This window comes from Endoryza foliicola, from assembly GCF_050589245.1.
Taxonomy (GTDB): Bacteria; Bacteroidota; Bacteroidia; order Chitinophagales; family Chitinophagaceae; genus Endoryza; species Endoryza foliicola.
In genome coordinates this window covers 344182-401462 of record NZ_JBOBEW010000002.1, presented here as the reverse complement: position 1 = coordinate 401462, position 57281 = coordinate 344182, and the positions used below count along the sequence as shown (strand labels likewise).

56 protein-coding genes and 2 tRNA genes (1 of these 58 running past the window's edge) are annotated in these 57281 nt (G+C 40.3%); 31 read left to right on the top strand and 27 right to left on the bottom strand.

Annotated elements, in window-relative coordinates; translation table 11 throughout:
• Window positions 1-23 precede the first annotated feature (23 nt).
• Both ACQ2HE_RS05885 and ACQ2HE_RS05880 read left to right on the top strand, forming a co-directional pair.
• Window positions 24-97, top strand: a tRNA-Arg gene (locus tag ACQ2HE_RS05885).
• Window positions 98-880: 783 nt separating this feature from the next.
• Window positions 881-1933 carry a sialidase family protein gene (locus ACQ2HE_RS05880; protein ID WP_430897464.1) on the top strand — a complete coding sequence of 351 codons (1053 nt, stop codon included), beginning with the start codon at window positions 881-883 and terminating at the stop codon, window positions 1931-1933.
• On the opposite strand, the gene ACQ2HE_RS05875 is transcribed toward ACQ2HE_RS05880, so the two are convergent.
• From ACQ2HE_RS05875 to ACQ2HE_RS05855, 5 genes are all read right to left on the bottom strand, one after another.
• The gene (locus ACQ2HE_RS05875; protein WP_430897466.1) at window positions 1911-3572 is read right to left on the bottom strand and encodes a glucoamylase family protein; all 1662 of its coding nucleotides are present in this window, start codon (window positions 3570-3572) and stop codon (window positions 1911-1913) included. The genes ACQ2HE_RS05880 and ACQ2HE_RS05875 overlap by 23 nt on opposite strands.
• Before the next feature lie 62 nt (window positions 3573-3634).
• A complete protein-coding gene (locus ACQ2HE_RS05870; protein ID WP_430897468.1) occupies window positions 3635-5062 on the bottom strand; it encodes a TolC family protein in 1428 nt (475 codons plus the stop codon).
• Window positions 5043-8192: an efflux RND transporter permease subunit gene (locus ACQ2HE_RS05865; RefSeq protein ID WP_430897470.1), complete on the bottom strand. Its 3150-nt coding sequence runs from the start codon at window positions 8190-8192 to the stop codon at window positions 5043-5045. The genes ACQ2HE_RS05870 and ACQ2HE_RS05865 overlap by 20 nt, the downstream gene beginning before the upstream one ends.
• Before the next feature lie 54 nt (window positions 8193-8246).
• Window positions 8247-9362, bottom strand: a complete 1116-nt coding sequence (locus ACQ2HE_RS05860) for an efflux RND transporter periplasmic adaptor subunit (RefSeq protein ID WP_430897472.1) — start codon at window positions 9360-9362, stop codon at window positions 8247-8249.
• 52 nt (window positions 9363-9414) lie between these two features.
• Window positions 9415-9753 (bottom strand): hypothetical protein, encoded by a 339-nt coding sequence (locus ACQ2HE_RS05855; protein WP_430897474.1) that lies wholly within the window; start codon window positions 9751-9753, stop codon window positions 9415-9417.
• Between the two features lie 214 nt (window positions 9754-9967).
• On the opposite strand from ACQ2HE_RS05855, the gene ACQ2HE_RS05850 reads away from it, so the two are divergent.
• From ACQ2HE_RS05850 to ACQ2HE_RS05825, 6 genes are all read left to right on the top strand, one after another.
• A complete protein-coding gene (locus ACQ2HE_RS05850) occupies window positions 9968-10792 on the top strand; it encodes a helix-turn-helix domain-containing protein (RefSeq protein WP_430898072.1) in 825 nt (274 codons plus the stop codon).
• A 61-nt stretch (window positions 10793-10853) separates the two neighbouring features.
• Window positions 10854-11408 carry a cupin domain-containing protein gene (locus ACQ2HE_RS05845; RefSeq protein ID WP_430897476.1) on the top strand — a complete coding sequence of 185 codons (555 nt, stop codon included), beginning with the start codon at window positions 10854-10856 and terminating at the stop codon, window positions 11406-11408.
• 105 nt (window positions 11409-11513) lie between these two features.
• Window positions 11514-12245, top strand: a complete 732-nt coding sequence (locus ACQ2HE_RS05840) for a hypothetical protein (protein WP_430897478.1) — start codon at window positions 11514-11516, stop codon at window positions 12243-12245.
• Window positions 12245-14992 carry a TonB-dependent receptor gene (locus ACQ2HE_RS05835; RefSeq protein WP_430897480.1) on the top strand — a complete coding sequence of 916 codons (2748 nt, stop codon included), beginning with the start codon at window positions 12245-12247 and terminating at the stop codon, window positions 14990-14992. The genes ACQ2HE_RS05840 and ACQ2HE_RS05835 overlap by 1 nt, the downstream gene beginning before the upstream one ends.
• Complete coding sequence (locus ACQ2HE_RS05830; RefSeq protein WP_430897482.1) at window positions 14992-16128, top strand: DUF4249 domain-containing protein; 1137 nt, start codon at window positions 14992-14994, stop codon at window positions 16126-16128. The genes ACQ2HE_RS05835 and ACQ2HE_RS05830 overlap by 1 nt, the downstream gene beginning before the upstream one ends.
• Window positions 16128-18437, top strand: a complete 2310-nt coding sequence (locus ACQ2HE_RS05825; RefSeq protein WP_430897484.1) for a hypothetical protein — start codon at window positions 16128-16130, stop codon at window positions 18435-18437. The genes ACQ2HE_RS05830 and ACQ2HE_RS05825 overlap by 1 nt, the downstream gene beginning before the upstream one ends.
• Before the next feature lie 19 nt (window positions 18438-18456).
• Here the strand turns inward: ACQ2HE_RS05825 and ACQ2HE_RS05820 are convergent, their stop codons facing one another.
• The gene (locus ACQ2HE_RS05820; RefSeq protein WP_430897486.1) at window positions 18457-20034 is read right to left on the bottom strand and encodes an amidohydrolase family protein; all 1578 of its coding nucleotides are present in this window, start codon (window positions 20032-20034) and stop codon (window positions 18457-18459) included.
• Window positions 20035-20097: 63 nt separating this feature from the next.
• Between ACQ2HE_RS05820 and ACQ2HE_RS05815 the strand changes: the two genes are divergently transcribed.
• The gene (locus ACQ2HE_RS05815) at window positions 20098-20571 is read left to right on the top strand and encodes a 23S rRNA (pseudouridine(1915)-N(3))-methyltransferase RlmH (RefSeq protein ID WP_430897488.1); all 474 of its coding nucleotides are present in this window, start codon (window positions 20098-20100) and stop codon (window positions 20569-20571) included.
• 44 nt (window positions 20572-20615) lie between these two features.
• Window positions 20616-21269: a rhomboid family intramembrane serine protease gene (locus tag ACQ2HE_RS05810; RefSeq protein ID WP_430897490.1), complete on the top strand. Its 654-nt coding sequence runs from the start codon at window positions 20616-20618 to the stop codon at window positions 21267-21269.
• 1 nt (window position 21270) lies between these two features.
• Here ACQ2HE_RS05810 and tilS read toward each other — a convergent pair whose 3' ends face one another.
• Together tilS and ACQ2HE_RS05800 are read right to left on the bottom strand one after the other, a co-directional pair.
• Window positions 21271-22605, bottom strand: coding sequence for a tRNA lysidine(34) synthetase TilS (gene tilS / locus ACQ2HE_RS05805; RefSeq protein ID WP_430897492.1), 1335 nt, complete (start codon window positions 22603-22605; stop codon window positions 21271-21273).
• A gap of 29 nt (window positions 22606-22634) precedes the next feature.
• Complete coding sequence (locus ACQ2HE_RS05800; protein WP_430897494.1) at window positions 22635-22946, bottom strand: tetratricopeptide repeat protein; 312 nt, start codon at window positions 22944-22946, stop codon at window positions 22635-22637.
• A 108-nt stretch (window positions 22947-23054) separates the two neighbouring features.
• Here ACQ2HE_RS05800 and ACQ2HE_RS05795 point away from each other — a divergent pair, with 108 nt between their 5' ends.
• The 6 genes from ACQ2HE_RS05795 to ACQ2HE_RS05770 all read left to right on the top strand — a co-directional run bounded on the left by ACQ2HE_RS05795 (window position 23055) and on the right by ACQ2HE_RS05770 (window position 28477).
• A complete protein-coding gene (locus ACQ2HE_RS05795) occupies window positions 23055-23798 on the top strand; it encodes an electron transfer flavoprotein subunit beta/FixA family protein (protein WP_430897496.1) in 744 nt (247 codons plus the stop codon).
• A gap of 21 nt (window positions 23799-23819) precedes the next feature.
• On the top strand, window positions 23820-24782 hold the full coding sequence (locus tag ACQ2HE_RS05790) for an electron transfer flavoprotein subunit alpha/FixB family protein (RefSeq protein WP_430897498.1): 963 nt from the start codon (window positions 23820-23822) through the stop codon (window positions 24780-24782).
• Between the two features lie 130 nt (window positions 24783-24912).
• Window positions 24913-25509, top strand: coding sequence for a bifunctional nuclease family protein (locus tag ACQ2HE_RS05785; RefSeq protein WP_430897500.1), 597 nt, complete (start codon window positions 24913-24915; stop codon window positions 25507-25509).
• Window positions 25510-25521: 12 nt separating this feature from the next.
• A complete protein-coding gene (gene ispE / locus ACQ2HE_RS05780; protein ID WP_430897502.1) occupies window positions 25522-26349 on the top strand; it encodes a 4-(cytidine 5'-diphospho)-2-C-methyl-D-erythritol kinase in 828 nt (275 codons plus the stop codon).
• A gap of 176 nt (window positions 26350-26525) precedes the next feature.
• On the top strand, window positions 26526-27761 hold the full coding sequence (gene rocD, locus ACQ2HE_RS05775; protein WP_430897504.1) for an ornithine--oxo-acid transaminase: 1236 nt from the start codon (window positions 26526-26528) through the stop codon (window positions 27759-27761).
• A gap of 14 nt (window positions 27762-27775) precedes the next feature.
• On the top strand, window positions 27776-28477 hold the full coding sequence (locus ACQ2HE_RS05770) for a VIT1/CCC1 transporter family protein (RefSeq protein WP_430897506.1): 702 nt from the start codon (window positions 27776-27778) through the stop codon (window positions 28475-28477).
• A 36-nt stretch (window positions 28478-28513) separates the two neighbouring features.
• Here the strand turns inward: ACQ2HE_RS05770 and ACQ2HE_RS05765 are convergent, their stop codons facing one another.
• From ACQ2HE_RS05765 to ACQ2HE_RS05740, 6 genes are all read right to left on the bottom strand, one after another.
• The gene (locus tag ACQ2HE_RS05765) at window positions 28514-28906 is read right to left on the bottom strand and encodes a hypothetical protein (RefSeq protein ID WP_430897507.1); all 393 of its coding nucleotides are present in this window, start codon (window positions 28904-28906) and stop codon (window positions 28514-28516) included.
• Between the two features lie 55 nt (window positions 28907-28961).
• Window positions 28962-29909, bottom strand: a complete 948-nt coding sequence (locus ACQ2HE_RS05760; RefSeq protein ID WP_430897509.1) for a DUF2268 domain-containing putative Zn-dependent protease — start codon at window positions 29907-29909, stop codon at window positions 28962-28964.
• A gap of 12 nt (window positions 29910-29921) precedes the next feature.
• Entirely contained in the window at window positions 29922-30584 is a 663-nt protein-coding gene (locus ACQ2HE_RS05755) for a hypothetical protein (protein ID WP_430897511.1), read from the bottom strand.
• A 32-nt stretch (window positions 30585-30616) separates the two neighbouring features.
• Entirely contained in the window at window positions 30617-31072 is a 456-nt protein-coding gene (locus ACQ2HE_RS05750) for a hypothetical protein (protein ID WP_430897513.1), read from the bottom strand.
• A gap of 9 nt (window positions 31073-31081) precedes the next feature.
• Complete coding sequence (locus ACQ2HE_RS05745) at window positions 31082-31618, bottom strand: hypothetical protein (protein WP_430897515.1); 537 nt, start codon at window positions 31616-31618, stop codon at window positions 31082-31084.
• 74 nt (window positions 31619-31692) lie between these two features.
• Window positions 31693-31763 (bottom strand) — tRNA-Cys (locus ACQ2HE_RS05740).
• 69 nt (window positions 31764-31832) lie between these two features.
• On the opposite strand from ACQ2HE_RS05740, the gene ACQ2HE_RS05735 reads away from it, so the two are divergent.
• The 6 genes from ACQ2HE_RS05735 (at window position 31833) to ACQ2HE_RS05710 (ending at window position 37058) form a co-directional block, all read left to right on the top strand.
• Window positions 31833-32705 carry a nucleoside phosphorylase gene (locus ACQ2HE_RS05735; RefSeq protein ID WP_430897517.1) on the top strand — a complete coding sequence of 291 codons (873 nt, stop codon included), beginning with the start codon at window positions 31833-31835 and terminating at the stop codon, window positions 32703-32705.
• A gap of 22 nt (window positions 32706-32727) precedes the next feature.
• A complete protein-coding gene (gene dapF, locus ACQ2HE_RS05730; RefSeq protein WP_430897519.1) occupies window positions 32728-33516 on the top strand; it encodes a diaminopimelate epimerase in 789 nt (262 codons plus the stop codon).
• Window positions 33517-33588: 72 nt separating this feature from the next.
• Window positions 33589-33861: a hypothetical protein gene (locus tag ACQ2HE_RS05725; RefSeq protein ID WP_430897521.1), complete on the top strand. Its 273-nt coding sequence runs from the start codon at window positions 33589-33591 to the stop codon at window positions 33859-33861.
• 355 nt (window positions 33862-34216) lie between these two features.
• The gene (locus tag ACQ2HE_RS05720) at window positions 34217-35530 is read left to right on the top strand and encodes an aminotransferase class I/II-fold pyridoxal phosphate-dependent enzyme (RefSeq protein WP_430897523.1); all 1314 of its coding nucleotides are present in this window, start codon (window positions 34217-34219) and stop codon (window positions 35528-35530) included.
• Between the two features lie 112 nt (window positions 35531-35642).
• Entirely contained in the window at window positions 35643-36581 is a 939-nt protein-coding gene (locus tag ACQ2HE_RS05715) for a magnesium transporter CorA family protein (protein ID WP_430897525.1), read from the top strand.
• A complete protein-coding gene (locus tag ACQ2HE_RS05710; RefSeq protein ID WP_430897527.1) occupies window positions 36582-37058 on the top strand; it encodes an NUDIX domain-containing protein in 477 nt (158 codons plus the stop codon).
• Between the two features lie 89 nt (window positions 37059-37147).
• On the opposite strand, the gene ACQ2HE_RS05705 is transcribed toward ACQ2HE_RS05710, so the two are convergent.
• Window positions 37148-37336, bottom strand: a complete 189-nt coding sequence (locus tag ACQ2HE_RS05705) for a hypothetical protein (protein WP_430897529.1) — start codon at window positions 37334-37336, stop codon at window positions 37148-37150.
• Window positions 37337-37546: 210 nt separating this feature from the next.
• Between ACQ2HE_RS05705 and ACQ2HE_RS05700 the strand changes: the two genes are divergently transcribed.
• Window positions 37547-38116: an RNA polymerase sigma factor gene (locus tag ACQ2HE_RS05700; RefSeq protein WP_430897531.1), complete on the top strand. Its 570-nt coding sequence runs from the start codon at window positions 37547-37549 to the stop codon at window positions 38114-38116.
• A gap of 2 nt (window positions 38117-38118) precedes the next feature.
• Window positions 38119-39219, top strand: coding sequence for a S1C family serine protease (locus ACQ2HE_RS05695; RefSeq protein WP_430897533.1), 1101 nt, complete (start codon window positions 38119-38121; stop codon window positions 39217-39219).
• 6 nt (window positions 39220-39225) lie between these two features.
• Here ACQ2HE_RS05695 and ACQ2HE_RS05690 read toward each other — a convergent pair whose 3' ends face one another.
• From ACQ2HE_RS05690 to ACQ2HE_RS05680, 3 genes are all read right to left on the bottom strand, one after another.
• Window positions 39226-39831 (bottom strand): cupin domain-containing protein, encoded by a 606-nt coding sequence (locus ACQ2HE_RS05690; RefSeq protein WP_430897535.1) that lies wholly within the window; start codon window positions 39829-39831, stop codon window positions 39226-39228.
• The gene (locus ACQ2HE_RS05685) at window positions 39828-40301 is read right to left on the bottom strand and encodes an RNA polymerase sigma factor (protein ID WP_430897537.1); all 474 of its coding nucleotides are present in this window, start codon (window positions 40299-40301) and stop codon (window positions 39828-39830) included. Before ACQ2HE_RS05685 ends, ACQ2HE_RS05690 begins: the two co-directional genes overlap by 4 nt.
• Window positions 40302-40570: 269 nt before the next feature.
• A complete protein-coding gene (locus tag ACQ2HE_RS05680) occupies window positions 40571-41467 on the bottom strand; it encodes a nucleotidyltransferase family protein (RefSeq protein WP_430897539.1) in 897 nt (298 codons plus the stop codon).
• A 56-nt stretch (window positions 41468-41523) separates the two neighbouring features.
• Between ACQ2HE_RS05680 and ACQ2HE_RS05675 the strand changes: the two genes are divergently transcribed.
• Window positions 41524-42444 (top strand): 1-aminocyclopropane-1-carboxylate deaminase/D-cysteine desulfhydrase, encoded by a 921-nt coding sequence (locus ACQ2HE_RS05675; protein ID WP_430897541.1) that lies wholly within the window; start codon window positions 41524-41526, stop codon window positions 42442-42444.
• Window positions 42445-42513: 69 nt separating this feature from the next.
• A complete protein-coding gene (locus ACQ2HE_RS05670; RefSeq protein WP_430897543.1) occupies window positions 42514-43449 on the top strand; it encodes a hypothetical protein in 936 nt (311 codons plus the stop codon).
• Here the strand turns inward: ACQ2HE_RS05670 and lipB are convergent.
• The 5 genes from lipB to ACQ2HE_RS05645 form a co-directional block, all read right to left on the bottom strand.
• Entirely contained in the window at window positions 43446-44135 is a 690-nt protein-coding gene (gene lipB, locus ACQ2HE_RS05665) for a lipoyl(octanoyl) transferase LipB (RefSeq protein WP_430897545.1), read from the bottom strand. The genes ACQ2HE_RS05670 and lipB overlap by 4 nt on opposite strands.
• Before the next feature lie 3 nt (window positions 44136-44138).
• Window positions 44139-45401: an alkaline phosphatase family protein gene (locus ACQ2HE_RS05660; RefSeq protein WP_430897547.1), complete on the bottom strand. Its 1263-nt coding sequence runs from the start codon at window positions 45399-45401 to the stop codon at window positions 44139-44141.
• Window positions 45402-45407: 6 nt separating this feature from the next.
• Window positions 45408-46484 carry an RluA family pseudouridine synthase gene (locus ACQ2HE_RS05655; protein WP_430897549.1) on the bottom strand — a complete coding sequence of 359 codons (1077 nt, stop codon included), beginning with the start codon at window positions 46482-46484 and terminating at the stop codon, window positions 45408-45410.
• A 20-nt stretch (window positions 46485-46504) separates the two neighbouring features.
• Window positions 46505-47368 carry a polysaccharide deacetylase family protein gene (locus ACQ2HE_RS05650; RefSeq protein WP_430897551.1) on the bottom strand — a complete coding sequence of 288 codons (864 nt, stop codon included), beginning with the start codon at window positions 47366-47368 and terminating at the stop codon, window positions 46505-46507.
• A 103-nt stretch (window positions 47369-47471) separates the two neighbouring features.
• Entirely contained in the window at window positions 47472-47738 is a 267-nt protein-coding gene (locus tag ACQ2HE_RS05645) for a hypothetical protein (RefSeq protein ID WP_430897553.1), read from the bottom strand.
• Between the two features lie 143 nt (window positions 47739-47881).
• On the opposite strand from ACQ2HE_RS05645, the gene ACQ2HE_RS05640 reads away from it, so the two are divergent.
• On the top strand, window positions 47882-49216 hold the full coding sequence (locus ACQ2HE_RS05640) for an amidohydrolase (protein WP_430897555.1): 1335 nt from the start codon (window positions 47882-47884) through the stop codon (window positions 49214-49216).
• A gap of 15 nt (window positions 49217-49231) precedes the next feature.
• Here the strand turns inward: ACQ2HE_RS05640 and ACQ2HE_RS05635 are convergent, their stop codons facing one another.
• The 3 genes from ACQ2HE_RS05635 to ACQ2HE_RS05625 form a co-directional block, all read right to left on the bottom strand.
• Window positions 49232-49858 carry a hypothetical protein gene (locus tag ACQ2HE_RS05635; protein WP_430897557.1) on the bottom strand — a complete coding sequence of 209 codons (627 nt, stop codon included), beginning with the start codon at window positions 49856-49858 and terminating at the stop codon, window positions 49232-49234.
• An 81-nt stretch (window positions 49859-49939) separates the two neighbouring features.
• Window positions 49940-51601 (bottom strand): glutamine--tRNA ligase/YqeY domain fusion protein, encoded by a 1662-nt coding sequence (locus ACQ2HE_RS05630; RefSeq protein WP_430897559.1) that lies wholly within the window; start codon window positions 51599-51601, stop codon window positions 49940-49942.
• Between the two features lie 54 nt (window positions 51602-51655).
• A complete protein-coding gene (locus ACQ2HE_RS05625) occupies window positions 51656-51976 on the bottom strand; it encodes a DMT family transporter (RefSeq protein WP_430897561.1) in 321 nt (106 codons plus the stop codon).
• Window positions 51977-52042: 66 nt separating this feature from the next.
• Between ACQ2HE_RS05625 and ACQ2HE_RS05620 the strand changes: the two genes are divergently transcribed.
• A complete protein-coding gene (locus ACQ2HE_RS05620; protein WP_430897563.1) occupies window positions 52043-53422 on the top strand; it encodes a vanadium-dependent haloperoxidase in 1380 nt (459 codons plus the stop codon).
• Between the two features lie 264 nt (window positions 53423-53686).
• Here the strand turns inward: ACQ2HE_RS05620 and ACQ2HE_RS05615 are convergent, their stop codons facing one another.
• On the bottom strand, window positions 53687-54556 hold the full coding sequence (locus ACQ2HE_RS05615) for an aldose 1-epimerase family protein (RefSeq protein ID WP_430897565.1): 870 nt from the start codon (window positions 54554-54556) through the stop codon (window positions 53687-53689).
• Window positions 54557-54663: 107 nt separating this feature from the next.
• On the opposite strand from ACQ2HE_RS05615, the gene ACQ2HE_RS05610 reads away from it, so the two are divergent.
• The 3 genes in view from ACQ2HE_RS05610 to ACQ2HE_RS05600 are tightly spaced (at most 48 nt apart) and all read left to right on the top strand, a layout consistent with a single transcriptional unit that may run on beyond the window.
• The gene (locus ACQ2HE_RS05610) at window positions 54664-55914 is read left to right on the top strand and encodes an ABC transporter permease (RefSeq protein WP_430897567.1); all 1251 of its coding nucleotides are present in this window, start codon (window positions 54664-54666) and stop codon (window positions 55912-55914) included.
• Window positions 55915-55962: 48 nt separating this feature from the next.
• Window positions 55963-57006: a tRNA (adenosine(37)-N6)-threonylcarbamoyltransferase complex transferase subunit TsaD gene (gene tsaD, locus ACQ2HE_RS05605; RefSeq protein WP_430897569.1), complete on the top strand. Its 1044-nt coding sequence runs from the start codon at window positions 55963-55965 to the stop codon at window positions 57004-57006.
• Between the two features lie 2 nt (window positions 57007-57008).
• Window positions 57009-57281, top strand: the start of a protein-coding gene (locus ACQ2HE_RS05600; RefSeq protein ID WP_430897571.1) for a tRNA1(Val) (adenine(37)-N6)-methyltransferase. It continues 444 nt past the right edge of the window; only the first 273 of its 717 coding nucleotides appear in the window; the start codon lies at window positions 57009-57011; its stop codon lies beyond the right edge, outside the window.

The following is a 57281-nucleotide window of genomic DNA, read 5'->3' as shown; positions in this document are numbered from 1 at the left end:
TTTGCACCCCCGAAAGGGGAAAAGGTCCCGTAGCTCAACTGAATAGAGCATCTGACTACGGATCAGAAGGTTTCAGGTTTGAATCCTGACGGGATCACGAAAGCCTCCAACTTGTTTGGAGGCTTTTTCTTTTTGTTGCCGTAGCTCAACTGAATAAGAGCATCCCGCCTGAGGCGGGAAGGTTTCAGGTTTGAATCCTGACGGGATCACGAAAAGCCTCCAACTTGTTTGGAGGCTTTTTCTTTTTGTTGCCGTAGCTCAACTGAATAGGAGCATCCCGCCTAAGGCGGGAAGGTTTCAGGTTTGAATCCTGACGGGATCACGAAAAGCCTCCAACTTGTTTGGAGGCTTTTTCTTTTTGTTGCCGTAGCTCAACGAATAGGAGCATCCCGCCTAAGGCGGGAAGGTTTCAGGTTTGAATCCTGACGGGATCACGAAAAGCCTCCAACTGGTTTGGAGGCTTTTTCTTTTTGTTGCCGTAGCTCAACGAACAGGAGCATCCCGCCTAAAGCGGGAAGGTTTCAGGTTTGAATCCTGACGGGATCACGAAAAGCCTCCAACTGGTTTGGAGGCTTTTTCTTTTTGTTGCCGTAGCTCAACTGAATAGGAGCATCCCGCCTAAGGCGGGAAGGTTTCAGGTTTGAATCCTGACGGGATCACGAAAAGCCTACAACTTGTTTGGAGGCCTTTTCTTTTTGCTGCCGTAGAGCTTGTTAAATACCAATTCATTTTGAATGGCCCGTTTGTGGATTGCGAACTCGCAAAACTCGAACCTTACCCGGAAAAATATCCTACAATTGCGTTCAACTGACCCCTGATCGGCTTCACTTCTTAAAAATGATAATAAGTAAAAAATTCTGACAATTACTTATAATTGGAGATGAAGCATATTTTCTCCTTTTTGTTTGTGGCAGCTGCACTCCTTCTAAATTACAACGGACACTCACAATCAAGTGTTCAACAATACATCTATACCGATTCTAGTATCCGCTCCTGCCACGCCTCAACCATTGTAGAGTGTGGAAATGAGCTTCTAATTGCCTGGTTTGGAGGCGAATATGAAGGGCACAAAGAAGTCAACATCTACTTGTCTCGATTTAAAAACGGAACCTGGAGCAAACCCGAAGTAATTGCGGATGGTTGGATAAACGACTCAATTCGGTATGCCTGCTACAACCCTGTTCTCTTCTATACACCTCAAAAGGAGCTGCTCTTATTCTATAAAATTGGCCCTTATGTGCAAGGATGGACAGGATGGATGAAACGCTCCAAAGACGGTGGAAGAACTTGGTCAAAACCTGAAGCGCTGCCGGAAGGATTCTTGGGGCCAATTAGAAATCAACCCATTCTGGCAAACAATCAATTGATCTGTCCTTCCTCAACCGAAAAAGGGGGATGGAAAGTGCATTTTGAATTTACATCGAATTGGGGTAAAACTTGGAGTAAAGGTCCTGATCTAAACAATGCAACACCAATCACAGGTATTCAACCCGCCGTATTGATCCATAAAAACGGATTACAAGCCCTATGCAGAAGCCAAAATGGAACCTTGAATGAAACTTGGAGCTATGACAAAGGGAAAACTTGGACGCCGCTAAAGCAAACTGAGATGATCAACAACAATTCAGGCATTGCAGCCATCACACTCAAAGATGGTCGACATTTGTTAGTTTATAACAATGTAAAACCGGATCCCTCCAGCAAGGAAGGGATTGGTCCTCGCTCCCCTTTGAACCTGGCAATTTCGAACGACGGAAAAAAATGGATTCCGATTTCAACACTAGAGAATGAAGTTGGTGCCGAATTCTCCTATCCCTATATAATTCAAAGCACTGATGGCAAAGTGCACATTAGCTATACTTGGAAGCGAAAAAGAATAAAATATGTGGTCTTTACATTACAAGACTTGGCTAATTTAACCAAGGCGCAGTAAAGCCAAGCCCTTTCATTCCGGTTTTTACTTCAGAACAAGAAGTAAAAAGATTCCAAAGCAGTCCGGAACGATGATTTTCAATCATGATCAATATTGGGCCTTGATCAATTGCTAGAAAAGAATTCGCAAACCAAGGGTTTTTAAGTGCAAAAGCATCCACAAACCCGTACTCTTTGAATAATTTGTCACCTAAGGTATAGTAGAAGAATTTTAAAGCAGCCATAGATTCGGTTGGTGTGTATGGAAAGGAAGAAAGTGCTGCAGTAGGAGCAATTACACCGATATCATTCGTTGGTGAACTGGCCGCATACCCACCGGGAATATCGCTGGCCGTAAGTCCCCAACAAGAGGCGCTATAACCATAAAACTGTTTAGGATTGGCTTTACAATATTCATAATTTATTTTAGTGTGATTTGTAACTTGATCTTTATAGTTAGCATAGGCATCCGTTAAACCATTTGGATTGATCCCTAAAAAAGAATAATGTGAAAAGAACAACGGGCCACCAAATGCACTTCCTACAGGCAATGTATAACCGTAGTATTGATTGTTATTGCGCATGTTTCCGTTTTGAGCCCATCCATTATCATAAACTAATTTGGGTATGCCATATTTATTAGACGAGGCTGCCAAAACATAAGTAATCAAACATTCGTTCCAGCCTCGAATTGGTAAGTTCATATCCCAACCAAAATTGGGACTCCAATGCCAATACAAGAGGTTTTCATTGTTCTTTCGAAACCAACTCCATTCCACATCGTCAACTAGGGCATTAATGCTATCTCTCAAAGCAGTTTCAGCGACGTTTGAACCATTGAAATACTGGCGAGCAGTTAGCAGTCCCATTACGAGATAAGATGTTTCTACTAAATCGGCACCATCATCTTTTGAGCTAAATGGAATCGTTGCGCCGGTTGCGCCATTCAACCAATGTGGGTAGGCCCCATGGTAGCGCTTAGCAATATTCTTCAAAAAGTTTGTCATTTTCTGAATGCGCTCTAGACCTTCGGTTCGTCCAATAAAATTTCTATGAATTCCGGTAACAATAGCCATAACTCCAAAACCTGAACCACCGGAGGTAACCAAGTCGCCAGAATTGTTTCGCTCTCTGGAAAGCCCTGACACCGGATGGCCGAAATCCCAAAAATATTTGAAAGTTTGCTTTTGAACGATCTCAACTAATTCATCATCACTTACCGTTGGGAATTTGGGGCGGGTATCTATCTGTGTTAGAAGATTAAAGCTGATTGTATTCCTCAACTGTCCTCCTTCTTTCGATTTCAATGTAGGTTTAACGGTAATGGTGTAGCGTGTTAGCGAAGGCAAATCAGAATTGGGCTTTACTACTACAATCGAATCATCTTTTTCAAAAGATGTATTGAACGGAACAGCGATACCTGAAGCGTCCTTAAAGTCGATAGCTGCGGTTACGGAAGAACGATCTATGGGCGCTTGGAATCTAACTTTTACTGTAACATCAGGAGTAACACCATCGTTTTCTACTAAATTGGCATTATCCCCCACTGTCCAACCGAGTTGGTCGAAATTCAAAGGCAAGGGTGTAAAAGGAGGATTGCTTGACTTTTTTCCACAAGCAAGAATAACTAAAAATAAAGTTGCAAATAGATAGGGCTTCATTAGAAGTCCAAATTATCTATTTACAACTCATTTAAAGCATTTTGTTTTATCTAATATAAACTCTATTCAATTCCACCACCCAAAGCACGGTATAACATAACCATACTGTTTAGTTGCTTTTTTCTTGCTTCAATCAATTCCATACGAACTTGCATGGATTGCTGTTGAGATATCAACACTTCGAGGTAGGTAGCGCGGCCTGTTCTAAAAAGGTCTTTGGACACCGTTACGGCATTAGTGGTATACGTATTTTGTTGTCGCTTCAAATCAACCAGCTCTTTCAGTTTCAACTGTTGAAACCATTCATTATTCACTTCATTGTACGCTTTATTCACTACTTGCTTTAAACTAATGAAAGCCTGATTTCTGTTAACGTCCATCATTTTAAACTGAGCACGCAAGGCGCCCCTGTTCCAAATGGGTTGCGTTAGAGAAGCCACTACAGAAAACGCAAGTGATTCCGGCGACTGTATCCACAATCCGGTTCTATATGCTTGTAATCCCAGCGCGGCATTTACAGTTAAAGATGGAAAGAAAGCAGCCCTAGCAGCAGTTAAATCGAACCCTGCGGCCATCCATTCCTGTTCAGCCATTCGAATATCAGGTCTCCTTGTTATGAGCTGGCTTGGAATACCGAGATGCAGCTTGCTAGTAATGCTAGGATCAAAAAAGTTGGTATCACGAAGAATAGGTTGATATGGTCTACCGGCCAGATCATTGATCCTGGTTTCTATTTCAAATCCTTTTTGTTTTAATTCAATGCGCATGGCCTGCAAAGCCAGCAACTGCGCTTTGAACTGTTGAACCGCTAATTCAGTAACCATGGTGGCTGCTTTCTGTGTTTCCACCACATCTATCACTTGAGTTTGCAATTCAATGGTTGCATCGAGGTACTTGATCATTTCATCAATTCCCATTAGCTCATAAAAAGAAGCGGCGGTTTGTGCTACCAAAGAAGTATTAACAAGCTGAACGCCTGTTTGAGAAGCCAAATAACGCGTATAAGAAGCTTTCTTTCTACTCTTCAATTTGCCCCACATATCCGCCTCCCAACTAGATTGTAAGGCAATGTTATAATCAGGTAGGTTTCTTGGAATGAGCTTTCCGGGTTCCATTTCGGTTACTATATTACCGGCTCCATCCATTGTATACAAACCAAATCGCTTTACGGATGATTGTAACATTGCTTGAACAGAAGGGGAAAGTGCGGCGCGATCTTTTACAAATTGTGCATTCATCCATTCGATCCGTTGCATGGCAATAGATCTATCAGGATTTCGAGCAATAACTGTATCAATCAAATTCAACAGATTATTACTCGTGTAAAATTGTTTGAAAAAAGAACTTACCTGCAATGTATCTGACTGCTTTACTTCGTAGGTTCCGGGCACTTGCGTTCCCTCTTGCTGCTGTGTTATTGAGGGCAACTTACACGACAGTCCGAAACACATTATTACGATAACACTTATTTTAAACATTGTTAATTTCATGTTCTTCATTTCTATTAAAAGTTTCAGGCTGAGTTGATTTTTTTGCAAACAGAACGTACAATCCGGGTATAACAAGAACACCCAAGATGGTACCAAGGAGCATTCCTCCGGCAGCGGTTGCTCCAATTGTTTTATTTCCAATAGCACCTGCCCCAGATGCAAATAACAAAGGCATCAAACCGGCAATAAATGCAAAAGATGTCATTAAAATTGGACGTAATCTGCTCACAGCACCTTCAATAGCCGCTTGGAGTGGCGGGTATCCTTCTTTTTGTTTCAGTGCTGCAAATTCAACTATTAGGATGGCGTTCTTACCAAGCAAACCAATTAACATAATCAATGCAACCTGTGCATAAATGTTGTTCTCTAACCCGAACATCCATAAGAAAGCAAAGGCACCGAAGATTCCCGTGGGCAATGACAAAATCACCGGGAGCGGCAATAAGAAGCTTTCATATTGGGCCGACAAAAGAAGGTATACAAACAACAAGCAAACTAAGAAAATGAAAATAGCTTCATTACCCGCCAAAGCCTGATCACGCGAAGAACCCGCCCAATCGTATGAAAACCCCTTGGGAAGCGACTTTGCGGCCTCTTGCTTAACTGCATCAATAGCTTGACCACTACTATAACCTTTTGCTTGTTCACCGTTCAACATCGCAGAAGGATACATATTGTATCGAGTAATTACTTCAGGCCCGTATATTCGTTCTATAGAAAGAAAAGCAGATACCGGAACCATCTCTCCGTTATTATTCTTCACAAATAAATTCATAATATCTTCAGGTTTCGCTCTGAACTGAGGTAATGCTTGCACCATTACCCGGTACATTTGACCGAAACGAATAAAGTTAGTAGCGTACTCACTACCCAAATAGGTTTGAAGTGTATTGAGGATGTCTGCTACTACTACTCCTTTCTGAGCAGCTTTAGGATAGTCAATTTTTACCATATACTGCGGGAAGCTGGCATCGAAAGTGGTGAAAGCGTTGCTCAACTGTTCTTTTGTATTCAATATGGCTGCGAAATCCTTTGCAGTTTTCTCCAACAACTTTAAATCGCCCTTACCCGTTTTATCAAGTAGTCTTAACTCAAACCCACTGGCGTTGCCGAATCCTGGAACAGGTGGGGGTGTAAAAAACTCAATTGTTGCATCTCTAATGGTAGAAGTTTTTTTCTTCAATAATTCTATGATCTCTTTGTCGGTCATTTCCCGATCTTCCCATTTTTTAAGCGAGATCAAATTCATACCATAGGAAGCTCCTGTACCGTCTGACAATACATTGAAGCCTGCCAAAGAAGACACTGTTTCTACTTCCGGAAGTTCACTGGCAATTCGCTGCACCTCATCTACCACTTTCTCTGTACGTTCTAGGGTAGCACCAGAGGGTGTTGTAATGGCGGCATAAATGGTAGCCTGATCTTCATTCGGTATAAACCCTCCCGGTACAATAGAACCTAATATGCCGGTAAACGCGCTAAATGAAACAATGGCAATTATGGTAATAGCACGTCTGCCTGCCAAAACCGAAATCCATTTTTTATAACCCTCTTGCAATCCATTGTACCAATTATTAAACCCAGCGAAGAATCTAGCGAGTCCTTTTTTCTTGCCACTTGAATGATGAATTGGCTTCAAGATTAAGACACACAAGGCAGGAGTTAAGGTTAATGCTACAAGTCCCGACAAAACAATTGAGCAAGCAATGGTAAGCGAAAACTGCTTGTAAAAAATTCCCGCCGAACCTGGCATAAAAGAAACCGGTATAAACACAGCCGACATTACCAACGTAATGGATATAATGGCGCCGGCCATTTCTTTCATCGCCTCCATGGTTGCATCGGCAGGGCTCAATCCTATATGTTCCATTTTAGCATGCACTGCTTCAATTACCACGATAGCATTGTCTACCACAATCCCAATTGCCAACACTAAGGCAAAAAGTGTGATCATGTTTAATGAGAATCCTAACCATTGCATAAAGAAGAAAGTACCGATCAACGATACGGGAACAGCAATGGCAGGAATTAGAGTTGAACGCCAATCTTGCAAGAAAAGAAACACCACAATGGAAACAAGTATAAACGCTTCAATCAGGGTTTTTACGACTTCATGAATTGAAGCATCTAAGAAAGAGGACACATCATAACTAATGGTATACTTCATCCCCGATGGAAATTCCTTTTTCAATTCCTCCATCCGAGCTTTGATATTGGCAATTACCTCACTGGCATTACTTCCGGGTCGTTGTTTCAACATAATTGCAGCTGAGGGCTTACCATTCTCTTTTGAAAGCACATCGTATTCTTGAGAATCGAATTCAACCTCGGCGATATCTCTCAATCGAATTAAAGCACCAGACGCATCACTTTTAATAATTACATCTTCGTATTGCTGAGGTGTATTAAACTTTCCTGTATACTTTAGTACATACTGAAGCGCTTGTGGTGATTTTCCCGAGCTCTCTCCTATCTTACCAGGTGCTGCTTCTACGTTTTGTTGTTTCAAACTATTGATAACATCATCGGTACTGATGTTGTAAGAAGTCATTTTCTGTGGATTCAACCAAATCCGCATCGAATAATCGCGTGACCCAACAATATCGGCAAATCCCACACCCTCAATACGCTTCAGTTCGGGCATCAAGTTGATATCGGTGTAATTGTAAAGGAATTTTTCATCCATCGATGAATCTTCACCCAATACGTTCACGTACAGCAACATGCTGTTCTGTACTTTTTCAACAATTACGCCAGACTTGATCACTTCTTCCGGTAATTCATCTAATGTAGCAGAAACGCGGTTTTGCACGTTTACTGCGGCTAAATCGGGATCGGTTCCGGCTTTAAAGATGATTTGGATTACGCTGGTTCCATCGTTTCCGGAAACCGAAGACATGTAACTCATTCCGGGTACACCGTTGATGGCTCTTTCTAAAGGCGTAACTACTGCTTTCACACAGGTTTCAGCATTAGCTCCGGTATATTTAGTGGTAACATTTACTTCAGGAGGCGCAATTTCAGGGAATTGTGTAACGGGCAATTGAAAGAAAGCTAGCAATCCCAACATTGTAATGATCAATGATATTACAATAGAGAGAACAGGCCGCTTTATAAAAACAGAGACCATTTGTACTAATTAGAGTTGAGTAAATAAAAATCGAAGCTTTGTTAAGGTTTTAACTTAATTAAAAGAAAGATCTGTAAAAGACAGAATTTTGGGTTTTACGATCATCCCTTCTTTCACCTGTTGAATACCTTCGAATAGAATCATATCTGATTCTTGAAGAGCACCGTCATCGATCACATAAATGTGAGGAAGCCTTGTTTTCACTGTAACAGGTTTCATTTTTACTGCACCCGACGTACTTATGGTGTAAACGTATATTTTATCTTGTATTTCGAACGTTGCTTTTTGCGGGATAACGAGAATATTATTCAAGGGCTGTTCAACAAAAATTCTCCCTGTTGCACCGTGTTTCAGCAGGCGCTTTGGGTTTTTAAACTTGGCACGAAAAGCAATATTCCCAGTGGTGGCGTCAATTATGTTTTCACGTGTTTCGATGGTACCGGTTTCAGGAAACCACTCGTTGTTTACCATCATTAAGCGCACTTCTTTAGAGATCCCTTTTTGTTGATTTTGAAGAAGATTTACAAATTCAATTTCACTTACGTTAAAATAGGCATATACTTCTTCGTTGTTTGACAACGTTGTAAGCAATTCACCTTCTTCTACCAAGCTTCCAACTTTATATGGTATTCTGTTTAAAACACCTGAAAAGGGCGCTTTAATTTCAGTATAATTCAAATTGATGTTGGCAATAGAAATAGCGGCTTTTGCTTCTTCAATTTTCGCTTCAATTGCTTCTTTTTTCGCCATCGCCATTTCCAACTCAGGGCGAGCAACGATGTTTTTATCGGCTAGCAATTTAGTATTACGGATATTCAATTCAGCCATTTTCAATTCGGCCTGCAAACTTTTTAAATTCGCTTGCTCTTTTAGTAACTGATCTTTTAAAGTACGATTGCTCAAGCTAAACAGAAGCTGGCCTTTTGTTACAGCTTGGCCTTCATCTACATGGATTTTTTCAATCATTCCACGCACATGCGTTCTGAGATCAATGGTTTGTTTTGATTGAATTTCAGCTACGTATTCTTTTTCATAAATAGTATCCAAACGCTGAGGCTTTACCACCTCAAATACTTGAACATTGTCTTTCTCTGCTTTGGCATTGGTACCACAGCTCATAATAACAGAAGAACATACAATTACCCACACAATAAGATTAACACGCTTCATTTTAATAAAGATGAAATGATGACAAAAAATTATTTCTACTATTAAAAATCTCCTACGCCTGCGGAAGAGGTGTTTTAATATCTAGTGCGGGAAACAAATACCAATGTCCAACTAAATGGTATTTGATTTCAGTTCCCTCTACAAAATGTTCATATGGAAGTTGATCGAGTGGTACTAGTACTGTAATATGTTCTATTTCAGTGTCTGAGGCGCTTTGATTCGGTATATTTCTATCAGCTTCTTTTGAGCCTTCTTCAATAAGATCAACAGTATAACCGAATTCATACAACGGTGTATTTTCTTGAAAAGGATGAAAACCTTTCCAAGTATTGGAAATAAAAACCAATGTTAAGTAAGTGAACAGTAAAATATGTCTTCCCCAAGATTTCATGCCTGCTGTGATGCAAAGTTATTTTTAAAATCTAAACTCCTAAGTATCACACAGCAGCAATCGGCTAATTTAATAGCATTTTAATTCTAAGTAGTGCGCGAGTAGTATAAATATAAGGAATTTCTTCTATCCGCTGCAAAACAAATAAAAAAAAGCGCATTTTAGAACCTGAGGTCAATTCATTGTATCTGTGATATAATATTTATATTTGATAATGCTTTTGGATCCGATACAGCCTTGCGAATATTTGTCGAACTGGATCCGATGTTACCGCATCATCCATTTTAACTTTGAAGAGGGTGCCCCACTTCATCCCAAATTATATACCCCAAGACCTGAGTTCTGCTTGCAGTTTCATTTAAGAGATGCAGAAAGCATTCAATACAATTACACAGCTGCAAAAGAACGGTCCTTCAATGTTAGTCTTTCGGGGCATTATACAAACACACAACTTCGTTATGTACCGAAACATTTTTTAAGTGTGCAAGTAGTATTTCATCCTGAAGGGTGGCGGATGCTTTTCAATAATGAAACGTTACTGGATCAAACTATTGAAGCCAGTTTAGTTCTTGGATCATCTGTAAACAGTTTATATGATGAACTTGCGAATAGCCTCTCTTATCAAGATATTGTTTCAGTGCTAAACAAATATCTTTCGATTCGATTCTCAAAGCTCAAAACAATCGATCATCCTTTTTTTGCAATTCCACGATTAATGCTTGGGCACAGCACTACCAGATCGATAGACTGGTATGTAAAAAACGCCTACTATTCCAATCGCCAATTTGAGCGAAAATTCAAGGATCTCACAGGGCTTAGTCCAAAAGAATATTTGCGAATCGTGCGTTTCGATCGAGTTTTCAGATGGCGAAATAAATATCCCAATGAAGATTGGTTGAGTACCGCGCTAGAATTCGGGTTTCATGACTATCAACATTTGTCGAAAGAGTTCAAAGAATTCACCGGGTACTCCCCTACGCAATTTGAGTCTGTTGACGAAAACGGGCCCGATTCAATTGCGGGCATTGCGGAGGTATAATATGTCTTTTTTTTACCACCAGTTGCGCTCCCTTCTACCTTAATCTTGTGAAAAATTATCTATGGAACGCAAACAATTCTTGCAACAAACAGCCCTTTTAACGGCATTTATTGGTATCAGTAAATTCACGAAAGCGAATTCAAAGAGCAACCCCATCCAACCATTTGTGGTGGGTAAAGGGAAAAGTAGAAAAGGGAGAAATCAGTTTTTTAAAGGGAAACACCCCAATGATGTAAAAATATCGGGTAAAGACACGAATCAACAACTGGCGGTATTTGAATACATCGGCTACGATAAAATAGGGCCGTCGCTACACATACACCTTGAACAAGAAGAAATATTCTTCGTTGCTGAAGGAACTTATAGATTTAAAGTAGGAGACGAACTTAAGGAACTAGGTCCGGGAGATACCATCTTTTTACCCAGAAACATTGCTCATACATGGATTCAAACTTCAGATTATGGTAGACTTCTTTATGCTGTAACTCCTGCCGGAAAGTTAGAAGATTTTTTCGACACCATGGAAAATTTAAAAGCTCCTCCTACCCAAGCAGAAGTTGACAAAATACATGCAGAGCATGGGATGAAGCTGGTAGGTCCCGGACTAACTTTGTAAAAGGAGCATTCAGCTCCTTTTTTTTACCTTTCAACCCAAAAAAAGGCGAAGCAACATTTTCGGGGCAAAATTTGTCTAACTTGAAGCCGAACACGACAAATGCCAATGAGAAAGCAACTTATGTCCTGGGTAATCATTTTACTACCCGTATGCCTTTTTTCACAAACTGCCCCCCTTTCAGATTCCGGATTCGCTAAACGAAATGCCGATACCGCTTATCAACAATTTTCTCGACTTTTAAAAGAAAATCTCCCGTACTACATAGGCCCCGCATATACTGGCCATGGTCATGGCATTGTTGGGCATGCATTCTACAAAACCGACGCCTTTCAAAAAGGGTCTCTACAATATGATGGGCTCTGGTATCAAAATGTAGAGTTCAAATTTGATTTGGTTGACGGAACTGTTCTTGTGATGGATTACAATCGAAATTTTTTAGTTGAATTGAAGCCGGAAAAAATTGGGGGATTTGAATACATGGGAGAGCGATTTATTCATCCAAGATTTCACGACCCGTCGAATGAAGATGTACCAAATGGTATATTAAAAGTAGTATTCGATGGGGCCGCTTCTGCTTTTGCTTACGAGTACAAAAGAGTATTGTATGAAGTAACAACTGAAAAAACAGTCTATTCTTATAAGTCTTATTCCAAGTACTGGGTAACAATAGATGATTCTTGGTATCAAATAAAGTCAAAGGGGCAAATCATCAAGCTACTTTCTAAAAAAGACCCTGCCATAAAATCTTGGGCCGCTGCCAGTAAACTATCGTTCAAAAAAGATCCGGAGCTATACCTTGCTTCTATTTGCTCACAGTACAAACCTTCTTTGAAATAATGAAATTCATTTTTACCATAACACTTTTGTTGTTCTCAACATGGGGCTGGTCTCAATCCGGGCAAATCAACTGCGATTATAACAATACCCCCTTTGTAAAAGTGGTAACAGACTTTGAAACGCAATCAGGCTTTCGCTTTTTCTATCAACCCGGTACTATTGATTCTATTCCGGTTACATTAAAACTTCAGGGCTCCACTCTTGAAAAAGCATTAGACAAAATATTTGAAAATGGTTATTATCAGTTCTTTATTGATAAAGACGCAAAAAGGGTATACATACTAGATCGTAAAACTGCCATTACAACCTCGTTACCCAAAAACTATTTTACCACAGGTACTAACAAACAAGTACCTACTGAGCCTTCGAGTTCGGGTGAAGAAGCAAAGAAAGAAGCGGTTTCTGAAAATAAATTAATAGAAATAGGCTCCAAAACAAGTGGCCCCTTAACAGGAACAGCAATTGTTGCCGGTTATGTTCGCGATTTCAAAAACGGCGAGGGGCTCAGTGCTGCCGCAGTATTTGTAGAAGGTACCAACACCGGTGTGATCACAGATGGGAATGGTTATTTTTCGATTACCCTACCTAAGGGAAGAAAAGTATTGTTGATCTCCTCTACGGGTATGAAATCGGGCAGACGTGAATTGATGATCTATGGAGATGGAAAATTAGTGATCGAACTAAAAGAAGACGTTCCTACTTTAAAAACGGTAGTAGTAGTAGCGGAGAAAAATTCGAACGTACGAAGAATGCAAATGGGTTTGGAACGACTTTCTATAAAAACCATTAAACAATCTCCTGCATTGTTAGGAGAACCAGATGTATTAAGAGTATTGTTGACTCTGCCTGGTGTTACTAGTGTAGGAGAAGCAAGTACAGGATTCAATGTGCGGGGTGGATCAACTGACCAAAACTTAGTACTGTTCAATGAAGCTACCATTTACAACCCATCCCATGTGTTCGGCTTCTTCTCGGCGTTTAATCCCGATGTTTTGAAAAATGCTGAATTGTATAAAAGTTCGATTCCTGAAAGGTTTGGAAGTCGGCTTTCAAGTGTTTTGGACATCACAACACGCGATGGAAATACCAAACGCTGGTCGGGTTCTGCGGGCATTGGACTATTGACCAGTAAGATATCTTTAGAAGGCCCGATTCTTTCTGATAAAACCTCAGTATTAATGGGCGCCAGAACTACTTACTCAAACTGGATCTTAAAAAGATTGCCAAATGAAACATATAAGAGGAGCAGCGCCTCTTTTTATGATGCTAATATTACCCTAACCCACAATTTCAATTCAAAAAACAGTCTGCAGTTAACCGGATACATCAGTGACGACGGCTTCCGTTTGGGAAATGATACTACTTACAATTACGGGAACAAAAATGCTGTATTGAAGTATAAACACATCTTCAACAACAAACTCTCATCAAGCTTTACTGCGGGTATCGATCAATACTATTATAAAGTTGCAGGAGATGAAAAATCTGTGAATGGTTATCAGTTGAGTTTTGGTCTTACGCAGCAACATGCGCGTTTAGAATTCGTATATACCCCTAACAATAAGCACCAATTTAACTGGGGGGCTCAGGTGATTCAATATGCAATTCAACCAGGGAAATTTGAGGCAAAAGGTGATGAATCATTGGTGGTTACTCAAAAAGTTGCGGATGAACAAGGTCGCGAGTGGGCTGTCTATTTGGGAGACAAAATAAATGTTAGCGACAAAATTTCAATTCAGGGAGGTATACGATTCTCAGGCTTCGCGAATTTAGGACCAAAAACGGTTTTTAATTATGTACCGGGACTGCCTCGTGATGAAAGCACCATTGTGGATTCTGTATTGTATAGGAAGAACAAACCGACTCAAACCTATGCAGGTCCTGAATTTCGATTTGCATTCCGATATACGATTGATGAAAACAGTTCAATAAAACTGGGGTATAATTCATTGCGTCAATACCTGCACTTATTAACAAATACAACGGCCATCTCCCCTACTGATATTTGGAAATTGAGTGATCCGTACATCAAGCCACAAACAGGTGATCAGGTATCGTTCGGTTTCTACAGAAACTTAAAAAACAACATGTACGAAACCTCATTCGAGATTTATTACAAACGAATGAATAACTTCTTAGACTATAAAAGCGGCGCTCAAATAGTGTTAAACCAACATATAGAAAGAGATATCATCAATACAAAAGGGATTGCATACGGTGCAGAGTTCATGATCAAGAAAACAACCGGAAAGCTGAATGGGTGGATCAGTTACACCTACTCGCGTGTGAAACAAAAAATGGACGATCCTATTGCAGGACAACAAATAAATAAGGGACAATACTACCCGGCAAATTTTGATAAACCGCACGCCTTTAATGCAATTACAAATTATAAGTTTACGCACAGATTCAGCATGTCGTTGAACGTACAATACAGCACGGGAAGGCCTATTACCCTCCCTATCGCCGTATTCAACTTGGCCGGATCTCAGCGAGTATTTTACTCAGAGCGAAATCAATACAGAATACCCAATTACTTCAGAGCTGATTTTTCTCTCAATATCGATGGCAACCATAAAGTAAAACAACGATTTCACAACTCATGGGCATTGGGACTTTATAACATGACCGGTAGAAAAAATCCATATTCCATTTATTTTATTGAAGACAATGGAGTGATCAAAGGATACAAATTAAGTGTAATTGGAACCGCTATCCCATACATTACTTTTAATATTCGTTTCTAATGAAAAAGATAATATACAGTATAGTACTCATCTGGGGATTGTTTAAAATCAATTCATGTACGGAACCTTATATTCCTAAAGTGGTTGCCTCCAATAATAATTACTTGGTAGTAGATGGATTCATCAATAGTGGAGGCGATAGTATAAAAATACGTTTGAGCAGAACTACTAATTTAGGAGATACCATAAAAGATGTGCCTGAGTTGTCAGCCGGTGTAACCATAGAATCAGAAAATGGTACGAATTATGCCCTAACTAGTCTAGGAAACGGTCAATATGGTTCCCTACCCATCACGTTTAACCCTAGTATCAAATATAAATTGCGAATAAGTACTGCCGGTGGAGGATTGTACGAATCAGAATTTGTGCAGGTAAAACCTACGCCTGCCATTGACTCCGTTTCATGGGTTAGAGATTCAGGGATCACCATTTCAGTTAATTCAAAAGACTTAACAAACAATACCCGCTATTACAGATGGGCCTATGAGGAAACTTGGCAATATCGGTCTTACTACGAATCACTCTATAAGTTTGACTACCTCACCAATCAAGTTAACTTTCGCAATAGTTCGGAAATGATCTATGACTGTTGGAGTACCGACGGAAGCAAAGACATAATCATTGGAACTACAAGCAACCTATCGCAAGACATTGTAAGCAATCAACGAATGGTAATTATTCCCAAAGGTTCAGACAAGATAAGTGTAAAATACAGTATTCTAGTAAAGCAATATGCACTCACAAAAGAAGCATTTGAATATTGGCAAATACTAAAAAAGAATGCGAAAGATTTGGGAAGTATTTTTGGAAACCAACCCTCTACACTTACCGGAAATGTGAAATGCATTAGCAATCCTTCTGAACCTGTAATTGGATTCGTAAGCATTTCATCGGAGTCGAGTAAAAGAATCTTCATCAACAAAGGTGAAGTTTCCGATTGGGGAGCTTCATCTAACTATGAAAGCCAATGCAAAGCAAAGATTCCTCCACCCGACAGTATAAGTTACTATTTACAAAACGACAGAACCCTGGATATTGCTTATGCAATTACAGGGGGAGGATACGCACTTGCAAAAAATGTATGCATTGATTGTAGATTGAATGGAGGAACCACTAAAAAACCAAGCTTCTGGTAATGAAAAACAAACTTTTTAAATATAGCGCACTACTATTTGCAAGCGTTTTAACTGCAATTAACATGGTTGCACAGCAGCCGGTTAACTATCTCATGAATCAATCTGTGGAGACGATTTATGCAGAAGTTGCACAAGAATCGATTGTATCGGGAGAAACCTTGTGGTTTAAAATATTGGTTACAAATGGAGCCCAAATGACCAGTCAAGATTTGAGCAAAGTGGCCTATGTAGAATTGATTGCTCCTGACGGCAAAGCTGTAATACAAGCAAAAATTCTATTAGAGCACGGCAGCGGAAATGGATCTTGGGTAGTTCCAAACTCGCTCAGCGGTGGCATCTATAAATTGAAAGCATACACCCGATGGGCAAAAACCTATGGTCATGATGCTGTTTTTTCCAGAAATATTCAAATCATCAATCCAAATAAGTACGACCCAAATGCAGCCATCGAGTCTAACTTGCAAAAATCAAATCGTACCGAATTTGAAGGTGGAAGCTTTATTGTTGGGTTGAAAAACACGCTCTATTTTGCGGCTGAAAAAGACGTTGTTTTCTTCTTATTAAAAGACAATAATATCGTTGACAGTACACAAGATAAAACGAGCACAATCAGAAGCTTTATTATTAAAGGAGAAAAAGGGAGTACCTACGCAATTAAAAATTCGAAAACAGGTGAACTGACTGTTTTAAAAAAACCGGAAGAACAAGGATGGCATTTTGAAATTTCAAAGTTAGCAGGCACTGACATGCAATTCTATATGGAAAGAACTGCATTTGCATCAAGTTCTCCAACATTCTTTTTAGTGCTGCACACCAATCAGGAAATCATAGAAGCGCAACAGTTCAAATCGGGAGATCTTAAGTATAATGGTATTTTTCACTTAAATCGTCCATTCGAAGGAGTTGCCACCGTTTCTATGCTTGATGCAGATAAAAAGCTGATTGCTGAGACCAGCGTATTATTCCCATTTCAAGAGAGCTCTAAATTAAGTGTTAGCACAGACAAGCCTGTTTATAAGTCCCGAGAAACAGGAGTGCTGAAGATATCGGAACTCGATTCAACTACACTCACGAATTTAACCGTAAGAATTCGTAAAATTGATGACCAACCTTCGCAACCAAGCACTAATCTTAACTCCTATTTTAGGATTATTTCCAAATTACCCGAAATACCATTAGATCAACAAAACTATATCAATAGCAATTCAGGTGATTTTGAAAAAGTAAAACCCATAATGGTTCTATACGGATCGCATCATGACTCTCTTGAGCAAAAGCTGCAGTATGCTCCCGAACTTTCCGGCCACCTTATATCGGGTACTGTAAGAAATCGGAAAACATTGGAACCTGTTGAAGGTATTCGCACATACCTATCTATACCAGGCGATCGTTTTTATTTCAATTATGCTCAATCTGACAAGCAAGGTCATTTTGTGTATGATGTAAAACGATGCTTTGGAGTGGAAAGTTTTATCATTCAAACCAATAGCCAAAAAGATTCGGGTTATATCATTGAAATTGACAATCCTTTTCTTACCCACAAGGGATTTTCAACGACAACAAATCCGGAAGCGGCTTCAAATGAGCCCAATCTTCTGAAAAGAATCCAAAATGCTCAACTTCAAAATGGCATAAATTCAGTAAAAAAAGACCAGTACTTTCTTCCCAACTATAACGACAGTACTCCTTTCTTTGGAAAAGCAGATATTGAATACAATTTGGACGACTATACAAGGTTCACAACCATGGAAGAGATTTTGCGCGAATATGTTGTTGAAGTAGATGTGAAGAAAACCTCCAATGGATTTAGAATTCGTGTGTTAAATGTTCCTTTCAAAGAACTCTTTTTAGAAGACCCTTTGGTATTGTACGACGGAGTACCCATATTTGATATGAACAAAGTGATGAGTTTGGATCCTCTTAAAATTGCGAAACTTGAAGTGGTGTCAAGAAGATTCCTTTTAGGTGCCCATGCATTTGACGGAGTAATTAATATCTCGAGTTATAAGAAAGACTTGAACGGCCTTCAATTAGATTCAAAAACATTGGCGATAGAATACCAGGGATTACAATTGCAGCGACAATTTTCAGCACCCAACTATTCTAACAAAGAATTGAAGAATCAAAAATTGCCAGATCTAAGAACCTTGCTGCTATGGGAACCCGAAAATCTAATCTATCAAAAAAGCTCACACTCGATCAACTTTAACACTTCAGATATAACAGGAACATTTATTGTAGAGATTTCCGGAATTTCAAATACCGGTAAATTGGTCTCTGCAAGTCGTTCCTTTACCGTTACAGAATAATGAGCAAATCGGGAACGAATCAATTCGTTCCCGGTTGTTTTAATGGACCCGATTTTGCTTTCTCGGCATCCACCATTTTCTTTACATCTTCCAGTAATTTTTTTGCTTCATAAATAATACCGTCTTTGATGGTATACAAAACACCACCGGCTCTTATTGGCTTATTGTCTTTATCAAGTTTAAGTGCCCCAACACCATATAATACCTGTAAATTTTGAAGCGGATTTTCATCAATTACAACAAGGTCGGCCAACTTACCTACTTCTACTGTTCCTATTTCTTTATCAGCACCCAAACTTTGTGCACCATACATAGTAGCCGATCGAATTACTTCTAAAGGGTGAAAGCCGGCTTCTCTAAGCAATTCCAGTTCTCTAATGTAACCGAAGCCATACAGTTGATAGATAAACGCATTGTCACTGCCCGCGGTAACCCGTCCACCTCTATTCTTGTATTCATTTATAAAAGTCATCCATAACCTGAAGTTCTCTTTCCATGCAACTTCTTGTTCAGTGCCCCAATTGAACCAATACGATCCATGTGAAACCCTGCTCGGTTCATAAAACTTCCAAAGTGAAGGCAACGTATAAATAGCATGCCATTCTTGCGTACGTGCCCTTTCTAGGTCTCTACTTGCTTCATAGGTATCAAATGTAGGATCTAGAGTATAATCTAATTTCAGCAACTCATTCATCACCTCATTCCATTTCTCGGAATAAGGTGGTGCTGCTTGTTTCCACAATTTACCGGCTTCACCAAAACGGTCTTGTTCATTGAGGTAGTTGTAATCGAGCGGATAGTTTTGAATGGTTTTGTCGGTAAACAATGCTTCCGGCAAGCCGTACCAATGCTCCATGCTCGTCATGCCCGCTCTTGCTGAGTTCAATACATTCCATCGTGCAACGTCCATTTGGGCATGATGACAGGTAGAACGCAATCCTAACTTTTTATTCTCGCGAATTGCCGCATCCATTATTTGAGGAGGTGCACCAAAGAACTTGATCCCATCTGCCCCTTTTTCTTTGTTTTCGCGGACCCAGGCTATAGCATCTTCCGGAGTCACAATGGGTTGTTTCGCTCCTTGGCCAAACGCTGTATAGGCGTATATACGAGGCGCCGTGATGGAGTTCTCGGCACTCTTTTTCTTTTGATCCAAAACCCAATCCAAACCGTTACCACAAGAAGGATCCATAATAGTAGTGATTCCATGTGCCATCCATAACTTGAATACATATTCAGCTGGGGTGCCTTGTTCCACACCACCAATATGACCGTGCATGTCAATCAAACCGGGTAATATGTATTTCCCTTCACAATTCACTTCTTTCCCTCCCTCCTTCAATTTCGGTCTACGTGCATCCGAAATGGGGACACCGGGGTACCCAACAGTCGTTATTTGAACGATTCTATTTTTCTCGATTACAATGTCTACCGGACCAATAGGAGGAGCTCCCGTTCCGTTTATTAAAGTAGCTCCTCTTAATATTAATTGAGTATAAGGGCCTGCGCCTTCAGATCTTGGAGGAGCTTTTTTGATTTGTGCGATTGTTGTTAGCGTGATAAAGGATACCACCAATACAGAAAGTATTTTTCTCATTGCAATTAGTTATATCGAAATTTACAGAAAAATCGGGTCATTTGATCCAAATGTATTCTGCAAATGAAGATTCAATTCTGGTCAATTGGCAAAGCCCATGATTCGGACCTCAAAAAAAGCATCGAAGAGTTTACGCAAAGAGTTGGTCGCTACTATCCGGTAGAATGGGTCATTATTGCCCCTCCCAAAAATGCAGGTGCGCTTCAGCCTGATGAACTAAAAAAGAGAGAAGGTGCATTGATATTAGATAAACTTGGGAAAGATGACTTTTTAATTGCACTCGACGAATACGGAAAAGAAGTGACTAGCGAAGGCTTGGCCAAAATCATTCAAACCAGAGCAAACGAAAGCACGCGTTCTTTGGTTTTCTTGATTGGTGGGGCTTTTGGCATTGATAAAACAGTACTTCAAACTGCCGCAATCAAATGGAGTCTTTCACAATTAACATTCCCGCATCAGTTGGTTCGACTAATTTTGGCAGAGCAAGTGTACAGAGCTTGTACGATAATTAAAAACGAAAAATACCATCATTCATAGTTTTTGTGGTATTTTCTTATTTTGGCGTCTTATAAACAGTAGATATGACCATTACACTCATCATAGTATTAGTAACCATTGGAATTTCACTTTATGCTTTCTCGAATGAGAAGGTTATGAACGACTTTATCTTCTACCCACCCGCAGTAACCAACAATAACCAATGGTACCGCTTTTTTTCTTGCGGTTTTATCCATGCAGATTTTATGCACTTGATATTTAACATGGTGGCGTTATTTTCCTTTGGCACCATGGTAGAAGCTCGATTTGAGTCGATCTTTTTGGAAAAAGGCAAGCTATTTTATATCATAATGTACTTAAGTGCTCTGTTTGTTAGTCTCTTGCCTACTTACAACAAAAACAAAAATAATAGTAACTACTATAGTCTTGGGGCTTCAGGAGCTGTATCAGCAGTTGTATTCGCCGGGCTTTTGCTCGTTCCAACAATGGGCATAGGAATTATCTTTATCCCTTTTGTAAACATTCCTGGTTTCATCTTCGCTCCATTGTATTTGGTCATTTCTTCGGTACTCGATAAACAAGGAGGTGGAAGAATTAATCACTCGGCTCACATTGCCGGTGCATTGTACGGACTTGCCTTCATGATTGTTGTAGGAAAACTAGTGGCCGATCATAATAGCATATCTGAATGTATTGCCATGATCAAATACTATTTGCAAGCGAAAGGTTTTTTGTAAACTATTGAATTGACAACTTCAAAACTGTTTTTGTATCCTCATTAATTCGAAACCGATGATCAATTCGATGGCCGATAACCCAGATAATTCTTTCGGCAGAACTTACCACCCACACTTGTTCCTTTTCTGTTACAGATAACTTTTGATCGATTAGAAAGCGGTTGAGTTTTTTCTTTTTATTCATTCCAAGCGGATAGAAATAATCTCCTTGTTTCCAGGGGCGAATTACAAGTGGAAATTCCAGCTTCTTAGCATCCAAACAAGCTATTTTTTGATCTTGTTCTATTTCCCCATGCTTATTAGAAATCGTTGCCTCCAAGATACCAACCGGTAAAATTTTTCTGCCGGGTATCTCATCTAAAACCTGCGTTGCATTTGCCTTCTCTGCCAACGGCGCGAGAATAAGTTTGTTGCGATGCCTGATCATTCGATGTGTGGGCGAACTCACCCATTTACCGGTATCGGCATCCAATAGGTTCAATAAATCGTCGAGTTGCGAGGATAAAAACCCAAAATCTTTAACAAACTCGTACAGTACAGTTTTTAGAGGTACGGTTTGTTTTAATAGCAATACCGGAAGATGATACTCATCTTTATGTTTCGACACGAGCTTCTTTAAATGTGCCCCTACAGCTTGCTCATAAAGAATGTGAGCATCTGTAAGATTGGCAATAGTAGCTGAAATTTGATCGGCAAATTTTGGAAACCTATTTTTAATTGCTGGAATGATTTCTAATCGAACATAATTTCGGGTATACTTCGATTCAGCATTTGAACTATCTTCCACCCAACTCAATTTTTTTTCTTTTGCAAAAGCTTCAATTTCTTCTTTTGAGGCGAATAATAACGGACGAATCAATTTCCCTTGCTTCGCCTGAATTCCCCTTAATCCTGCAATTCCGGTTCCTTTGAAAAGATTCATTAATAAGGTTTCAATCGAGTCATCTCGATGGTGCGCGGTAACCAAATACGAGGGACCAAATTGTTGTTCTCTTTCCAACACTTCAAAAAACCAACTATACCTCAACTCTCGAGCAGCAACCTGTATTGATACGCCATGCTCTTTACTGTACTCTAATGTATTAAAACGCTTGATTAAATAAGGTATCTGATTTTGATCGGCCCAGCTTTTAACAAATTGTTCATCGCGGTTACTTTCTTCCCCACGTAATTGAAAATTCACATGAACAATCTTGATTGGAAAACCCAACTCTCGCAACAAAAAACACAATACAATAGAATCTACGCCTCCACTAACGGCTACCACTAAACGATCGGTTGTGTTAAACAATCGATTTTGTTCGAGGTGCTGCTTAAATTGTTGAGTGAAATTCATGTAGAATAAAAATACAAGTAATTGTAGAATTAAAAAGTAAGCTCTTCATAAGCACTTCGTAATTCTCCATAACTGTGCTGCTCCCCTGCTTTTTTTGCAGCTTCCATACCTTTTTCATACCAGCTAATGGCCAAATCGGTTTCCCCAAGGCGCTCCAAAAGCTTAGCTAAATGATAATAGGTGCCGATGTATCCGGGGTCTCTGGTGAGAATCGCTTCAAATAAGGATCTCGCTTGAGCTTCTTCTCCAATTTTAATATACTCCAGTCCCAGCGCATGTTGTAGGAAATTGTCCTCTGGGTTTTCCCCTAACATTTCCTTAATTTTTGCAATTCGATCCATATTCAATAAAATAATTTATTGCCTGTATTGGTATTTATAAGTCCAACGCTTATCTTTGTATTAGTTGCATAAACAACTTTTCTAAATCATTGCTCAAAATCATGTCATATGAAGATATTAGTATGCATCAGTAAAACGCCGGATACCACGGCAAAAATAGCTTTCACCGATAACAATACGAAATTTGCTCAAGACGGAGTACAGTGGATTATCAATCCCTACGACGAGTGGTACGCACTAGTTAGAGCTATCGAATTAAAGGAAAAAGACCCTGCTACTACCATACATTTGATTACCGTTGGAGGTGCAGACTGCGACCCAATTATACGTAAAGCACTTGCATTGGGAGGAGATGAAGCGATTCGTGTGAACACAGATAATGCCGACTCTTTTGTAATTGCCAGTCAAATTGCAGCAATCGCCAATGAAGGCAAGTATGATCTAGTATTTACAGGGAAAGAAACCATCGACTACAATGGTTCTGCCATTGGAGGTATGGTGGCTGAATTGATGGATGCAGCCTATGTAAGTTTGGCTACAAAATTTGATCTGAACGGTACAACAGCAACGATCAACCGCGAAATTGAAGGGGGGGAAGAAACCATTGAAGTAAGTTTTCCTGCTGTGGTTAGCTGTCAGAAAGGAATGGCTGAACAACGCATTCCAAATATGAAGGGTATTATGGGAGCAAGAACCAAGCCACTTAAAGTGGTAGAACCTGCTGCTGTAGAAGCTCTTACCAGTATTGCTTCATTCGAATTACCACCGGCAAAAGCGGGTGTAAAATTAATTTCTCCCGATACACCGGAAGAATTGGTTCGCTTGTTACACGAAGAAGCAAAACTTATCTAATCACTTTTCAAACCATTACTCATGTCAGTTTTAATATACATCGATCAATCAGAAGGTCATATCAAAAAAGCTTCGTTTGAAGCATTAACATACGGTGCCGCTGTGGCAAAGCAATTAGGAACAACGGCTTCAGCAGTAGTAGTGGGCACTGTTCAAGACGATTTACCTTCTTTAGGAAAATATGGTGTTAGCACCATTTACCATGTGAATGATGCTGCGCTTTCTCACCTCGATTCACAAGCCTACACAAAGGCGATCGCAACTGTTGTGGAAAAAGCCGGAGCTACTGTTGTTGTAATATCGAACAACGTTAACGGTAAAAGCCTCGCCCCTCGCCTATCTGCTCGTTTGAAAGCAGGATTGGTATCCGGAACCGTAAGTCTGCCAGACACTTCCAATGGTTTCACCGTTAAAAAAGGGGTTTTTAGTGGCAAAGCCTTTGCTCACATTTCAGTGAATTCGCCCATTAAAATAATTGCTCTTACTCCTAATAGTTTCCAAACCATTGCCGGTGAAGGAACCGCTGCTGTTGAAACCATCAGTTCAGGAATCACAGCAAATTCGAAAGTAATTGCAACCAACAAAGTAACCGGTCAAGTTCCTTTAAGTGAGGCGGAACTAGTGGTAAGCGGTGGTCGTGGATTGAAAGGCCCCGAAAATTGGGGAATGATCGAAGACTTGGCCAAAATGATTGGTGCGGCTACCGCCTGCAGCCGTGCAGTAGCAGACGCACATTGGCGTCCACACCACGAGCACGTGGGACAAACAGGAGGTTCTATTGCTCCCAATCTTTACTTTGCCGTAGGTATTTCAGGTGCCATTCAGCACCTAGCCGGAGTAAACAGAAGTAAGTGTATTGTGGTTATCAATAAAGACCCGGAAGCACCGTTTTTCAAGGCTGCCGACTACGGTATTGTGGGTGATGCCTTTGAAGTGATGCCTAAAATCAATGAAGCAGTAAAGAAATTAAAAGGTCTGGCTTAATATCTGTGTTTAGTTACGAGAACCGTAGCCGGTAAAGGCTGCGGTTTTTTTGTGTACAATTTGAGCTGAAAAACTTAATTTCGCACATCGTTCTCTAACCATCCCCTGTGGAACAGGTAATGTAAGAAGTATGAAAAAAATTGAACTGGAAATAGTGGCATTGTCGCACAGCATTACACAAACTCATTCGTATGCTGTAGTGTTGGGAGAAGTGAATGGTTTGCGCCGTTTACCAATCGTTATTGGCGGGTTTGAAGCTCAAGCTATTGCCGTGGCGTTAGAAAAAATGCACCCAAGTAGACCTCTCACACACGACCTCATGAAGAATTTCATGACCGCATTTGCCGTTGATTTAACAGAAATCGTGATTTGTGACTTGCAGGAAGGTATTTTCTACTCCAAATTGGTTTGTGTTAGCGAGCACGATACTGTTGAAATTGACTCAAGAACCTCCGACGCCTTAGCATTGGCGGTGCGTTTCGGCTGCCCCATCTATACCTACGAAAATATTCTTGACAGCGCCGGCATTTTAATGGAAGATACCGGAGTAAAAAAGAAAGCAGATGAACCCGGACCGGTAGCCACAAGCGAACATGTTGGTAGTGAAGAATTGAGAAATTTAAGTTTGGATGAATTGAATACGCTGCTCAATGAAGTGTTAGAACAAGAAGACTATATCAGAGCAATCGCCATTCGCGATGAAATCAACAACAGAAAACAGCAATAGATAACACCCACCATGGTGCGTTTCCCCAATTGCAAAATCAATCTTGGCCTTCGAATCCTTCACAAAAGGCCGGATGGTTACCACAATTTGGAAACAATTTTCTATCCCATTCCACTTAAAGACGCGCTCGAGATAGTTCCCTCAACAGATGGCAACACAACCTGTTTCCTTTCTGGAATTCCGGTGGCAGGCGACCCAAACGACAATCTCTGCATAAAAGCTTGGAAGCTCCTTTATGAGCGTTTTCCCAGCATTCAACCCATACATTTTTATTTGTACAAAGCCATTCCAACCGGTGCCGGCCTAGGTGGTGGGTCAGCAGATGGCGCCTTCGCTTTATTAATGTTGAACGATTACTTTCAACTCAACTTAACGGAAGCAGACTTACTAGAACTGGCACTTTCACTCGGCAGCGATTGCCCCTTTTTCATCTTAAACAAACCTGCATTAGCAACAGGGAGAGGAGAAATATTAACACAAACTGACCTGGACCTATCGGGCTACTATCTCACATTGATCAACCCAGGCATCCATGTTCCCACCGGATGGGCTTTTTCACAAATCACTCCAAACAATCAACACATTGATAGTTTGGAAAAATTGATTAAAGTACCAATAAGTGAATGGAAAGAATGCATTATCAACGACTTCCAATTACCCATTGCGAATACTCACCCAGAAATACAAAATTGTATAAACACGCTTTATCAAGCGGGCGCTGCTTTTGCGGCCATGAGCGGCAGTGGAAGTTCTGTTTTTGGGATATTTAAACAACCTCATGCATCTCTAAAATCTACTCCTGCACACTATTTCGTAAAGGCCAATCTAAAGTTAACTTGAGATTTTGACGGCTTTTTGTATCTTTGAATGGAAATGATGCAAAGCATTACATATAAAACAGCCTTTCTTTCTTCCAATCTCGACTTTTTAAATCATCGAGGTTAACTACTTTCTGCCGGTGACATTCCTCACCGGACTCTTTGCCTATATCAAATATTTCAATCTCAATCATTTTTATGGAAGCATTATCAACTGCTGTTTCGGCACGTTCCCAATATTTTTTAGATCTAGAAGATAAATACGGCGCTCATAACTACCACCCACTGCCGGTTGTACTTTCCAAAGGCCAAGGAGTGTATGTATGGGATGTTGACGACAAGAAATACTTCGACTTTCTAAGTGGCTATTCTGCGGTTAATCAAGGACACTGCCACCCTGCCATTATTAGTACACTTATTGAACAAGCTTCTGTGTTAACACTCACTTCTCGTGCATTTTACAGCAATGTATTAGGAGAGTATGAGAAATTTATCACAGAATATTTCGGTTATGATAAGGTGTTACCCATGAATACAGGTGTAGAGGCGGTGGAAACAGCCATTAAGCTTTGTCGCCGTTGGGGCTATGAGGTTAAGGGTGTTCCCGAAAACAAAGCCACTATACTAGTGTGTTCCCATAACTTCCACGGAAGAACTAGTACCGTGATTTCATTTAGTTCCGATCCTTCTTCCTATTCCAAATTCGGACCTTTCATGCCCGGTTTCAAAACCATTCCTTACAACGATTTAAATGCGTTGCAAGAAGCAGCAATGGACCCGAATGTTTGTGGCTTTCTAGTGGAGCCCATTCAAGGTGAAGCAGGTGTGGTAGTACCTACTGAGGGGTATTTGTCTGGTGCAAAAAAGATATGTGAAGACAATCATGTGTTGTTTATTGGTGATGAAATTCAGACGGGCCTTTGCAGAACCGGTGCTTTGTTGGCTTGTGATCACGAAAATGTGCGACCTGATATCCTCATTCTTGGGAAAGCGCTCAGTGGCGGTACTTTGCCAGTGAGTGCAGTTTTGGCCGATGATGAGATCATGCTAACCATAAAACCCGGAGAGCATGGATCAACTTATGGAGGAAATCCATTGGCTTGTAAAGTAGCCATCACCTCCTTGCAAGTTTTGAAAAATGAACAATTGGCCGCAAACGCAACAGCCATGGGTGAATTGATGCGAAAGAAATTGAATGAAATAGACAGCCCTTTCTTGAAACTGGTTAGAGGGAAAGGTCTCTTGAATGCAATTATCATTGAACACCAAAATCCGGAAGCCGCTTGGGAGCTTTGTTTACAAATGAAAGAGTTAGGGCTTTTAGCTAAACCAACTCATGGCGATAAAATTCGTTTGGCACCACCTCTTATTATTAATTCCGGACAAGTAGAAGAAGCCGTTTCAATAATTAAAAAAGCTTTGACTAAATTGTAGTTCAAATTAGCAATATGGATACCCACTTACACCACGAAGAACTGCACTTACAAAGCAGTGATTTAATTAGAGATGTTGTTATTGGAATGAGCGATGGATTGACCGTGCCATTTGCATTGGCAGCGGGTTTAAGTGGCGCAGTGGAATCTACTTCCATCATCGTAATTGCCGGTATTGCAGAAATAGCAGCCGGATCTATAGCGATGGGGTTAGGAGGATATTTGGCCGGAAAAACAGAACAAGACCATTATGCCACCGAACTTAAACGGGAATATCACGAAGTTGATCATTTACGAGAACGTGAAATAGCAGAAACCAAGGAGTTTTTCGCTAGCATTGGCCTCAGTGAATCTTTACAAAATGCGGCAACAGATGAAATAGCTCAGGATAAAGATAAATGGGTCGATTTTATGATGAAATATGAGCTTGGGCTCGACAAACCCGATCCTAAACGAGCTACTAAATCGGCCCTTAATATTGGGATTTCGTACGTTATCGGGGGTTTGGTGCCACTTGGTCCATATTTCTTTGTTGACGATCCGATCAATGGCTTGAAAATATCAATTGTGGTTACGTTGTTGTGCCTGTTTATATTTGGATGGTTTAAAAGTAAGATCACAGGCATCTCTCCTTGGCTTGGTGCCATTCGAGTAACACTCATCGGGGCTTTAGCTGCCGGTGCTGCTTTCGGCGTTGCTAAATTGCTAGAATCTTGATAAAAAAAAGCTACTGATTTTTCAGTAGCTTTTTTACTATTTCTTTTCTGTAACCGGAAGATCCGGCAATAAACTCATGACTAGTACAACAACCGACAACACCAACATTAAATATATCCCCAATTCTCTAGTGGGACAAACGGCACCGTAGCAAGCGCCAAACATAATAAAAGTCCTAACGGCGTAAGCAGTAATAATTGCAGCAATCAATAAGTTCCAACGCTTGGCCCAAACTCTTGGGATTAAAAAGAAAACCGCTGCAATACCACCCAGTACTACGAAGGCTTTTCCTGGCTTTCCGTATTGATTTGCTTCAGAGAAAAAACCGGTGAAATGTTTATTGATATCAGGATAATACGCCCAATTCATAAAACATACAGCTATCAACCCGGCTACTGCCGCAGCACCTATCCATTGTGAATACTTCATAAACTATCAATAATTGCCGCAAAATTAAGCAATCATCAGAATTAAAGACAGAATTCTAGTGGTTCTGCAAATCACCACGGTAATTAGAAGCCTTCATAAAAGCCTCCAACTTTTTGGAATTGGTATACTTTAGTTCCAAAATGTCTTTGATGGCTTGCTTCTTATCGGAAGCATTTAAATAATACGATTTACTAATAACATATCCCATAAAGTATCCAAGATCGGCAACCCCATTAGGTGCATTGTTACCATTGTAAAGCCAATCTTCATTTGTTTTCAAATCGAACTCCTTTTGGAGTTTTTCCCACAATTCCATTTGATGTTGAAACCCATATGTAATATAGGGCGCACTTGGCTTTTGATTGGTAATTAACTCAGCAATGAAATCACAACTTCCTTCCTTTATGCATTTACCTAATAAGTTCGTAGCATTTCCGTATTTCTGTTGAGTATGAACCATTTCATGAGCTACCAAAAAGCTGACGCCTTGCATATCCTTGAACACATTCTGCAGCCATTTATTCAATTCATGTGCATCGGTTGCTGCCGTTGCACATCCAATTTCTGACCCAATTAAAATTGTGCTCGGTCCGGTGGTACCTCCACTGTTTAGCACTCCAATAGTAAAGTAAATATCAGGAGCCTTGAAAGCCGGATAGATCTCTTTAAATCGCTTCATTTGTAAGAGAAATGCTGCTGAATCTTTAATCACCACCTCAGTTGCTGGGCGAATTGACTTCCAAAAAGCAGGAGCCTTTTGTAGGTTCTTCAAATGCTTTTCTGGGCTGTGTTCTCTTGCTTCTATAAACTGCTTTAGCCCAATGGAAGCTTTGTCCATATACATTTCTCTGATTATTCTCTTTTGAAGAGTGGTATCTGAAATTTTTTGCAAGCTGTCGTATGCTGTCCAGAAATGGGCAATATCAATGGTTGATACAATTCCCGATTGAGAAAAAGCATTTGTGCAAACAAATGCAAACAGCACAAATAATCCTTTCTTCATAAGTAAATTATGTTATTGATTCAAGTAATATAGAAAACCCTGACCAATACCTAATGTCGTCATTTCCAAGGATGCTGTTGCTTCCTCGCCATAAAAAAATGGAAAGATGATGTGAAAAGATTCAGTTTTAGCTTCTTGATCAAGAAATACTTGTATTTCTGTTGGAAGAGACAATTCGGATGGGCTTTTCCCATAGGCGAACAACTCTTGATCCACCTGTTCTTGAAGTGTTTTGGGAATTCCCCTTTCCCATTGAAACAGATAACGACGAATCGCTCGCTCTGTAACTTTTAAAATAGAAGCAAGCTCCGGTTCCTCGCTTGTCCAAACAATGGGAGTACAAAAGTTCCTTTTTAACAAGGCACTAGTCCCAAATCGGCTGCTGTGGTCTGTTGTAAATCGATTCGTCCATCCTCCTTTCAAATCATCTGCTATGTTCAAAACCACCGCTACCTCTTGTGGAGTGTTTACTTGCTTAGACTGAATAAAAAATTCAATTTCCTTTTCAATATTGAGAGCTTGTAGTTGCTTAATATAGTTCAGAATAAATGGCTTTGCCATTGGGTTATAATTACCGATCGGTAAAGCAAGGTCCCCTTTTTTACCGCCTTGTAATAATGAAAGGTATTTTTCAAAACGCGCGCTTCCTGCAGGCATCTCATACAATGCCAACATCGTATCTAATATTGGAAGAAGTTTGAACAAGGTTAATTAATAAAATCAATACCGGTAAGATTCCAATTTCGAAAGCTACCGATTATTAAGTATTCAGGATCGTGAACCGTTGTAAAATTCAACTCCCATTCTTGATCAGGAGCGCCCTTTTGTTCGAGCGACAAAAAGACCGGCAAGAATTCTTGTTGAAAGTTTTCAGATTTCAATTCAATTCCAATTTTACTGAAATCCGCCTTTAATTGCTCAAACAATTGGGATTCAATGGACGGGTATTCATGAACCAACTGATCAAGAAACTGCCGTTGCCAAGAATGAGGACCACCAGGCTCTGCTTTTAGCACTGCTTTGATTTTCTTACCGGAAGGGGAAAATAAAAATTCACAATTATAGCTACTATTGCTCGGTTGAATCAAGTCCTCTTCCAAAACCACCCTTCCAAAATCCGCGTCGCTGAAAACTTCATGTATCTTAAATGTTTTGTACTCCATACAAATGGGTTATGCTTTGGGAGCAGTGATCTGGAGCGAATTGAACATTTGTTCTGCAAGTTTTTCATATTTCTCATAATCCACAAATGTTGCCGTATAGGTGATCAAAAAAACGGCCCCTTTTATCAAATAGGCTTTCGATCTAATTTTCAAGAGAACGCCTCCCGAAGTCATCGTATACACCAAGTGATAGTAAGCTCCTTTTTGATCTTCCTTCAACTCGCTTTCATTGATTCCAACTCCTACGCCCATTTTCCCTAATTGTTGCTCCGAAATTGTTCTGTATTGTTCTAACGTAAAACTGGTTTCTTGGTGCTTTTGAACCAGAACGTTTACATTTTCTTTAAATCGATCGTTGGCGGCTTCCAAAGGAGAATAGAAAATGGCAAGTGTACCCATAACATGATTGGTATCAATTTGCCAATTCGAAGGAACTTGAATTGAAAAAGTGGTATTAGTGAAGTCTTTCCATTTAGGTGCGTTTTGTCCAAACACGAAATTGCTAAACAGAATGATTGTTGTAAGAAGGAGTTTGAATTGTTTCATATACACGCTTTAATAAAAAAGGTATCAGCAATCACCGTAATATGCGATGGAATGTCTGATACCTTTTTGAGGTGAGGTCCCGACCAGATTCGAACTGGTGTAGGAGCTTTTGCAGAGCTCAGCCTAGCCACTCGGCCACAGGACCGTTTTTCAACGAAGTGGCGCAAAACTAGCAATTTTATCGGATATTTGAGCCATTACTTTAGAAAGATTTATGCAAAGAATACCAGAATCCGAATTGATACTCAATTCCCGAGGCGCTGTTTATCACCTTGATATTCATCCTGATGAGCTCGCTACTACCGTTATTACCGTTGGCGATCCCGATCGCGTAGCGGAAGTTAGCAAGTATTTTGACCAAATAGATGTTAAAAATCAACACCGCGAGTTCATCTCCCACACCGGTACGCTTAACGGAAAAAGGTTAACGGTTGTTTCGTCGGGAATTGGGCCCGATAACATCGACATTGTTTTAAATGAGCTGGACGCCCTTGTTAACATCGATTTTAAAACACGAACAATAAAGCCTGAATTAACATCTTTGCAAATTCTCAGAATCGGAACTTCAGGTTCCTTGCAAGCAGATATTCCGGTAGACCATTTCGTGGCTTCAACTCACGGTTTAGGGATTGACAATCTTCTGCACTTTTATCGGAATACTCAAAATGCAGAAGAGATGGCTCTTTTGGAAGCATTTAAAACCGAGACCCAAATCCAACATCAGTTTTCAGAACCTTATATCCACGGAGCCGGGGCCTCTTTGTTAAAAAAATTCACTGACGGCTACCATCAAGGAATTACTGTTACCTGCCCGGGGTTTTATGGCCCACAAGGAAGAGTACTTCGTTTAGGACTGGCCAATCCTAATTTTGTAGATCGCCTTACAAACTTCAGTTTTGGCAACTATCGAATCACCAATTTTGAAATGGAAACTTCGGCAATCTATGGCTTAGGAAAATTATTGGGGCACCAGTGTTTAAGCCTTAATGCGATTATTGCCAATAGAGTTGCCAAACAATACTCTGCAAATGCAAAGGATGCAGTAGAAAAATTGATTGAAAAAACACTTCAAATAATCACTTCATAATAATCAATACCAATAACTTATAATGATAGTTCGTTTTATAAAATATCAAGGCACCGGAAACGATTTTGTAATACTCGACAACCGCAACAACGATTACAACCATTTATCTACAGAGCAGATCGCTTTTATCTGCCATAGAAGATTCGGCATAGGCGCCGACGGATTAATGCTACTCAACAACCACCCCAATTTCGATTTTGAAATGAAATACTACAATGCGGATGGAAAAGAGGGAAGCATGTGCGGGAACGGAGGTCGATGCCTGGTTAAGTGTGCTTATCACCAAGGAATTCGAAAAGACAGCTATCATTTTATTGCAGTTGACGGACCACACGACGCTGAAATAGACGACAAAGGCACCGTACGTCTAAAAATGCAAGACGTTACAAAAGTTAAAGAATTAAGCGGCGGCGACTTTGAATTAAATACCGGATCACCTCACTATGTAAAGATCGTTACACAGCTCGATGCGCTAGATGTATTTCATGAAGGAAGAGCTATTCGATACAATGACCATTACGAGAAAACAGGCATCAATGTTAATTTCATTGAAACCGAAACTTCCGACACAATTAAAGTAAGAACTTACGAACGAGGAGTGGAAGATGAAACCTATTCTTGCGGCACAGGAGTTACTGCCGCAGCCTTGGTCAGCTATCACAATGAGATTGGCTTTAACAGCGTACTGGTGCATACTAAAGGCGGTAGCCTTAGGGTAGAATATGAACGAATTGACGAGAACACTTACAATAACATTTGGCTTTGCGGACCTGCTGAACGCGTATTCGAAGGAGAAATTAAAGTAATTTAACACTCGAATTAAAATAATCGTTAATTTCACTTTAGTCAACCTATTTAAAGAACTAAAGCTCAAACGATTAGTATGGAAAGCATCTATATTACTTTAGGTCTGTTTTCCCTTGCTGTTACAAGTTGGGTGTTTCTAAAAAACCCAAAAGCCATGCGCCAAAGCCCCTCAACTGCCATGATATTGGCATTTGGAGTGATCCTTTACGGCTTCTACGAACGTCAATCACTTACCTTAGGCATGTGCGCATTTGGAGCCGGAATGCTTCTAGCCTTGTACGACACGTTCTTAAAACGCGAAAAAGCAGTTCACAAGACCAGTATTACCAAAGAGCCTACCCTAAACTAACTTGCTTCTAAAATAAGCTACAAGCAACCCATCCTTTAGTGGTTTCCTTGTAGCTTTTTTTATGCCCTTTCATTTACATCATAGTTTTTATTTTTTTTATTTACTGCCACTCAATAAAAACAAGAACAAAAACCTAAGTGAATTCCTCTAGGGTGATGATAATTTATTATTGTAAATTACATATACCTTATATCTTTATTTTCAACTCATTAGAGAGCTTACCTCTAATAATAGTTGAAAATCCTCAATTTCCTATCATACCTACTTGCCTCAGTACTATTTCTGATCCCCGACCCTTTCTCGGAAGCCTTTCCGCCCTGTGAGTTTCTGTTACCGAAACCACAAAAAGACATATATGCAAAACCCTGCAAGCAACTTTCACATTGGTGCAAAGGCACCGGAGCTTAATCCTGAGTGGCTTAAACCAGAGGATCCTTTTCAAGGCTATTTTGAAGTAAACACTCCTGCACCAGAAACTGAGGAATTAGTGCGATCTAGATCGGCATCCAGATGGCTAAGAGACATTCAGATGATGATGGACCATAAAGCTTATTTGTTTCAGCAAACATTAAGTTCAAAATCGGGACCCTCTGTTTTTGCGAACAACAGAGATATGTATATGCTTTCCAGTTACGACTATCTCGGGTTAATTGGAAACCAATACATCGAAAATGCTACCATTAATGCCGTTCGGCAATACGGAACAGGCACAGGCGGCGCTCGAATGCTTGCGGGTACATGCTTGATTCATAGACAATTGGAAACAGCTATTGCAAATTTTAAAAATAAAGAAGCAGCCATTGTTTTTCCTTCAGGTTATGTAGCCAATTTGGCGGCGATCTCAACCTTAATTCAAAAATCAGATCGCATTATCATTGATGAATTGATCCATAGAAGTTTAATTGATGCGCTTCATATGGCTCAACTCGACTTTGAAAAATGCCGCCATAATGATATGGCTCATTTAGAATCACTTTTGGAAAAGCCCAGCACAGCCAAACGAACGATCTTAATTTACGAAGGAATCTATTCCATGGAAGGAGATCTTTGTCCCTTGCCTGAAATCGTAGCCTTGAAGAATAAATACGGCGCAATTTTATTTATGGACGATAGTCATTCCTTGGGCGTACTGGGTGAAAATGGCCGAGGCATCGACGAGCATTTCGGAATTCCCGCTCACGAAATCGATGTATTCACCAGTTCCCTAAGCAAAGCATTGCCGGGTGGTGGAGGCTTTATTGCAACCTCGAAGCAAGCTGTGATTTTTATGCAACATGCCGCCGCTCCTTTTGTTTTCTCCTCTGCAATGAGCCCTGCCAACGCAGCAGCTTGTTTGGCATCATTTGAAGTATTGGAGAAAGAGGGACCCGAGCGTATTGCCAAAGTTTTTGAAAATGCTCATTACTTAATAAAGCATCTGAACAGACTGGGGTACGACACAGGAACAACGGAATCCCCCATTATTCCCGTCATTATTGGAGACAGGGAAAAGACCATTAAACTATCTGCAAAATTGTACGAACTAGGCTTCTTAGCCAATCCTGTTATCTTCCCTGCGGTACCTCCCGGGGGCGATCGCTTGCGACTTTGCGCTACAGCGGCTCAATCGAAATTAATGCTCGACGAAGTGATTTTCGCTTTCGATATCGCTCGTTCTTGCTTGCTTTAATTTCTGTTGGTACAAGTAATCGACACCCGGCTCTTTTGGGCCGGGTGTTTTTTTAATTTAATAACAAAGGCTCCTGCGTTTCGCGCTGCTTTCCACCCTATCTTTGCGGCGCATGATCCAGTACTTCATCAATATCAACCATCAAACAGTCGAAATCGACAAGCCCGATAACGGCACTTGGGTAAACATTCTTCCGCCATTAAAGCAGGAAGAATTTTCCGAGCTCGCCGGGGAACTCGATATTCCACTCGACTTTTTAACCGACTCACTCGATATTGATGAAAGAAGCCGTTTTGAGGAAGAAGACAATGTAAAACTGATGGTAATCAAAACACCAACAGAAAACAATTCCTTCAACGAAAGTGACGCATTTTATATCACTATTCCAATTTGCATCATTCTCACCCACAATCAGATCGTTACTGTTAATTCATTTGAAAATGGAGCGATCAAAAAGTTCTTGAACACTTTTCAAAACCGCCACCCCGACAATAGAAAAATGATGGTTTTAAAGATCTTCGAGAAAATCATCCAAACCTATATGGAGTTTTTGAAGGAGATCAATGTGAGAAGAAACTTGCTGGAACAAAAACTTTACGATGCGAACCGAAATGAGCACTTGTTGCAATTGATGCGTATTCAAAAAAGCCTGGTATATTTTGTAACCGCGCTTCGAAGCAATGAGTTACTTTTAATGAAGATGGAGCGGTCTAATTTCTTATCGCTCAATGAAGAAGAAAAAGAGTTTTTATCCGACTTAATTGTAGACAATTCTCAGGCCTTAGAAATGGCCAACATTTATACAAACATTCTTTCCAGCACATTGGATGCGTTTGCAAGCATTATTGCAAATAATCAGAACGAAGTTTTGAAACGATTGAGCGTAATTACCATCGTACTTTCGTTTCCGGTGCTGGTAGCCTCTATTTATGGCATGAACGTGCCTATCCCCTACGCCAATTCCCCATTTGCATTTTATATACCGGTATCATTGTCACTAGTAATCTCATTAGTAATTGGTTGGTATTTCTTACGTAAAAAAATATTCTAAATGGCAACGCATCTTTTCAATATCAGAGTGTATGGAATTTTAACGAATGAAAAAGGAGAAGTTCTGGTAAGTGATGAAAAGATTCGAGGTGCGTATATTACTAAGTTTCCGGGAGGTGGGTTAGAATTTGGTGAAGGTACCCGCGATTGTTTGGAACGAGAGTTTTTGGAAGAAATGAACTTAAAAGTTCGAATTGATGAGCACTTGTATACTACTGATTTTTTCCAAATGAGTGCGTTTAACCCCGAACATCAAATTATATCGGTTTATTATAAGGTTACTGCCCTGGAACCAATTACTGTTCCGATTAGAACCCAACCTTTCGATTTTGATGCCCAACAACTGGCTGTTTACGAAGCCACCGGTGAAACGGAAACCTTCCGATTTATTCCAGCTGCATCTTTTAATTCCAATTCGGTGACCCTCCCAATTGATAAAGTTGTAGCCGATTTAGTAGCTGCTCAATCTCAAAAATAAGGGCACGGATTAAACTAACGTATGGCAAAGAAAAAAGCCTCTCCGTAAAAACGGAAAGGCCTCTAACGATTGCTTGCCATATGAAAATCTTAGTGCTTAGCAGCAGTATCAACAGCTTTAGCAGCAGTATCTACAGCTTTAGCAGCAGTATCTACTGGCTTTGCAGTTGTATCAACTGGAGCAGTAGCAGGAGAATCAGTTTTAGTTTCAGTTCCTTCAGAACCATTGTTACAAGCCGCGAAAGCAGCGATAGCGAAAACGAAAAGAAGCTTTTTCATGTTAACCGAAATTTTGTGTTTAACGTTAATTTCAGTTTAATACCGTTTTCGAACAGAGGTAACCTCCTTTTTTACGTTTTTTTTCAAAAAAAATTTCGGCTTCGCCATTAGCCTTAAAAATTACCCTCCTCTATTTCAAAATTCGTCATTTTTAGCCCTTGTTTTGGGTTACTTTTGCTGTAAATCAAGTATTAATTAACGGTAATCAGCGTGAAGATCATTCCCAGCGATAAAGAACTACTCGAAGGACTAGCAAAGGATAACAGGCAGGCGGTGGAAACCATTTATAAACTCCACTACCAGATGATTCAATCCTTGATTATCAACAACAACGGCAGTATTGATGAAGCAAGGGACATATTCCAAGAAGCTATGATTGTGTTGTATGAAAAGTCCCGATCGCCCCAATTTGAACTCAATTGTCAATTAAAGACATATATATATTCTGTTAGTAGAAGGCTCTGGCTCAAGCGTTTACAACAAATGCAACGGTTTGGACCAGAAATAGGGAAGATAGAAGAAACGGTTCCTGTAGAGGAAGAAGTGGAGAATCATGAAACCAAGAACCAAGAATTCGTGATGATGGAAAAAGCGATGCAAAGTTTGGGAGAACCTTGTAAAAGCCTTTTAGAAGCCTACTACCTTCAGAAAAAGAACATGGTTGAAATTGCCGGCAACTTTGGATATACCAACGCCGACAATGCGAAAAACCAGAAATATAAATGTTTGATGCGGTTGAAGAAATTATTCTTTGCTGAATATAAAAACAATCAAGGGTGATCATGGAAGAAATGCAATTACTAGAAGCGGTGGAAAGGTATCTCAGAGGCGAAATGTCTGCTGAGGAAAAAGCCTATTTCGATCAGCTTCGCAGATCCAATCCTGAGGTTGACCAACTGTTCGTTGAACAGTCGATCTTCTTCCAACAACTGAACCAGTTCAGTGATTGGAAGAATTACAAGTCAACTTTAAATGAAGTACATCAGCAATTACTTGCTGAGGGTGCTATTAAAGAGTCGGCGCCTAAAGCCAAAGTGATCGACTTGTGGAGAAAATACAAACGTGTGGTAGCTGTTGCAGCCGTTATTGCCGGTATCACTACTTTCATTGTAGCAGGATCTGTTTCTTACTATTCGAATAAGGCCAACCGCTTACAAGTTGAAATGTTGAGACGCGAGTTCAAGAGAGATATTAATGCAACAAAGAATGATCTCTTGAATAAGGTAAATGACGGAAAAGCAACCAAGGCACCTCAAAACAAAGCTCCGAAGAACGGTGGAACAGGGTTTATTATAGATGGCAAAGGAATCATTGTTACCAATGCTCACGTTATCAGCAATGCCAATACAATTCTCGTACTGAATAACAAAGGAGATGAATTCAGAGCGAATGTGATTTTCGAGGATCAAAAGTCTGATATTGCAATTCTAAAAATCAAGGACAACGATTTCAAAGCATTTAATGCGATCCCATATAGTATTAAAAAAGCCGGTGCTGAACTTGGTGAGCAACTTTTCACAATTGGATACCCAAGAAATGAAATTGTGTACAATGAAGGCTACATGAGTGCAAAAACCGGATTCAATGGTGATACTATGAGCTGTCAAATTGGAGTACCCGCAAACCCTGGTAACTCAGGCGGACCGGTTTTCAATAAATCTGGAGAAATTATCGGCATCATCAATACCCGCTTAACAGAAGCCGAAGGCGTTGTTTTTGCGATTACTTCCAAGAATATCTATCGTGCGTTGGAAACATTGAAAGAAAAGGATACTGCTGCTAAAAATATTAAAGTGCCTGTGTCTAGCTCAATCAAAAAAATGGATCGAATGCAGCAGATCAAGAAACTGGAAGATTATGTATTCATGATCAAAACGTATTAATCATATTCAGAGGTTCAACTTTCTTCGTTGCACTATGAGCAATGTGCCTTCAGAAGTGAGTTGACCGAAATGAAGAAGGTTTAGGGGGATTTTAATAAAATCTCCCTTTTTCATGGGTTTAACTTTTTCTCCTAGTACCAAATTGAAGGTCCCTTCCAAAACCAATAAAGATTCTTCCTCGTCGGTATGAACTTCGGGTTTAGTGTCGGTTTTTGTCCAAAATATAAATTGCTCCACTTTGGGTTCCTCTTTAATTAGTTTCACATATTGGTTCTCATTCCTAAAATTAAATGCTTCTTGCGCCACCAGCTTGGACCAGTTTTCTATATCGGAATGGGAATTAATGAGAGGGGTATCATCGAGCCCCATTTTTTCTTCTAAATTGATTTGATCAATAACACTCCAACAAGCTTGTTCTAAAGAGCTGTGAGGTTCTACAGCTTTTCGACGAGCATATCGACTCAATACTTGTACTTGTGAGTTCAATTCAACTTTCAATTCATGATATACTTCTGCTGCAAGTTCAACTTCCTTTTGGGTTTGTTGATCTAGCAAGCCTAGACAATAGTCTTCTAAAAGTCCATTTTGTATGAAATAGTGAAGGGGCTTCATAAAGGCATCGAAGATCTCAATTCAGAAAACGATTGTTTAATTTGATTTGATATGTTTGGAATAGAATCTTCCATTATTATACTCAGTTCTTCCAATGAAAATCCATAAAACCATAAAGCATCCAATACTTGGTGATTCAAATATTGCTCTTGTACCTCTTCCGGCACTTTCAAACTAATGGAAGGGAGCCGATCTAAAGAGGCTTCTTCAAAAGCATGACCAAATTCCGGAATTTGCTTTTTACGTATGTGTTGTAATGCTAGTTTACGAGTAATGCCAAAAACCCAAAGTGAAAAGGGCTGCCTTTCATCGTACTCATGAATATGTTTCCAAATAAATGAAACTGCAGCAATCGTATATTTTTCAGCTAATGAAACCGACTTAAAGCAGGAGATTCCTATGCCATAGATGGTAGCACCATACTCTCCAAAAAAAAGATTGAATCCATCCTTGTTACGGGATTTTATCAATTCTACGATTGTTTTATGTATAAATTCAGAGTGCAATACGTAAACGATTGTTCTAAAATACAAAAATTGATTCGAATCAAGAAATCACTGCAATCGCTTGCGAAAAAGTTTCACCATTACTAATCAACAATTTACACATTATCATAATATTAACTTCAAGTATGGAGACAAAATAAAACCCGCTCTGGAAGCGGGTTCTAAAACATGTAATTTTCAAATAATATTAAAAACGCAAAAAATATTTTACAAACAGTAATACCCAGAAACCACTAATTCCATAAAGCAGTTGGGTACTCTCCACTCTCTATTAAAGCATCCAAGCTATTCTTTACCGCCGGTGCGTCTTCTTTATAAGTCACACCAAACCATTGAGAAGTAGTTGGAATTACATTGATTACCCCACCCTCTTTGATAAATTGATCGGCTACTATTGGAATAAAAAATTCTGATTTGGGAACAGCAATCGAACTCGTCAAAAATTCTTTGAACAAGTGCTGAGTATAAGGGAAAATGGAAGGATGAAAGCACCAGAAGTTCATAGAAACAGACGTAGAAGTTGATAGTTCCTTTGGCTCCAACGAATCATCACAAACTACTCTTCCATCTTTGAAGCTAATGTTTAAGCGTTCTGCGATTCCTGTAAGGTTTCCGGCTGAATCAACTTCGCAAACTCCACGATTCACTGTTCCGTGATCTGATAAGGTTTTCATTAGGTTGTATCCAATTATTGAGAATTGCTTCGGAGAGCAATCATTTGCCAGAAAGTTATATGCGCGCTGAAACGCATCGCGTCCGTAAAAATCGTCTGCATTGATCACAGCAAACGGCTCTTTTACTTCGTTCATAGCGCAAAGTACCGCATGGGCAGTACCCCATGGTTTGGTTCGATCCGCCGGAATGGTAAACCCTTCTGTAAAGGCTGTCAACTCCTGATATACATATCCGATCTTTATTTTACCGTTGAGTTTGGGCTCAAAAACGGATCTGAAATTTTCGGCAAAATCTTTTCGAATAATAAATACAACTTTTGTGAAACCCGCTCTGATGGCATCATAGATGGAATACTCCATGATCGTTTCTCCACTGGGTCCAAAACCCTCCATTTGCTTCATACTACCGTATCGTGATGCCATACCGGCTGCCAGGATAAGTAAGGTTGCTTCCATGTAAATTGTTATTTTTGAATATTGGCGCTAAATTAATTTAAATCCTTGATTATAAGATGATTCCAGCAGATTTACCCACTGGCGTAGTACTAACGAACGCCTATGTCCAAAAATTGCCGGAATCACTATTTAATTTGGAGGCTCCGGAGGTAGCTGTGTTAAGGTTGGACAAATTAGACCCTGACATCTCCGGCAACAAGTGGTTTAAACTCGCTTGCTATCATGAAGAACTAATTCAATATGGAAAAACCGGAATGGTCAGTTTTGGTGGCCCCTATTCCAATCATTTAATAGCATTAGCCAAACATTGTAAAAACAACGGGCTGAAATCGGCGGCCTTTATAAGAGGGAATTACTTTCCAAAACTCTCCACTACTTTGCAACAATTGCAAGATTGGGGCATGGAATTGCTGTTTACTTCATTAAACGACTACGCAAATCCGAACCTATTAAAGGACCGCTTTTCTACACAATTTCAAGACTATGTTTGGATTCCGGAAGGTGGAGCCGGAGTCACAGGAATTAAAGGGGCAGGTTTGATCTCACAACTATATCCCCTATCAAACTATACCCATATTGGTTGTGCAGTGGGTACGGGAACTACCATGGCGGGATTGTTGAAAGAAGCTACTGCGCAACAAACAATCATTGGCGTCTCAGCTTTGAAAATGAAAGACGAACAAAGCGAAATCAAAGCGATGTTAGAAGGTATTGCCACTGATGCCAAATTTGAATTTTTCACTGCTTTTCATGAGGGGGGATATGGAAAAACCACTCCTGCTCTTTTGAATTTTATGAACCGATTCTATAAAGAAACACAGATACCCACCGACATCGTGTATACAGGGAAGTTGTTTAAAGGAATTTTTGAGCTAATAGCAAACGCTTATTTCCCGCCCAAATCGAAGCTCCTACTGATTCATAGTGGAGGATTGCAGGGAAACCGGTCCCTCCCGAGCGGCAGTTTAAACTTTTAACAAGATTGGGAACTATATTTGTATAGCTCTATAATACTAGTTGATCAAACAGTACGTTTTTAAAATAGCATGGTTAGATTCAGACTCCTTCTTTTATTGTTAGTAGCGGGGCCATTATTTGTGAAAGCTCAGGATACCCTTCCAAAATTTAGTGCTACCACTACGGGTACTAAAGTTATTGTGAGTTGGGTAAACCCCAATCCAAATGTTACTCAGATAAGCATCCAACGTTCACTGGATAGTTTAAAAAACTTTAAGACGATATTGACGGTGCCGGATCCAACAGTACTTCAAAATGGATTTGTAGACAACAAATCTCTACCAAAGTATAACTATTATCGCTTATTCATTGTGTATAGTGACGGGAATTATGAATTCTCTAAGTCAAAAAAAGCTTATTGGGACACCCTGAAGAAAGTAATTCCTTTAGCGCCCAATCCACGAATTCAGATTGATGAACCTGAGCCAACAAAACCTGTTGCTCCAGTAGTGAAGCCGGATACCAAAGTAGTTGACTCGTCGAAGCTCATTAAATCTAAACAACCCGAAGTTGTAAGTCCCAAACCGGCCCCACCGCCTCCACCGGAACGTTATTTAGTGATAAAGAAACGAGATACGGTGCTGTATGCAATCAACGAAAAAGTATTCAAACCTTTTAGAGATTCCATAGCGAACAAAACAAAAGACACCTTGGTGTATCGTGGCGGAGATACAATTTTTATCAGACCATTTATCCCGAGAGAAGTTTACAAACCTTCGATATATGTGTTTACCGATAAAGACGGAAACATCACCATCAATTTGCCACAAGCAAATCAACATCACTATTCATTGAAAATTTTTGAAGAAACGGGAGAATTCCTGTTTGAAATCAAAACCATCAAAGACTCCCCCTTGATTCTTGATAAATCAAATTTCCTGAAAGCAGGCTGGTATAAGTTTGAATTGTATGAAGACGGAAAACTAAAAGAGAAAAACAAGTTTCAACTGTTAAAAGACTTCTAGTTCTCCACAATAACAACATTGAACACTTCAGAGAAAGCCGTCAGAAAACGCTCCTTCACTTCTTGCATGGAAACTTCATGACCGAGCTCTTTCTGTAAAGAAGTAACTCCTTTGTTTTGAATTCCACAGGGCACAATATAATCGAAATATTGAAGGTCGGTATTGATGTTAAATGCAAAGCCATGCATGGTTATCCAACGGCTACATCGCACTCCCATCGCGCAAATTTTTCGTTCTTTTCCCTTTACTTCCGGATCTAGCCAAACACCTGTTTCGCCGGGAGACCGATCCCCTTTCAAACCGTATGTTGCCATTACTTTAATAATCACCTCTTCAAGATTTCTCAAATAACGGCCAATATCAGTATAAAACTTTTCGAGATCAAGAATGGGGTATCCAACTAATTGTCCCGGACCATGAAAGGTAATGTCTCCTCCTCTATTGATCTTATAATACTGAATGTTCTTCTCTTCACGTTCTTCAGGTGAAATTAACACATGCTCCTCTTTACCACTTTTTCCCAAAGTATACACTAAGGGATGTTCCAACAAAAGCAGGTGATGTTTGGTTTCATCGAGCCTTCCCTCTTGCTTCTTCGTTACATTGGATACTAACAATTGCTCTTGGAAATCCCAAGTCTCTTTATAGTCAACCAATCCTAAATCTTTATAAAGAAGTTCCTGCATAAATTAATCTTTCAGTATCGTCCTCAGTACCTCCAAATTCCCGTCAATAGTATGAGAATAGGTTAATCCCAGAATTTGTGCTATTAATGGATAGATATGAATGTTTTCAAACGATGGTATCTGTAATCCCGATTTAAAAGCGGGCCCCCATGCATAAAAACTGGCATGCATTTCTTTTATTGCCGGATCGAATCCATGTGCACCGGGTGAAATTCGTCGATTGGCCATACTCATTACTTTCGGGAAATGTGGCACAACAAACACGTCTCCAATGTGACCAAATTTATCGTCCAACACAGAATAATTCCACCGTGCCGGAATGGAGTCTTTTAGATAAACATCCCACTCTTTTCCACTAGCTCTTAAGTTTCTAACCAAGGAGTCAATGTTTCCTCCTTTGCCCTTTTTAGCATAGATGTGCAGGCTTGTTCCACCTCCTTTCCAAATAAATTTGGCGGTGTCGATATAAGGAGTGGCATCCATTCTGTAGGTAGTGTCTACTGTAGTCATGCCATGGTCAGCTACAAAAATAAAATTAACCGGAAGGCCCAAAGGTGCAATTGCCTCTTGAAGTTTTCCAATGGCAGCATCTACAAAAGCTACTGCTTCCCTGGTTTGAGGAGTTTCGGGACCATATTCGTGACCGTTATGATCAGTATTACTCATGTAGAAGCTAATCATATGCGGGCGCTGATCTGCAGGTAATTTTAACCAGTTCACCACAGTATTGATTCTGCGATCGATATCAATCCCATCTTTGAATTTATACCAGTACGTTGGCAGTATGCCTTGAATAGGTGCTTCTGTTCCAACAAAATGATAAGATGCGCTCAACATTTTGTGTTGCTCTGCCAAAACCCAAATTGGAACACCACCGTACCATGTTCCGTCTTCTACTGCTTTTCGATCAGCCATGTTATAGGTCTCTCCTCGCTTCTGATCGAAGTATTGATTGTACACCAGTCCATGATGGGAAGGGTACATACCGGTAGCAATGGTATAATGGTTTGGGAAAGTAACGCTGGGAAATGAAGGGATCATGCTTGCGGCTCGAACCCCACTGCTACTCAGTCTTTTTAAGTTAACAGCATTGTATTTATCGATGTAGTCGTAACGAAACCCATCTGCAGATATCAAAATAATATAGGGTTTGTTGTATTGACTTGGGTCATTCTTTCTTCCTTTCACTACCTGTTGAGTAGTATCTTGAGCTTGGCAATTGAACAGTGTTAAAAACAATCCGATACCAATCAAAAACTTCTTCATGTAATGCTATTTATCTTGATTAATTCGTGTTTTTGTGTAGTTTCTCCACTTTTCAATTACGCTTGCCATGTCGGAGGGAATTTCACTTTCAAAATGTACGGGTTTTTTCGTTTTTGGATGCATAAACCCTAAAGTTTTAGCATGCAACGCGTGTCTAGGGCACATTTCAAAGCAATTCTCAACAAACTGTTTGTATTTGGTGAAGACAGTACCTTTAACAATACGGTCGCCTCCATAAAAATCATCATTGAACAATGGATGGCCAAGATGTTGCATGTGCACACGAATCTGATGAGTTCTACCGGTCTCCAATTGACATTCAATGAGAGTAACATAACCAAATCGTTCAAGTACACGGTAATGGGTAATAGCTTCCTTCCCGTATTCACCATCAGGATATGCATCAAACAGCTTTCTGAAACGTTGATGACGGCCCACATGAGCTTCAATGGTGCCTTCATCTTCCACTACATCACCCCAAACTAGTGCTACGTATTTGCGTTGAATGGTATGATCGAAGAATTCTTTGGCTAAACTTGTAACTGCTGTGGGGGTTTTTGCTAATACCATCAGGCCACTCGTATTCTTATCAATACGATGCACCAACCCAAAACGTGGTAAATTTTCTGCGTTGATTTCTTTGTTTTGCTGTTGAAGGTACCATGCTACCCCATTTATAAGCGTTCCATTCGGATTTCCGCTTGCGGGATGTACAACTAAACCAACCGGTTTATTGATAATTAGAATTTCTTCGTCTTCAAAAACAATATTCAAAGGCATTTTTTCAGGCACAATCTCCTCGCCTTGTACTTCTTTTTCAGAGTACATTACCAGTTCATCGCCAGGCTTTAATTTATGGTTTGCCGAAACTGTTTTACCATTCACTAACACTTTTCCGGCTTCAATACCTTGTTGAATCTTGTTTCGAGAGGCATGTTCCAATCGGGCAGTTAGAAATTTATCCAACCGAATCGGTTCTTGCCCTTTGTCAACTATTAAGCGAAGGCGTTCGTACAGGTCTTCCGACGATTCTTCCTGGTCTAGCTCTATATCATTGAATTCAGCCACGTTTCTTTTTTGCAAAGGTACTAAATAGCCCTCTACTAGCTTTTACCAAATGCGGTTTTCATTCTGGCGATGGTAGCTTGACCAGTCATAGTGCCGGTTATAATGATTCGGCGGATGGTAAACAGTGGATCTTGTTGATCTCTAGGGGCATAGAGTTGAAAAGCAGCCTTAATGCCTCTTTTTTTCAATTCGGGGATGGCTTGAGGATTCCAGAGGCCGAAGGGATAGGCAAAATATTCGATTTTCTTTCCGGTTATGGCCTCCAATTGCTTGGTAGGCTTTTCAATCTGGGTTTCCCAATCGCTGCCGGCATATTTCTTTACGTTGTGGTGATCCCAAGTATGAGAAGCAATGACGTGGCCTTGATCTGAAAGTTCTTTTATTTGCTCCTTCGACATGTATCGGGGTCGACCAATAGAAACCGTCATTACGAAATAAACCCCTTTGAAGCCGTATTTCTTCATTTCGGGTGCAGCAATTGTATACTGGTCTAAATCAGTATCATCGAAAGTGAGCATCACAGGCTTTTTGGGCAAAGACGCACCAAAGGCCAGGTAGTTATAAAGTTGATCCGGTAAGATGGTTTGGTAGCCGCTGTCGGCCAATGCTTTCAGTTGAGCTGCGAAGGCGGCGGGAGGAACGATGTAGTCGCGGGCAACTTTTGAATCGGTAGGTTTCCAATCACGAAGTTGGTGATAGCAAAGAATAGGAACTTCTTGTTTGGCGAGAATCGCAGCCGCTGGAGCTATGGTAGATGATACAACGGTTTGTGAAACTGTATCAGCTACCATAGGGTTTTCGGCTTTCGATTGGGTATTGGGATTTTCTTTTGGTGCTTTAGATGTAGAATCGCAAGCTAAAAGAGCCCATGCAAACACTAAGGATAACGTACGAATCATAAGATGTTGAATTTTCATTTCGCAAATTTACATCTTATTTTAAGAACTACGCTTTGGACAAGGTTTGGGATTTAGGGGGATTAAAAACGAGCCAACTTTCGATTTAGCAGCTAAAGGTTTTTTTAATGGTACGATCGCCTTTTAACAAGGTTAACATGTAATTGCCTTTCGATAACATTCCAATAGGAAGCTTGAGATTATTGACTCCGGTTTCTAGTTGTACAAATCTCTTGTGAACGAGATCACCTTTAGAAGAAGACACTGCAATCATGAATACACCTCTTTGAATGAGATGTACCAATGCCGCTACTCCATCGTGTTGAACTTGAACGTTTTCAATAGATACTTCTGAATATTGAGCCTGCATCATAGTAAGGACTTAGTTTTCAAAGGATTCTATGTATAAACGCTGCAAGAAACCACTTAGTATATATTAAGTAAAAAATGACAAGTACATAATTATTAGCCGTTAATAAATGATTAATTCTTAATTTGTAAGGAAAATTAACTGACATGAGAATATCCAAGATTTTTGCTCCTTTGGTTGCTGTGGGATTGCCATTTTTGGCAAGCGCTCAGGCTCCGGCAATTGATCAAAAGGCAAAGGAACTACTTCCCAAAGTAATTGAATGGAGACGCCATATCCACCAAAACCCTGAACTAGGGAATCGCGAATTCAAAACCATGGCTTACATCGTAGAGCACCTTAAAAAACTAGGTTTAGAAGTAAGGCAAGGAGTAGCAAAAACCGGTATTGTGGCAATTCTGAAAGGCGGCAAACCCGGACCGGTAGTGGCCCTTCGTGCTGATATGGATGCTCTACCCGTTCCTGAACGTGCCAATGTACCATTTAAATCAACCGTTACCGGCGAATACAATGGTCAAACAGTGCCGGTGATGCATGCTTGTGGTCATGATACCCATGTTGCTATGCTGATGGGTACCGCAGAGTTATTGGCTTCAATGAAAAAAGACGTTCCCGGAACGGTAGTTTTCATATTCCAACCCGCAGAAGAGGGATCACCCGGTACGGAAGAAGGCGGTGCGCCCCTCATGATTAAAGAGGGAGCAATGGACAATCCGAAAGTAGACGCCATATTTGGTATTCATATCAACTCGCAAACAGAAATCGGAAAAATAAAATACAAACCGGGAGCCACTATGGCCAGCAGCGATTGGTTTACCATCAAAGTAAAAGGAAAACAATCGCACGGATCTGCTCCTTGGAGTGGTATCGATCCCATTGTTGTTTCGGCTCAAATTATCAATGGGCTTCAAACCATTGTAAGCCGTCAGGAAAATTTGACCAAAGCCCCGGTGGTAATAACTGTCGGAAAAATGGTGAGCGGTGTTCGAGCGAATATTCTTCCTGAAGAAGCGTACATGGAAGGTACCATTCGTACCCTGGATGCCGCCATGCAAAAAGATGTTCACGAACGCATCAAAACAACCGCCACTAAAATTGCAGAAGCGTCCGGCGCTACAGTTGAAGTAAATATCGAAACCAAAACATTGGTAACCTTCAACGACGAGAACCTCGTGAAAATGATGGTTCCAAGTTTACAAACAGCCGCAGGAAAAGATAATGTAGAAGAAACAGAATGGACTACAGGCGCGGAAGATTTCTCTTATTTCGGCGAGAAAGCACCCGCTTTCTTCTTCTTCTTGGGTGGAATGCCGAAAGGAAGCGATCCTAAGAAAGTAGCAGCGCACCATACGCCCGATTTCTTTATCGATGATAGCATGTTGGATGTGGGCGTAAAAGCCTTTTCAAATATTGTATTCGATTACGCGAAACTGAAAGCCGGAGGCGCCGGTGGTTCAGGAAACGGTAAAAAAGGATTTTAATAAAAAAATGGACGACTAATAATCGTCCATTTTTTCTTTCTTTCTACCACCTCCAAAATAGAATCCGGCAGTAAGTGCGAAATAACTATTTTTAGTTCTTCCTGTTTTCCCAACAAAATTGTATTCCATTCCCAACTTCATGTGAAACAAGTCTAATCCCGCCCTCGCTAGTACGCCGAATTTTGAACCAGCGGCTGTCTCGCCCGGATCGGTTGTGCTAGAACTGTTTGCATCGAAACTAGCAGCCTTGTAAAAATAATAGCCGGCTCCAACACCAACATATGGTCGAAGTTCCTGATAGGCTAAATAATAATCGGAGGTAATAGAGGTAGACAACATGGCGCTTGCCTGCGCTCGGATGTATTGATCCGAGGTATTCATTTTATAAAAGGTCCGAACCAAGCCGGCCCCTTGTGTTCTGAATCCAACGGAGAATCGATCTGAAACTGCATATTTGGGCTCAATAGCCGCCACTACTCCTCCCGACCAAATATTGGTGGGTAAAATAGCCACGCCACCGGTAACATCCACTCTAAATGGCTTGTATTGAAAGGGAACAGATTCGTAGCCTTCGTAGCCATCTTGTGAGAACAGTTTTGAACTGAGAGACAAGCTAACGAGGGTAAGGTAGAGGAATTTCATTTTTTATAAAAGGGTTGCGAAGAACATACCTAAAACTGTGAAGAAAGACCTAAAAAAAGCCTCTTTTCAGAGGCTTTCGTGTTAGTTCTTTTTTTGCTCTTTTGCCCAGCCATCCTTCAGAGTCACAGTTCTATTGAAAACCAAAGCATCTTCTTTACTTTCAGTATCGAGGCAATAGTATCCCTTTCTTAAAAACTGGAATCGATCAGCGGCATTAGCGTGTTTTATTGACGGTTCTGCATACCCCTTTACCACTTTCAATGAGTCGGGATTCAAGTATTCTTTGAAATCTCCGGCTTCATCTGTTGGATCTTCCACTCTAAACAATCGGTCGTATTCTCTTACTTCCACCGGAATTGCACTCGAGGCGTTCACCCAATGAAGAGTTCCTTGAACTTTAATTCCGGATACATCCTCCCCACTTTTGCTGTTCGCAAAATAGCTACAATGCAATTCAACAACCTCACCTGCTTCGTTCTTAACAACTTCATCGCACTGAATAATGTAAGCACTTTTCAAGCGCACTTTTGAACCCGGAGACAACCGGAAGTATTTTTTTGGAGGGTTCTCCATAAAATCGTCCTTCTCAATTAATATCTCGCGGCTGAATTGAAGGTCGCGATGACCGGTGCTCGGATCCTCCGGATTGTTTTCCGTTGACAGCAACTCCCCTTCTCCCTCCGGATAGTTTGTAATTACAACTTTGATAGGATCAAATACTACCATTTTGCGCAGTGCAATCTTATTCAAATGCTCTCGGATGCAAAACTCCAAAAGACTCACATCAATCATATTCTCTCTCTTGGCAATGCCAATACGCTCACAGAAATCTCTAATACTATCGGGTGTATAGCCCCTTCTGCGCAAGCCACTGATTGTAGGCATTCGAGGATCGTCCCACCCGCTAACATGGTTTTCATTCACCAGTTGCAATAATTTTCGCTTACTGGTTACCGTGTAGTTTATATTTCTTCTGGCAAATTCATATTGGTGTGAAGGATAAATCTCTAATTTTTCGATTAACCAATCGTACAATTCACGGTGAGGAACAAATTCCAAGGTACAGATCGAATGGGTTACGTTCTCAATGGAATCACTTTGACCATGGGCGAAATCGTACATTGGATAGATACACCATTTATCGCCAGTTCGGTGATGGTGTGCGTGTTTGATTCGATAGATAATAGGGTCGCGCATCAACATGTTGATATGAGCCATGTCGATCTTTGCACGCAATACTCGAGCCCCATCAGGGAACTCTCCATTCTTCATTCGAACAAATAAGTCAAGGTTTTCCTCGATGCTTCTGTCACGGTATTTACTAGGCTTTCCGGGTTCAGTTGGCGTTCCTTTCAGAGAAGCCATTTCCTCGCTGGTACTATCATCTACATATGCCAAACCTAAATTGATCAACTTGATCGCATATTCATAAAGGGTATCAAAGTAGTCACTAGCGTACAATTCATGCTTCCATTCAAATCCCAACCATTTTACATCGTTTTTGATGCTTTCTACATATTCTGTTTCTTCTGTAACAGGGTTGGTATCGTCGAATCGAAGATTGGTATATCCGGGGTATTTTTTGGTTAAACCAAAATTTAGGCAGATACTGCTAGCATGCCCAATATGAAGGTATCCATTGGGTTCGGGTGGAAAACGGGTAACAATGTGCTGGTACTTTCCTTCTTCTAGGTGTTTTTCAATAATCTCTTCCAGAAAATTAAGTGAGCGCTCTTCTGCCATTCCATTCAAAATTTAAGGGCGTAAAGATACGATTTAAAGGGCATTTTTGAAAGCTTAGTTATGGGCGGGCCAATGCAACCCAACAATTCCCAAACCTATGAAAATCAATGAAACCCAGTGAATTGTTGAAAGTTGCTCTTTCAGAAAAAAAACGCCCACCAAGGCAACAAGAAAAGTACTCGCTCCGGCCCAAATAGCGTTCGCTATCCCTACCGGCAAGGTTTTCAATGCAAAGGTGAGCAACACAAAACTCAGAATATAAGAACCAATGGCCGCTACGGCAAATGGTTTGTGTTGAAAACCATTTGATAACTTCATAAAAATGACAGCCGCAGACTCCACCAAGATTGTGAGCGCCAAGAGTAAATATGCCATAGACTAATGTATTAACCAACCTGTATTAATAGATTCACGTAATTTAGGAAAACTAACGCGGCTTCCATGAAAAAGAAGATTCGATTGCAGATTTGCTTTTGTATGTTGAGTTTGACATTTGTTTTCTCTTGTACTAAACTGGAACAAGCTAGTTTTCCACTCTTAACCACAAACGATACTACTGCAACCTTCTACTACGAACTCGTAAAAAACAATACAACTACACTTCGCTATTCCGGCTCGAAAGGCCCAACAACTAATAGTCGCTACTTTGCCTATTTTTCAATTGGACTTTATGAAATTGCGATAAACAGCGACCCAAGCTATAAAAGTTTAGAAGGTCAATTGCAGGGCCTAACCGGAGTTCCCAAGCCGGAACCGGGCAAAGAGTATTCATTCACTATGGCAATGATTGCCTTCAGTGATTCTTTATTTCAGTCTATTTATACTCAGGAGTTTTTTTACGACCCGGTTTCATCGCATCAATATGTATTGAATAATTTGCAGCCCCTATTGGAAAAGCAATTAGGCGGCTATAGTAAAGAAGTGATTGAAAGATCTTGGGCCTTTGGCCAGCGAATGGCTGCTGCTATATTTGAATGGTCAAAAACGGACGGAGGTTTTGGCGTGGCACTTTATCCATTCGACAATCAGTTCGTTTTCCCATCCGGTGATTCTTATTGGATTCCACCTTTGCGTGGCCAAATTTCAGCCACCACACCCCTCACCCCTTATTGGGGAAAAAATCGAAAATTTGTTGCTGCCAATGAAACGATCCCCGTTCCTTCGATTGAGCCATTTTCGAAAGACACCTCAAGTCGTTATTACAAGATGTATAGGTATGTATATGATCATCCCAAACCGGCAACTGTAGAAGAAGATCGGAAAGCGTATTGGTGGGCCGATGATCCAATAGAAAGTTTTTCACCTCCGGGTCACTCATATATAATGGCTTCTCAAATATCTCGAGATCAAAAAGCAAGTTTAGTAAAAGCAGCAGCTTCCGGAGCCGCCGTAGCTATTGCTGTAGCTGATGCATTCAGCGTATGTTGGAAAGCCAAAATGACCTACTTCAACGAACGTCCTTCCACCTATTTGAAAAAACACATTGATGCTACTTTCAATAATTATTGGCCGGAACCGCCCTTTCCTGCATTCCCAAGTGGACACTCAACTCAAAGTGCAGCCTGTGCAAAAGTATTAGAACAATGGTACGGAGTCAATACTCCTTTTACCGACATTACTAACAGTAATGAATATCGATTCTTTCCAAACTTTGTTTACATTGATTATACCAGGAGTTATCCCAATTTTTGGGCGGCTGCATTAGAAGCAGGTGAAAGTAGAATTATCGGAGGAATACATACGGAGCAAGACAATCTTGTTGGGCTTGATCTAGGAACTAAAGTAGCACAGAATGTGAATCTGTTGAAATGGAGGAACTAGTATAAAAAAATACAGGGTTGTGGAAACAACCCCGTCTTTTTAAACCTTATCCTTTTAAAGCGATCTTAGTGCTTTATCTATTGCAAATATAGTCTACCCAGATTCCACTATCAAAAAGAAATCGGAGAATGAACGTTTTTTATCGGAGAATGGACAAAAGTTAATAGTTTACCCTAAGTATAAAATCTTATAAATCAAGAAGAAAGGGGTAAAAAATCACTTTTTAAAAAAATCGCAAATTTGTTGTTAAGCTCCTCTTGTAATTTAAAATATCGAAACCGACCAGTTTCTTGTCCAATGATTTCCGGCTTCTAATTTCATTATTCCTTCTTTTGATTCAAAATCTTGGTTATGCAACACTGAGTCGGCAATGCCGCACCATGGCTCGATGCAAACAAAGGGAGCATTCTTTGCAGCCCAAATTCCCATGAAAGGGAAGTCATCAAAATCAAAATGCCACCCATGAGGAGTTTTGTCTGACTTCAAAGAAATACGATGGCTTTTCAAATCTTTAAAAACGAGTGCGTCTTTCGCAAATAATTCCTTTTTTAAATGAAGTACAGTAGTATTATTAAGACAGGGAACGGACGTTTTATCAATAATTCCATCGTCTGCAATCAGCCATCGGTCTGAGTTTTCAACTTCTTCAAAAATTAAGTCATAGTCTTCATAGGAAGTACCCTCTATTAGTGGAACTGCAAAAGCCGGATGAGCTCCAAGGGAAAAGAACATTGGTTCGGGGCCAAGGTTTTCAACTTCATAAGTTAAAGTCATCTTACTATCTTGAAGTTGATATTTCAATTTAAGTGAGAAATCGAAGGGATACCATTTCTTTGTTTGTTCTGAAGAAGTCAATTGAAACACCAATTCATCTTCTTTTTGAGAAACTAGCGTGAATGTTGCTTCGCGCGCAAATCCGTGGCGGGGTAGTTGATACCAGTTGCCTTTGAAGCTGTACTTTCCTTGCTTTAGCATTCCAACAATTGGGAAGAGCACGGGTGAGTGTTTTGCCCAGAATTGGGGATCACCTTTCCAAAGATAATTCAGTCCGTTTTTTTCGTTTTTCAGTGAGCTTAATTCGGCCCCAACGGGGTTCACTGAAATACTGATGGAATTGTTGCGGATACTGTACATGGGCTAGTTTTTAGGCAATATACTAAATGTTCATTTCCACTCAACCGCCTTCCCTACCTTCGATGTAAATAGGAATCCCCCCATTCAAAATAGTAATATATTTGAATATGCGTCGAATACTAGAAATCCTCGGCTCAAGTTTAAGCCTTACCTGGCACGAGTTTAAATCTCACAAAGTGCGCACATTGCTCTCTCTTTCGGGGGTAGCATTCGGTATCTTCTGTATTATTGGTGTATTAACCATGGTGGACAGTTTATCGAAAGCTGTGCAAAATGATATCAAAGCGCTTGGATCGAACACAATTTATATCGACAAATGGGAATACAGTGGGGGGCCCGATTATCCATGGTGGAAATACGTGAACAGACCTACCCCCAAATACGAAGAAATGGTGTTGGTGAAGCAAAAAGTGGCTTCTGCAAAAAGCATCGCTATTAATACGCAGATTTCCGATAAAATTGAATACGACGATAATATCCTAAACAACGTTCAGTACTACGGCGTAACGGAAGAGTACAATCAAATTCAAACAATTGATATATCCTACGGCAGGTACCTTCAACAAAGTGATTTTGACCAAGGCGCCAATGCTGTTGTTATCGGTAACGAATTAGCAGAAACACTATTTGGCAAAGCAGATAAGGCAATTGGAAGTTTAATTACCATGAAGGGCGGAAAGAAAGGAGCAATAGTAGGGGTAATTAAAAAACAAGGTACCAGTATTTTAGGTGGATTCGACTATGATAAGAGCGTTATCATCCCCTACGGATTCATGAAAACCCTCGTTAGAATTGAGAATGCCGGACCATCGATCATGGTGAAAGGCAAAGACGAAATTCCGATGGCTCAATTGAAAGACGAATTGCTAGCGGCTATGAGGTCGATTCGAAAATTGAAACCGACTCAAGACGATGATTTCTCTTTAAATGATATCGATTCATTCAGTGAATTCATGGACAATATTTTTGGATACATCAATAAAGGTGGATGGGCTATAGCCATTCTAAGTTTGGTGGTAGGAATGTTTGGTGTGGCTAACATTATGTTTGTGACGGTAAAAGAAAGAACCAGTCAAATTGGTCTTAAAAAGGCCATTGGCGCCAAGAAAGGCATGATTTTGACAGAATTTTTATTAGAATCTTCCTTCTTATGTATAATGGGTGGTTTGCTTGGGCTATTAGGTGTTTTTCTTTTAACACTCTTAGCCGGAGCCGTTGTTAGTTTTCCCATTGTGATCTCAACTTCTATTTTGATATTAGCTGTTAGTATTTGCATTATTGTTGGAGTACTTGCAGGTATCATTCCGGCTTCCATTGCAGCGAATATGGACCCTGTTGTGGCTATTAGAAGTAAGTAGACTGAAATTCATCTTTTCAAAATATCTTTGCTGCCTAAATTATGCAGCGTGGCGATAACTATTCTGGCAATAGAGAGTTCTTGTGATGAAACTTCGGCAGCTATTTGCCGAGATGGAGCCATTCTTTCTAATTTCATAGCAAATCAAAAAGTGCATGAAGCCTATGGCGGAGTGGTGCCTGAGCTGGCCAGCCGCGCGCACATGCAAAACATAGTTCCAGTAACAGATGTAGCATTAAAACAAGCAGGGGTAACTCTTTCGGAGGTCGATGCTATTGCATTTACACAAGCCCCGGGTTTAATTGGATCGTTATTAGTGGGTTCTCAATTTGCGAAAAGCTTGGCTTTATCACTCAACAAGCCCCTAATTGGAGTACATCACATGCAAGCACATGTTCTCGCCAATTTAATTGAAGAACCACGGCCGCCTTTCCCATTTCTTTGCCTCACGGTAAGCGGGGGTCATACACAAATTGTGCGATGTGATAGCCCTACTCAGCTGTCTATTATTGGAGCTACTATCGATGACGCTGCAGGCGAAGCATTCGACAAATCTGCCAAATTACTTGGATTGCCTTACCCAGGTGGGCCATTGATTGATAAATATGCCAAAGAGGGAAATCCAACACGTTTTGCCTTTCCTGAACCCCAAATTCAAGGACTTGATTTTTCCTTTTCCGGATTGAAAACAGCCATTCTATATTTCCTACAAAACGGCGGAAAGGCTAACTATCATAAAGAGGAACTCTTGGTATCAGAAGATGAACGAAAGAGATTCATCGAAGAAAACTTGGCTGATATTTGCGCTTCTATTCAAAATAGAATTATCACCATTTTGTTGAATAAGGTTCGGAAAGCCACAAAAGAAACGGGCATTAAGCATGTGTGTATAGCCGGTGGGGTTTCTGCCAATAGTGGATTAAGAGCTGCGCTTCAAGAATGGGGAGCTAAATATGGTTGGAATACGTATATACCGGCATTTCAGTACTGTACCGACAATGCAGGAATGATAGCCATTACAGCCTTCTATAAGTACAAAGAAAGTGCTTTTGAAGACCTATCGGTAACTGCTGCGGCTCGATCGGAATGGTAATTATGGGGAATACATTTTTTAAATTCAAAGATTTTACGATCCATCAAGATCGCTGTGCCATGAAAGTGTGCACCGATGCCAGTATGTTTGGAGTGTGGGCTCGAAAGTTTGTTTTAGAACCCTCAACCCTATTAGATATTGGAGCAGGCACGGGACTACTAAGTTTGCTAATTGCATCGGCGAAAGAAGTAAAAATTGATGCTATTGAATTAGATACAGAAGCAGCTTTACAGGCAACTGAAAATATTGTTGCCAGTGATTTTAGAGATCGAATC

Excerpts from the sequence above, each read along its gene's own strand:
- dapF (WP_430897519.1), top strand. The coding sequence starts at position 32,728 with ATGATAGTTCGTTTTATAAAATATCAAGGCACCGGAAACGATTTTGTA.
- ACQ2HE_RS05840 (WP_430897478.1), top strand. The coding sequence starts at position 11,514 with ATGAGAAAGCAACTTATGTCCTGGGTAATCATTTTACTACCCGTATGC.
- ACQ2HE_RS05610 (WP_430897567.1), top strand. The coding sequence starts at position 54,664 with ATGCGTCGAATACTAGAAATCCTCGGCTCAAGTTTAAGCCTTACCTGG.
- ACQ2HE_RS05710 (WP_430897527.1), top strand. The coding sequence starts at position 36,582 with ATGGCAACGCATCTTTTCAATATCAGAGTGTATGGAATTTTAACGAAT.
- ACQ2HE_RS05880 (WP_430897464.1), top strand. The coding sequence starts at position 881 with ATGAAGCATATTTTCTCCTTTTTGTTTGTGGCAGCTGCACTCCTTCTA.
- ispE (WP_430897502.1), top strand. The coding sequence starts at position 25,522 with ATGGTGCGTTTCCCCAATTGCAAAATCAATCTTGGCCTTCGAATCCTT.
- ACQ2HE_RS05770 (WP_430897506.1), top strand. The coding sequence starts at position 27,776 with ATGGATACCCACTTACACCACGAAGAACTGCACTTACAAAGCAGTGAT.
- ACQ2HE_RS05660 (WP_430897547.1), bottom strand. The coding sequence starts at position 45,401 with ATGAAGAAGTTTTTGATTGGTATCGGATTGTTTTTAACACTGTTCAAT.
- ACQ2HE_RS05800 (WP_430897494.1), bottom strand. The coding sequence starts at position 22,946 with ATGGATCGAATTGCAAAAATTAAGGAAATGTTAGGGGAAAACCCAGAG.
- ACQ2HE_RS05720 (WP_430897523.1), top strand. The coding sequence starts at position 34,217 with ATGCAAAACCCTGCAAGCAACTTTCACATTGGTGCAAAGGCACCGGAG.
- tilS (WP_430897492.1), bottom strand. The coding sequence starts at position 22,605 with ATGAATTTCACTCAACAATTTAAGCAGCACCTCGAACAAAATCGATTG.
- ACQ2HE_RS05855 (WP_430897474.1), bottom strand. The coding sequence starts at position 9,753 with ATGAAATCTTGGGGAAGACATATTTTACTGTTCACTTACTTAACATTG.
- ACQ2HE_RS05755 (WP_430897511.1), bottom strand. The coding sequence starts at position 30,584 with ATGTTGGCATTGTATGAGATGCCTGCAGGAAGCGCGCGTTTTGAAAAA.
- ACQ2HE_RS05865 (WP_430897470.1), bottom strand. The coding sequence starts at position 8,192 with ATGGTCTCTGTTTTTATAAAGCGGCCTGTTCTCTCTATTGTAATATCA.
- lipB (WP_430897545.1), bottom strand. The coding sequence starts at position 44,135 with ATGCAGGAACTTCTTTATAAAGATTTAGGATTGGTTGACTATAAAGAG.
- ACQ2HE_RS05785 (WP_430897500.1), top strand. The coding sequence starts at position 24,913 with ATGAAAAAAATTGAACTGGAAATAGTGGCATTGTCGCACAGCATTACA.
- ACQ2HE_RS05670 (WP_430897543.1), top strand. The coding sequence starts at position 42,514 with ATGGTTAGATTCAGACTCCTTCTTTTATTGTTAGTAGCGGGGCCATTA.
- ACQ2HE_RS05765 (WP_430897507.1), bottom strand. The coding sequence starts at position 28,906 with ATGAAGTATTCACAATGGATAGGTGCTGCGGCAGTAGCCGGGTTGATA.
- ACQ2HE_RS05845 (WP_430897476.1), top strand. The coding sequence starts at position 10,854 with ATGGAACGCAAACAATTCTTGCAACAAACAGCCCTTTTAACGGCATTT.
- ACQ2HE_RS05795 (WP_430897496.1), top strand. The coding sequence starts at position 23,055 with ATGAAGATATTAGTATGCATCAGTAAAACGCCGGATACCACGGCAAAA.
- ACQ2HE_RS05675 (WP_430897541.1), top strand. The coding sequence starts at position 41,524 with ATGATTCCAGCAGATTTACCCACTGGCGTAGTACTAACGAACGCCTAT.
- ACQ2HE_RS05745 (WP_430897515.1), bottom strand. The coding sequence starts at position 31,618 with ATGAAACAATTCAAACTCCTTCTTACAACAATCATTCTGTTTAGCAAT.
- ACQ2HE_RS05815 (WP_430897488.1), top strand. The coding sequence starts at position 20,098 with ATGAAGATTCAATTCTGGTCAATTGGCAAAGCCCATGATTCGGACCTC.
- ACQ2HE_RS05725 (WP_430897521.1), top strand. The coding sequence starts at position 33,589 with ATGGAAAGCATCTATATTACTTTAGGTCTGTTTTCCCTTGCTGTTACA.
- ACQ2HE_RS05615 (WP_430897565.1), bottom strand. The coding sequence starts at position 54,556 with ATGTACAGTATCCGCAACAATTCCATCAGTATTTCAGTGAACCCCGTT.
- ACQ2HE_RS05825 (WP_430897484.1), top strand. The coding sequence starts at position 16,128 with ATGAAAAACAAACTTTTTAAATATAGCGCACTACTATTTGCAAGCGTT.
- ACQ2HE_RS05625 (WP_430897561.1), bottom strand. The coding sequence starts at position 51,976 with ATGGCATATTTACTCTTGGCGCTCACAATCTTGGTGGAGTCTGCGGCT.
- ACQ2HE_RS05835 (WP_430897480.1), top strand. The coding sequence starts at position 12,245 with ATGAAATTCATTTTTACCATAACACTTTTGTTGTTCTCAACATGGGGC.
- ACQ2HE_RS05645 (WP_430897553.1), bottom strand. The coding sequence starts at position 47,738 with ATGATGCAGGCTCAATATTCAGAAGTATCTATTGAAAACGTTCAAGTT.
- ACQ2HE_RS05695 (WP_430897533.1), top strand. The coding sequence starts at position 38,119 with ATGGAAGAAATGCAATTACTAGAAGCGGTGGAAAGGTATCTCAGAGGC.
- ACQ2HE_RS05715 (WP_430897525.1), top strand. The coding sequence starts at position 35,643 with ATGATCCAGTACTTCATCAATATCAACCATCAAACAGTCGAAATCGAC.
- ACQ2HE_RS05690 (WP_430897535.1), bottom strand. The coding sequence starts at position 39,831 with ATGAAGCCCCTTCACTATTTCATACAAAATGGACTTTTAGAAGACTAT.
- ACQ2HE_RS05620 (WP_430897563.1), top strand. The coding sequence starts at position 52,043 with ATGAAAAAGAAGATTCGATTGCAGATTTGCTTTTGTATGTTGAGTTTG.
- ACQ2HE_RS05705 (WP_430897529.1), bottom strand. The coding sequence starts at position 37,336 with ATGAAAAAGCTTCTTTTCGTTTTCGCTATCGCTGCTTTCGCGGCTTGT.
- ACQ2HE_RS05810 (WP_430897490.1), top strand. The coding sequence starts at position 20,616 with ATGACCATTACACTCATCATAGTATTAGTAACCATTGGAATTTCACTT.
- ACQ2HE_RS05750 (WP_430897513.1), bottom strand. The coding sequence starts at position 31,072 with ATGGAGTACAAAACATTTAAGATACATGAAGTTTTCAGCGACGCGGAT.
- ACQ2HE_RS05630 (WP_430897559.1), bottom strand. The coding sequence starts at position 51,601 with ATGGCAGAAGAGCGCTCACTTAATTTTCTGGAAGAGATTATTGAAAAA.
- rocD (WP_430897504.1), top strand. The coding sequence starts at position 26,526 with ATGGAAGCATTATCAACTGCTGTTTCGGCACGTTCCCAATATTTTTTA.
- ACQ2HE_RS05680 (WP_430897539.1), bottom strand. The coding sequence starts at position 41,467 with ATGGAAGCAACCTTACTTATCCTGGCAGCCGGTATGGCATCACGATAC.
- ACQ2HE_RS05870 (WP_430897468.1), bottom strand. The coding sequence starts at position 5,062 with ATGAAATTAACAATGTTTAAAATAAGTGTTATCGTAATAATGTGTTTC.
- ACQ2HE_RS05735 (WP_430897517.1), top strand. The coding sequence starts at position 31,833 with ATGCAAAGAATACCAGAATCCGAATTGATACTCAATTCCCGAGGCGCT.
- ACQ2HE_RS05820 (WP_430897486.1), bottom strand. The coding sequence starts at position 20,034 with ATGAGAAAAATACTTTCTGTATTGGTGGTATCCTTTATCACGCTAACA.
- ACQ2HE_RS05850 (WP_430898072.1), top strand. The coding sequence starts at position 9,968 with ATGCTTTTGGATCCGATACAGCCTTGCGAATATTTGTCGAACTGGATC.
- ACQ2HE_RS05650 (WP_430897551.1), bottom strand. The coding sequence starts at position 47,368 with ATGATTCGTACGTTATCCTTAGTGTTTGCATGGGCTCTTTTAGCTTGC.
- ACQ2HE_RS05640 (WP_430897555.1), top strand. The coding sequence starts at position 47,882 with ATGAGAATATCCAAGATTTTTGCTCCTTTGGTTGCTGTGGGATTGCCA.
- ACQ2HE_RS05875 (WP_430897466.1), bottom strand. The coding sequence starts at position 3,572 with ATGAAGCCCTATCTATTTGCAACTTTATTTTTAGTTATTCTTGCTTGT.
- ACQ2HE_RS05860 (WP_430897472.1), bottom strand. The coding sequence starts at position 9,362 with ATGAAGCGTGTTAATCTTATTGTGTGGGTAATTGTATGTTCTTCTGTT.
- ACQ2HE_RS05635 (WP_430897557.1), bottom strand. The coding sequence starts at position 49,858 with ATGAAATTCCTCTACCTTACCCTCGTTAGCTTGTCTCTCAGTTCAAAA.
- ACQ2HE_RS05790 (WP_430897498.1), top strand. The coding sequence starts at position 23,820 with ATGTCAGTTTTAATATACATCGATCAATCAGAAGGTCATATCAAAAAA.
- ACQ2HE_RS05830 (WP_430897482.1), top strand. The coding sequence starts at position 14,992 with ATGAAAAAGATAATATACAGTATAGTACTCATCTGGGGATTGTTTAAA.
- ACQ2HE_RS05760 (WP_430897509.1), bottom strand. The coding sequence starts at position 29,909 with ATGAAGAAAGGATTATTTGTGCTGTTTGCATTTGTTTGCACAAATGCT.